At 51.2% G+C, this 57,671-nt stretch carries 49 protein-coding genes (2 of these 49 running past the window's edge); 6 read left to right on the forward strand and 43 right to left on the reverse strand.

The window, feature by feature from the left end; translation table 11 throughout:
- Positions 1-1,245, forward strand: the end of a protein-coding gene (locus AC50Y3_RS20450; RefSeq protein ID WP_494820570.1) for a family 78 glycoside hydrolase catalytic domain. Its footprint begins 1,632 nt before the window's first position; only the last 1,245 of its 2,877 coding nucleotides appear in the window; its start codon lies beyond the left edge, outside the window; it ends in the stop codon at positions 1,243-1,245.
- Positions 1,246-1,318: 73 nt separating this feature from the next.
- On the opposite strand, the gene AC50Y3_RS20455 is transcribed toward AC50Y3_RS20450, so the two are convergent.
- The 8 genes from AC50Y3_RS20455 to AC50Y3_RS20490 all read right to left on the reverse strand — a co-directional run bounded on the left by AC50Y3_RS20455 (position 1,319) and on the right by AC50Y3_RS20490 (position 9,207).
- On the reverse strand, positions 1,319-2,374 hold the full coding sequence (locus AC50Y3_RS20455) for a DUF4037 domain-containing protein (RefSeq protein ID WP_494820571.1): 1,056 nt from the start codon (positions 2,372-2,374) through the stop codon (positions 1,319-1,321).
- A gap of 18 nt (positions 2,375-2,392) precedes the next feature.
- A complete protein-coding gene (locus AC50Y3_RS20460) occupies positions 2,393-2,743 on the reverse strand; it encodes a VOC family protein (protein WP_494820572.1) in 351 nt (116 codons plus the stop codon).
- Positions 2,744-2,898: 155 nt separating this feature from the next.
- On the reverse strand, positions 2,899-4,833 hold the full coding sequence (locus AC50Y3_RS20465; protein ID WP_494820573.1) for a glycoside hydrolase 5 family protein: 1,935 nt from the start codon (positions 4,831-4,833) through the stop codon (positions 2,899-2,901).
- Between the two features lie 208 nt (positions 4,834-5,041).
- Positions 5,042-5,449: a hypothetical protein gene (locus AC50Y3_RS20470; RefSeq protein ID WP_494820574.1), complete on the reverse strand. Its 408-nt coding sequence runs from the start codon at positions 5,447-5,449 to the stop codon at positions 5,042-5,044.
- A 771-nt stretch (positions 5,450-6,220) separates the two neighbouring features.
- Positions 6,221-6,733, reverse strand: coding sequence for a GNAT family N-acetyltransferase (locus tag AC50Y3_RS20475; protein WP_494820575.1), 513 nt, complete (start codon positions 6,731-6,733; stop codon positions 6,221-6,223).
- A gap of 34 nt (positions 6,734-6,767) precedes the next feature.
- Entirely contained in the window at positions 6,768-7,295 is a 528-nt protein-coding gene (locus tag AC50Y3_RS20480; protein WP_494820576.1) for a hypothetical protein, read from the reverse strand.
- Positions 7,292-8,680, reverse strand: a complete 1,389-nt coding sequence (locus tag AC50Y3_RS20485; protein WP_494820577.1) for a DUF4832 domain-containing protein — start codon at positions 8,678-8,680, stop codon at positions 7,292-7,294. Before AC50Y3_RS20485 ends, AC50Y3_RS20480 begins: the two co-directional genes overlap by 4 nt.
- A 395-nt stretch (positions 8,681-9,075) precedes the next feature.
- Positions 9,076-9,207 (reverse strand): hypothetical protein, encoded by a 132-nt coding sequence (locus tag AC50Y3_RS20490; RefSeq protein ID WP_494820578.1) that lies wholly within the window; start codon positions 9,205-9,207, stop codon positions 9,076-9,078.
- Here AC50Y3_RS20490 and AC50Y3_RS20495 point away from each other — a divergent pair.
- Both AC50Y3_RS20495 and AC50Y3_RS20500 read left to right on the forward strand, forming a co-directional pair.
- Positions 9,170-10,921, forward strand: a complete 1,752-nt coding sequence (locus tag AC50Y3_RS20495) for an ABC transporter ATP-binding protein (RefSeq protein ID WP_494820579.1) — start codon at positions 9,170-9,172, stop codon at positions 10,919-10,921. The genes AC50Y3_RS20490 and AC50Y3_RS20495 overlap by 38 nt on opposite strands.
- A 59-nt stretch (positions 10,922-10,980) precedes the next feature.
- Complete coding sequence (locus AC50Y3_RS20500) at positions 10,981-13,008, forward strand: ABC transporter ATP-binding protein (RefSeq protein WP_494820580.1); 2,028 nt, start codon at positions 10,981-10,983, stop codon at positions 13,006-13,008.
- A gap of 75 nt (positions 13,009-13,083) precedes the next feature.
- Here the strand turns inward: AC50Y3_RS20500 and AC50Y3_RS20505 are convergent, their stop codons facing one another.
- The 24 genes from AC50Y3_RS20505 to AC50Y3_RS20620 all read right to left on the reverse strand — a co-directional run bounded on the left by AC50Y3_RS20505 (position 13,084) and on the right by AC50Y3_RS20620 (position 39,270).
- Positions 13,084-13,971, reverse strand: a complete 888-nt coding sequence (locus tag AC50Y3_RS20505; protein ID WP_494820581.1) for a metallophosphoesterase family protein — start codon at positions 13,969-13,971, stop codon at positions 13,084-13,086.
- Positions 13,972-13,999: 28 nt separating this feature from the next.
- Positions 14,000-15,463 carry a leucyl aminopeptidase family protein gene (locus tag AC50Y3_RS20510; RefSeq protein WP_494820582.1) on the reverse strand — a complete coding sequence of 488 codons (1,464 nt, stop codon included), beginning with the start codon at positions 15,461-15,463 and terminating at the stop codon, positions 14,000-14,002.
- Positions 15,464-15,495: 32 nt separating this feature from the next.
- The gene (locus AC50Y3_RS20515) at positions 15,496-16,449 is read right to left on the reverse strand and encodes a carbohydrate kinase family protein (protein WP_494820583.1); all 954 of its coding nucleotides are present in this window, start codon (positions 16,447-16,449) and stop codon (positions 15,496-15,498) included.
- Between the two features lie 46 nt (positions 16,450-16,495).
- The gene (locus tag AC50Y3_RS20520; protein WP_494820584.1) at positions 16,496-17,506 is read right to left on the reverse strand and encodes a LacI family DNA-binding transcriptional regulator; all 1,011 of its coding nucleotides are present in this window, start codon (positions 17,504-17,506) and stop codon (positions 16,496-16,498) included.
- Positions 17,507-17,585: 79 nt separating this feature from the next.
- Positions 17,586-18,479 (reverse strand): CehA/McbA family metallohydrolase, encoded by an 894-nt coding sequence (locus tag AC50Y3_RS20525; protein ID WP_494820585.1) that lies wholly within the window; start codon positions 18,477-18,479, stop codon positions 17,586-17,588.
- 23 nt (positions 18,480-18,502) lie between these two features.
- Positions 18,503-19,411 (reverse strand): carbohydrate ABC transporter permease, encoded by a 909-nt coding sequence (locus AC50Y3_RS20530; protein WP_494820586.1) that lies wholly within the window; start codon positions 19,409-19,411, stop codon positions 18,503-18,505.
- Positions 19,412-19,532: 121 nt separating this feature from the next.
- The gene (locus tag AC50Y3_RS20535; RefSeq protein WP_494820587.1) at positions 19,533-21,281 is read right to left on the reverse strand and encodes an extracellular solute-binding protein; all 1,749 of its coding nucleotides are present in this window, start codon (positions 21,279-21,281) and stop codon (positions 19,533-19,535) included.
- Positions 21,282-21,368: 87 nt separating this feature from the next.
- Positions 21,369-22,322 carry an ABC transporter permease gene (locus AC50Y3_RS20540; RefSeq protein WP_494820588.1) on the reverse strand — a complete coding sequence of 318 codons (954 nt, stop codon included), beginning with the start codon at positions 22,320-22,322 and terminating at the stop codon, positions 21,369-21,371.
- A gap of 177 nt (positions 22,323-22,499) precedes the next feature.
- Entirely contained in the window at positions 22,500-23,210 is a 711-nt protein-coding gene (locus AC50Y3_RS20545; RefSeq protein WP_494820589.1) for a glycerophosphodiester phosphodiesterase, read from the reverse strand.
- A gap of 42 nt (positions 23,211-23,252) precedes the next feature.
- On the reverse strand, positions 23,253-24,035 hold the full coding sequence (locus tag AC50Y3_RS20550; protein ID WP_494820590.1) for a sugar phosphate isomerase/epimerase family protein: 783 nt from the start codon (positions 24,033-24,035) through the stop codon (positions 23,253-23,255).
- Complete coding sequence (locus tag AC50Y3_RS20555) at positions 24,032-24,961, reverse strand: aldo/keto reductase (protein WP_494820591.1); 930 nt, start codon at positions 24,959-24,961, stop codon at positions 24,032-24,034. Before AC50Y3_RS20555 ends, AC50Y3_RS20550 begins: the two co-directional genes overlap by 4 nt.
- Before the next feature lie 131 nt (positions 24,962-25,092).
- Positions 25,093-26,109, reverse strand: coding sequence for a LacI family DNA-binding transcriptional regulator (locus AC50Y3_RS20560; protein ID WP_494820592.1), 1,017 nt, complete (start codon positions 26,107-26,109; stop codon positions 25,093-25,095).
- A 40-nt stretch (positions 26,110-26,149) separates the two neighbouring features.
- Positions 26,150-26,965, reverse strand: coding sequence for a 5-deoxy-glucuronate isomerase (gene iolB / locus AC50Y3_RS20565; protein ID WP_494820593.1), 816 nt, complete (start codon positions 26,963-26,965; stop codon positions 26,150-26,152).
- A gap of 18 nt (positions 26,966-26,983) precedes the next feature.
- The gene (iolG, locus tag AC50Y3_RS20570; protein ID WP_494820594.1) at positions 26,984-28,033 is read right to left on the reverse strand and encodes an inositol 2-dehydrogenase; all 1,050 of its coding nucleotides are present in this window, start codon (positions 28,031-28,033) and stop codon (positions 26,984-26,986) included.
- Positions 28,034-28,049: 16 nt separating this feature from the next.
- A complete protein-coding gene (locus AC50Y3_RS20575; protein ID WP_494820595.1) occupies positions 28,050-29,495 on the reverse strand; it encodes a CoA-acylating methylmalonate-semialdehyde dehydrogenase in 1,446 nt (481 codons plus the stop codon).
- Positions 29,496-29,537: 42 nt separating this feature from the next.
- Complete coding sequence (gene iolC, locus AC50Y3_RS20580) at positions 29,538-30,548, reverse strand: 5-dehydro-2-deoxygluconokinase (RefSeq protein WP_494820596.1); 1,011 nt, start codon at positions 30,546-30,548, stop codon at positions 29,538-29,540.
- An 8-nt stretch (positions 30,549-30,556) separates the two neighbouring features.
- Positions 30,557-31,465 (reverse strand): myo-inosose-2 dehydratase, encoded by a 909-nt coding sequence (gene iolE, locus AC50Y3_RS20585; protein ID WP_494820597.1) that lies wholly within the window; start codon positions 31,463-31,465, stop codon positions 30,557-30,559.
- An 18-nt stretch (positions 31,466-31,483) separates the two neighbouring features.
- A complete protein-coding gene (iolD, locus tag AC50Y3_RS20590) occupies positions 31,484-33,349 on the reverse strand; it encodes a 3D-(3,5/4)-trihydroxycyclohexane-1,2-dione acylhydrolase (decyclizing) (protein ID WP_494820598.1) in 1,866 nt (621 codons plus the stop codon).
- A gap of 167 nt (positions 33,350-33,516) precedes the next feature.
- On the reverse strand, positions 33,517-35,088 hold the full coding sequence (locus AC50Y3_RS20595) for a hypothetical protein (protein WP_494820599.1): 1,572 nt from the start codon (positions 35,086-35,088) through the stop codon (positions 33,517-33,519).
- 222 nt (positions 35,089-35,310) lie between these two features.
- Complete coding sequence (locus AC50Y3_RS20600; RefSeq protein WP_494820600.1) at positions 35,311-35,691, reverse strand: hypothetical protein; 381 nt, start codon at positions 35,689-35,691, stop codon at positions 35,311-35,313.
- Positions 35,688-36,086 (reverse strand): hypothetical protein, encoded by a 399-nt coding sequence (locus AC50Y3_RS20605; protein ID WP_494820601.1) that lies wholly within the window; start codon positions 36,084-36,086, stop codon positions 35,688-35,690. Before AC50Y3_RS20605 ends, AC50Y3_RS20600 begins: the two co-directional genes overlap by 4 nt.
- 49 nt (positions 36,087-36,135) lie before the next feature.
- Positions 36,136-36,915, reverse strand: coding sequence for a phosphotransferase (locus AC50Y3_RS20610; RefSeq protein WP_494820602.1), 780 nt, complete (start codon positions 36,913-36,915; stop codon positions 36,136-36,138).
- Positions 36,916-37,059: 144 nt separating this feature from the next.
- Entirely contained in the window at positions 37,060-37,605 is a 546-nt protein-coding gene (locus tag AC50Y3_RS20615) for a histidine phosphatase family protein (RefSeq protein ID WP_494820603.1), read from the reverse strand.
- Positions 37,606-37,650: 45 nt separating this feature from the next.
- Positions 37,651-39,270 (reverse strand): stalk domain-containing protein, encoded by a 1,620-nt coding sequence (locus AC50Y3_RS20620; protein WP_494820604.1) that lies wholly within the window; start codon positions 39,268-39,270, stop codon positions 37,651-37,653.
- A gap of 203 nt (positions 39,271-39,473) precedes the next feature.
- Between AC50Y3_RS20620 and AC50Y3_RS20625 the strand changes: the two genes are divergently transcribed.
- The 3 genes from AC50Y3_RS20625 to AC50Y3_RS20635 all read left to right on the forward strand — a co-directional run bounded on the left by AC50Y3_RS20625 (position 39,474) and on the right by AC50Y3_RS20635 (position 42,239).
- On the forward strand, positions 39,474-40,478 hold the full coding sequence (locus AC50Y3_RS20625; protein WP_494820605.1) for an ABC transporter substrate-binding protein: 1,005 nt from the start codon (positions 39,474-39,476) through the stop codon (positions 40,476-40,478).
- An 82-nt stretch (positions 40,479-40,560) separates the two neighbouring features.
- Complete coding sequence (locus AC50Y3_RS20630) at positions 40,561-41,337, forward strand: ABC transporter ATP-binding protein (RefSeq protein ID WP_494820606.1); 777 nt, start codon at positions 40,561-40,563, stop codon at positions 41,335-41,337.
- Entirely contained in the window at positions 41,334-42,239 is a 906-nt protein-coding gene (locus tag AC50Y3_RS20635) for an ABC transporter permease (RefSeq protein WP_494820607.1), read from the forward strand. Before AC50Y3_RS20630 ends, AC50Y3_RS20635 begins: the two co-directional genes overlap by 4 nt.
- A gap of 24 nt (positions 42,240-42,263) precedes the next feature.
- Here AC50Y3_RS20635 and AC50Y3_RS20640 read toward each other — a convergent pair whose 3' ends face one another.
- From AC50Y3_RS20640 to AC50Y3_RS20690, 11 genes are all read right to left on the reverse strand, one after another.
- The gene (locus AC50Y3_RS20640; protein ID WP_494820608.1) at positions 42,264-43,232 is read right to left on the reverse strand and encodes an RNA polymerase sigma-70 factor; all 969 of its coding nucleotides are present in this window, start codon (positions 43,230-43,232) and stop codon (positions 42,264-42,266) included.
- Positions 43,233-43,250: 18 nt separating this feature from the next.
- Positions 43,251-44,540, reverse strand: a complete 1,290-nt coding sequence (locus AC50Y3_RS20645) for a phytoene desaturase family protein (RefSeq protein WP_494820609.1) — start codon at positions 44,538-44,540, stop codon at positions 43,251-43,253.
- 1,311 nt (positions 44,541-45,851) lie between these two features.
- Positions 45,852-47,465 (reverse strand): glycoside hydrolase family 3 protein, encoded by a 1,614-nt coding sequence (locus AC50Y3_RS20650; RefSeq protein ID WP_494820610.1) that lies wholly within the window; start codon positions 47,463-47,465, stop codon positions 45,852-45,854.
- 21 nt (positions 47,466-47,486) lie between these two features.
- Complete coding sequence (locus AC50Y3_RS20655) at positions 47,487-49,157, reverse strand: response regulator transcription factor (RefSeq protein ID WP_494820611.1); 1,671 nt, start codon at positions 49,155-49,157, stop codon at positions 47,487-47,489.
- Entirely contained in the window at positions 49,154-50,968 is a 1,815-nt protein-coding gene (locus AC50Y3_RS20660; protein WP_494820612.1) for a sensor histidine kinase, read from the reverse strand. The genes AC50Y3_RS20655 and AC50Y3_RS20660 overlap by 4 nt, the downstream gene beginning before the upstream one ends.
- A 70-nt stretch (positions 50,969-51,038) precedes the next feature.
- Positions 51,039-51,935 (reverse strand): carbohydrate ABC transporter permease, encoded by an 897-nt coding sequence (locus tag AC50Y3_RS20665; RefSeq protein WP_494820613.1) that lies wholly within the window; start codon positions 51,933-51,935, stop codon positions 51,039-51,041.
- Positions 51,935-52,816 (reverse strand): carbohydrate ABC transporter permease, encoded by an 882-nt coding sequence (locus AC50Y3_RS20670; RefSeq protein ID WP_494820614.1) that lies wholly within the window; start codon positions 52,814-52,816, stop codon positions 51,935-51,937. The genes AC50Y3_RS20665 and AC50Y3_RS20670 overlap by 1 nt, the downstream gene beginning before the upstream one ends.
- Positions 52,817-52,930: 114 nt before the next feature.
- Positions 52,931-54,301 (reverse strand): ABC transporter substrate-binding protein, encoded by a 1,371-nt coding sequence (locus tag AC50Y3_RS20675; RefSeq protein ID WP_494820615.1) that lies wholly within the window; start codon positions 54,299-54,301, stop codon positions 52,931-52,933.
- A 292-nt stretch (positions 54,302-54,593) separates the two neighbouring features.
- Positions 54,594-55,571 carry an aldo/keto reductase gene (locus tag AC50Y3_RS20680; protein ID WP_210655688.1) on the reverse strand — a complete coding sequence of 326 codons (978 nt, stop codon included), beginning with the start codon at positions 55,569-55,571 and terminating at the stop codon, positions 54,594-54,596.
- A gap of 1,029 nt (positions 55,572-56,600) precedes the next feature.
- Positions 56,601-56,990, reverse strand: a complete 390-nt coding sequence (locus AC50Y3_RS20685) for a hypothetical protein (protein ID WP_494820616.1) — start codon at positions 56,988-56,990, stop codon at positions 56,601-56,603.
- A 72-nt stretch (positions 56,991-57,062) separates the two neighbouring features.
- Positions 57,063-57,671, reverse strand: partial view of a DEAD/DEAH box helicase gene (locus tag AC50Y3_RS20690; protein ID WP_494820617.1) — the 3' portion only. Its footprint extends 2,322 nt past the window's final position; 609 of the gene's 2,931 nt are visible here — the last part of the coding sequence; the start codon falls outside the window, past its right edge; its stop codon occupies positions 57,063-57,065.

Consider the following 57,671-nt stretch of genomic DNA (forward strand, 5'->3'; position numbering starts at 1 on the left):
AGCAATGCGAAGCTGAACGAAATTTGGCGGATTAGCCGTGATACAACGCGGCTATGCATGGAGGATACGTTCGTGGATTGCCCGGCTTTCGAGCAAACCTATTGGGTTGGCGATGCTCGCAATGCCTCACTGATTAACTATTATGCATTCGGTTCTGCTGAAATCGTGGAGCGTTGTTTACGTCTTGTGCCAGGCTCAGCCTTCCAATCGCCGCTCTATGGCGATCAGGTGCCAAGCGGCTGGAGCAGTGTCATTCCGAACTGGACGCTATTCTGGGTTTCGGCTTGCCTGGAGCATTACCAGTACACGGGCAACGAAACCTTCGCGCGTGAAATGTGGCCTCATGTTCGCTTTACGCTGCAGCATTACTTACAGAAGATCGACGATCGCGGTCTGCTGAACATTAGCGGCTGGAATCTGCTCGATTGGGCAGCCTTTGAACAGCCGGGCGAAGGCATCGTAGCACCGCAAAACATGTTTCTCGTCAAAGCGCTCCGCGATGCTGCTCAGCTGGCTGATACCGCCGGTGACGAGTTTATAGGAGCAGGATTCCGTGAACGTGCCGTGCAAATCCGCGATGCCATCAATGATGTCCTGTGGGATGAAGGCCGCCAAGCTTATCTGGATTGCATTCATGCAGACGGTTCGCCGTCGTCTACAACCAGTATGCAAACGCAGGTAGTCGCTTGCTTGTGCGACATTACTACTGAGGAACGCTTGCAAGTGTTGAAGCGTTACATCGTAGAGCCGCCGGCAGCATTCGTCCAAATTGGCAGCCCGTTCATGTCCTTCTTCTACCATGAAGCGCTGGCCAAGCTCGGACTGCAAGATACGATGGCAGCCGATATCCTGGAGCAATATGGAGTCATGGTAGACCAAGGCGCCACTTCCGTATGGGAAGTGTATCCGACCGGCAATATTACGATAAACTCCAAAATGCTCACGCGCAGCCATTGTCATGCTTGGTCCGCGGGTCCGGTCTATTTCCTCGGTGCCGAGGTGCTTGGCGTTCGCGGGCTGACGCCGGGTTGGACGAAGGTTGAGGTTGCACCGAAGCCGGTTGGTCTTACTTGGGCACGCGGCTCAGTCCCGGTTCCGGGCAGCGGCAGCATCAGCGTATCCTGGAAAGTCGATGAGCAGACGAAAGTGATGCAGCTTCGTGTGGTTGCACCTTCCCATATCGAGCTTCAGCTAGTAAAGCCTGAAGGATATGAGCTTGAAGTGGAACAAGTCCTACTTGGGTAGAACAGAAAGAGCCTGGTGAGTATTCGCCAGGCTCTTCTTGCTCTCCGAGCCTTGAATATCCGCGGCTGCCACTCTATCTTTCGTCCCTGAACCTATAAAGCTGTTTCAGAATCGACCTCGCGCTATTTCCCGCTCCGTCCTTCCACGTGTTCAGCATCCGAAAATCCGTATTGTCCGTAATTTCATCCAAGCTGCCGATTAATCGGTTACGAACCAACCATTGCAGATTCTCGTCTTGAATGCGGTTCGCTAAATGTACTCCAATTTCGCTGCCGTTCATCACTAGGAATGGACGCGTAAAGAAGCTTGTCACCTCATCCGACACCGGTTCAGTTATGCCAAGTTCGTTATGCATATGGGCCAGATGTTTATAAATGCTGTTCAGCCCTTGCTCCCGCTCTTTCCACACTGTCGCCGTTTGAACCTTCCATAGAAGCGGCGTCAGCGTTTCCGCGCAGCGCAGCTTTCCAAAAGCTGTACCGAACCATTTGGGGTACGGTGCATACTGACGCTCCATGAGGAAACACAAGTTCATAACATCGCGAATTAGCCGGGTTGCAATAACGGCCGAACCGAGCTCATCTCCGGCATAGCCGGCTCGAAGCATCAAATGCTCCTCTTGACCGATACGCTGCCACACGGAAGCCAGCAGATAGTACCACACCTCGTCAGGGTAGAACTGCAATTGCCCGCGCAGCTCAGCCAACCGTCCATGATCATCATGGAACACGTCGCCCTTCGTCAACTCAAGCAGCGTTTGCGAAGAGAACGTCAGCCAATCAATCGAGTCCATCGGTTTGCTAAAGTCGTAAGCAAGACAATGCCACGTGTACTGCTGCAATGTCGTAATTACAGTCTTGTCCGCTTCAACCGGGAAACCATAGAACGTTTCCGGCAATTTATCGCTCATGTAGGCACGGAGACGATCCGCTAATTCCTCATCTGAATTGTGAAGAAAAATGAGCGTTCGCGGACCCCAATCATGGTCCTGCGACATTTCCGTATCGAAACCTAGCACTTCGCTGCCTGGCCCGATGAGGGCTGCCGAGTAGGCAATCGATGGGAATGCAGCTAGCTGCGGTTGGACGATTTCCTCATAGAAACGTCGACATAATTCAATTCCTTGCATCCGTAAACCACCATTTCATTACTTTTTCTGAATAAGCCCGATTCCCAGACCGACAGGGTCAACCAAATAGGCAAGATAGAAATCGTCGAATTCCATTTTATCACGAACAATGACCGCTCCGTTGTCTCTAGCATTCGTAATGGCCTCGTCAATTGCAGCTACTTCAATTTGAATCCGTGTCCCGTGCGGATGATCCGCCGGACCTCTGCCAATACCGCCGTCAATTCCCGGCTTCTCGGAACCGCCGGTTGTCACGTTCCAATAATCCCATTGCGGTTCCGCAATCTGCCATCCAAACACCTTCTCATAAAATGCTGCTGCTTTCTCCGGCTCTTGGCTGCTTAGCTCGAATCCAATTACTCTACCCATCAAAGATCCCTCGCTTCTATTGGGAATTAGTTCCACCTATCTATAATAGCAAACACATGTTCGCTTGTGAAGAGTGGAAATCGAATAAAAAAAGACCCTCTTCATTTAAGGGCCTAATCTTCAATCATGAACCTTATTCAGCATGTCTGATAGGATTAGCGAGGTCTCAGCAGAATGATCGCTCCATCATTGGCAGCAAGCTTTACGATCATATGATCTCCAGCATCCTCTGAATCGCCGCGCCAGCATTCTTCGAGCTGCCACCCTTCCGCAAGTTGTACGCAAATTGACTTTACCTCAGGTGTGTGGTTAATGAGGACCGCGATGCGCTTGCCATCCGTAACGGGATGCTCCGTTAATCCGACTAGCGGGTCTTCCTTGCATAGAGCCCGGCCCTCCACTGCTTCCCGGGATATCGTACGGTAAACTATCCAATAGGGATTCTCGTCCGGCTTGCCGCATGTTGCTTTCCCTTGCGTCATGGCCAGCTCAATAGGAAGAGACATAAAGTAAACCGTTCCTTTGCCATATGCAGCTCGCGTCAGTACCGGATTGCCGTCCTCTTCCGTCGCCAAAACTTCCGCCCGAACGCTGCTGAATGTCCAACGAAACGAGGAAGGAACCGAGATCCGATCATCATTCGAACCCAGGATCACTTGTGCCACCTCCGCACGCCGCTGCCGGTTCACTACAGAAAGTCCGGTCAACTCCGAAAACTGAAGCATGTAGCCGTCATCGACTGACACATACAGGCTCGCCCCCTCCTGAACGCGCTGCAGCAGCTGCTCCCATCTGCGCTTTGGCATTCCCCGAACGCCTGTTACGGAAGGAAGCAAATATAGCTCTGCGTCAGGCAAAGGCTGATCCTCGAACCGGAAGGTCAAATCAAACCCGGCTTGCTTTGACAGCATGAAGCTTCCACAAGCTACCGCCCAATGGTCTTGATCCGAATTCAAGATACATACCGCTTCGATTCGCCTTGGAGGCAGCTCTTTCATCGGATAGGCCGCGATTTCCTGCTTTAACTTCGCCATTTCCGTCAGGACTGGTTTTACTCGGCCATCCTCAGTCAACAGACCGAGTTCGCCCTCGCAGGCTACTTCATCGTAAGGTGCATGCTTCAACTTCGTCTGGTCATTAGCGCACCACCATTGCAAGCCATGCAAACCGTGAGCCCATTGGGCTAACATGCTCGTACGGGCGAACGCGACTGCAACTTCATCCGAGCAAACCATTGGCCCCATCGTGCCCATCTCTTCAGCAAAACAAGGCTTACCCCCAATTCCCTCATAAAATAAGCTTTCAGCCGTGGCATGCAGAGTCGCTCGCATCGTATCCATCGGTTCATAATCCATATAAGGCGTCCAGTAAGGATACGGGTGAGTTGTCAAAATATCGGTCAGCTCCCCTTGATCCTGCATCGTCCAGTTCCCATTTGGAAATAGACAATGCATGCCGGAGATTAGCGGACGGCTGGTATCCGAGCGTTTAATCGCACCTGACAATGAAGCTGTCCACACATAAGCCTGCTCCCGGCTTTCGACTTTTCCCATACTATTGCACTCATTGCCAAGGTCCCAAGCAATAATGGCATCATCCGACTTCATTCGCGAGACAAAATAGGATACGAATTTGACCTGCCAACGAATGGAATCCGCATCGGTTATAATCGACTTGCCCAGAAGCGCGGGCGGAACGAATAGCCTCCCGCTCATCCATCCCGTAATTAATCCAACGATCAGCTTGATGCCGTATTTACCCGAGAGCGCTGTGAATGCCTCAAAACGCTGCATCATCACTTCGGATACGCCGGCTTGGCCTGCATCTGTATCGGGGAAATGTTCTTCGCCGAAACGGTAAGACGAATGATTGCCAAACTCACGATACGTGCGCTCAATAGGTTGAAAGTCGGGCCAAAGCGGAAATACGCGCAGCACTTCTATGCCTTCGCTTGCAAGCTTCTTCAAATCCGCTTCGACGACATCCGGTCTCCAGTCCGACCACATGGCAGTTCCCGCATGTGAAGCCCAATAATTGCATCCAATAAAGAAAGGACTTTCTAATTGATTCAATAGGCGATTCGCGCTCATTATGTAGCTCCATTTCGGGTTTTCTACTACCATAACGCTTTCAAAGGCTTAATTTAATGGACGAAACAACGATAAATGGACCATTCGTGCCCACACAAACAAAAACCACTTCGATGAGAAGTGGTTTTTGGAGAACGATCTGACAAACTGCCTTTCTCCGCTCGTTGTGAGCGCTTACAGTGAAATCAATGATAATGAGCATCAACCTCTACGAACTAGGGAAGAAGGTAACATGACTGATATCTTTGTTATCCGGGGAGATTAATTCACCGCATCCACAAGCCCAGTACAGATAGCCGCCATTGCCTGCTTTAACGAAGACGTATCCTTTAAAGGAGCCTGTCCATTTGCGACTATTGAAATCCACTGTAATGCCATTGCTTGTGCCGGAAGATTCAAATTTGATAGCACCGGCGTTCGAAATCGGCAAATCTTTGTCGTTGCCTGAGAAATAACAAAGTTGCGATTTGGTGCAGTTCTGCACACTACTGCTGTTTTGCGCGATCAATCCTGGTAAACCCGAGTTTGCTTGTCCCTTTGGTGCCGCAGCTGCTGTCCCACCGTATGCTGCAAGACTCAACACGGTAAGAAGAATCAAGTAGATGCTCTTTTTCATGTTTTGTACCCTCCTCGAGTTGTTTACGATACAGATCGTATCATCGTTTAAGAGAGTTGTAAAGTCCATTCTATTAAAATCAAACTTGACTCTCACATCAAAAACAACCTGTTCCTTTAACAGCAACACAAACATACGCTCAACTGTGAAACGAGCAAATAAAAAAAGAGCCCTCCCTTACAGAAAGGCTCTTCTACATCGTGGCAACCGCTGGCAACCCGGCGCTCCTCATCCTTGCTCGCGAGCAAGGCATCTGCCTGACGATTCGACGAAGATATGCGATTCACTTCGAGCTTAGTCGTCGCCATTAACGATCGAATCAATATCGCATCGTGCTTGCTGCTCGCTACTTGTATCGTTTGCACGAATTGCAAATATCGCTCTTTCATCTCACAAATCGATCATCCATCTGCTTCATATCCTTGAGCATGGTAGCCAATCGTGGGAGCTCTTCCCGGTGCGATTGCGCGTAGGATTCTCTCTAACGAACCGTAGGGGCCTTATTTCAGCAAAATGAACGGATTTAAAATTCTAACGAACCCTACAGTCGCTATTCCATGTAAAGCAGCCTCTTGTCGCCCCATTTCCACGCAATAACGCCCTCACGATTCGTTAGATCCAATTTGCCGTTGGTTTCGCGTAAATAAAGCCTACACGGTTCGTTAGAACATATTAGCTGCTACTACGTTATCCTACCTCGGCGATCCCCTTTGAATGATAATGTTGTTTACGCAGATCTATTCCGTTTGTTCCAAACAAAGCCTCCTGTCTTTATTGGATATTTAAAGACTTCATGAGCTTATAGTAAATAAGCCGATCCCGCATTTCCTCTTCTCTCACAAACTGCAAGGCCTCCAGCAGCTTTTGGCATCTTACATTCGCCTCTTCAACAGTGGCCTCAATGTAAGCAAGCTTCATCACATCGAATCCCAATTGGAGCATCGGTCGGAGCACTTCCTTCATGTACCCTTGCCCCCAGTAAGCTCGAGCTAAATCAAAACCAATCTCCGCTCGGGATCCATCTCCTTCATCGTTCGCCCAGCAATGGTATCCACAGGTGCCGATCATCGATCCGGTCTCTTTGCTAAACAATCCGTATCTACAACCGCTGTCCTCGATATGGAACCGGATAATCTCCTCAGCTTCCCGGATAGACTGACACGGATCGATATCCATAAAAGCAGTTACTTCAGGGTCTGAGAAATGCTTGAACACTTCTGCGGCATCATCCAGTGTCAACTCTCTCAGAACCAATCTATCTGTCGCAATCGGTGAAAAATCCATCCATATATACACCTCGATCACTCTCGTTTGCCTATCATTTGTATCTCTGAATGACATGCTCATCCCAGATTTGAACTTCAATATATCGTTCAGGTCCATGTGTACCATCTGCATTCCACTGCTGCGGGAATCCATATTGGTCAATGATAGTCGCTATATCATGCATCGTATAGACTTGCCTTCTATACGTCTTGTCATCGTTATACCTCATAGTCGGAAACAAGTCCCCATATGTGAAGCTGATGGAATCCGCCTGAAACTCATCTAAGGGGATCTCCAGCGAACAGCCTTCTTCAAACCAATCCTTTATCCAGCTGCATGCTCCGAGTGTCATATAGTGCGGGTAAGGCTGCTGGGGCTTACCGCCTTTGGAGATGAACATCGCCCTAGCCGCGCTTTCCAGCTCTCTGCGAATGGCCAAGTAATCCGCTGAACGCCGGCTTGCAAAACCTCTGCCTTCACGTACAAGCTGCCCCTGTACCTCTTCCGCTTGTTCGATCGGCAGACTGGATAAGTTGCGAAAAGGCCCCAAGCTCTTATCGTAATAATGAAATAAACTCATTGCCACGGTGACACCACAATCTCGCCAAGCGGCGAAGACGGCGGATCGAGCTCGGTCTGAACGTGGACGGTTCCCGCCGCGTACCAGCCGTCCGGCTGTCTTCCTTCAGATGCAAGGCGGATTGCCGGTTCACCGGTAAGTCTGTCGACAAGTGCAACTTCCAGTCGATAATGACCGAGGGGCATATCCGGCGGAATGTCGAGCGACCGCTCATAGGTGATGTCACCCGGAAGCCATGCCCGAATATCGGCGTCTGTCAGATACACCTTGCAGCAACGTTCGTTTACCAGTCGCACCGCCAAAGGAAACCTGCGATAAATCGGCGCAACGCCAAGATTTTCCCACCAGGAGGTAAAATCCAGCTTGCCGCCGGGCTTCACGACATCCGGATAAGTCCACTTACGCAGCGCGAAGCGGTAACCCATTGATCGCAGCCAGCGATTCACTGGACTCTCCCATTCTCGTGGGACCGGCGATGATTTGGGATTAAAGGAGGACATATGCCATTTCAGCGATTGATCAATCACGTAGTCGATATCTACTCCGCGGTGGAACCAAGAATACATCACCCCGCACGATTCAAAGGAGACATGGCCTTTCGTCCAAGCATTCTGCATGCCGCATTGGATGATCTGCTGCGGGTAACAGTCCAGCATATGAGCCGCGCCTTCAGTCATATCGCCAAGACAATCCATCCGATAGCCCACATTCGCCTTCGTCAGACCATATGCATTGGTAAAGGGATCTGTTAGCAGCATGACTAAAGGCGTATCTATGAACGTATCGGTATAGGAGTCTACTAGAGCCGCTCTCGTATGTGCGGACAACAGGTGAGAGGATTCGCCTTCCCCCCACGCACTGAGGATAGACATATCCACCGTCTCCAAATCCGGATGTCCGTTATACCGCTCCCCCATAAGCCGAATAAAGCCGCCAAAATGCTTCACGTACAGCGGATTCTCCGGGTCCACCTGCCATTTGGCATCCGGCAGCGGCCTGTTGCTGTTGCCTACTAGGGCACGAAACCAAGCCGGTACATCCTCCGCTTCTCCTACTCCATATGGCGCAATGCGCAGCTGTAGGGTTTGTTTGCGCTCGCGTGCTACAGTCAGCGCAGTGTCGATCAGATCCCAGCGATATTCACCCTCTTCGGGCTCAAGATACTTCCAGTACACGCGATAATAGGCGAGCGATGTCCTGGGATACTCGCTATTGTCCAAGCTTCCGCTATTGTTCTGATATTCGATCGGATGTCCTTCTGTCCAATGCCTTGTTCCCGGATTCAGCTGATCCCCGTTAAACCGTTGAAACGTCGAAAATCCGATGCCCGGATTGACGAGCACGTCACGAATCACCTTCGGATACAATGCGATCCGACTTCCCATGGCCATGCGAACACCTACCTTTAACTTTAATAGACGCATTGCTACTAGAATAACATAATATGTAAATTCCGTGTGTTACTGGTTCTTCACAAGAAAATAATAAGCGTATGCGATTCAAAATACCCCGTTGACAGTTCAGAGGGGGCGATGATAAAGTACACACATATACTTTGAAGAACGGAAAGGAGGGTTACGAATATGTTGAACCGACATATGGCTGCATCATTTCTGCCTGCAGGCGGAACATACAATCGAATTGGACGTAACCCTCGCGCAAACCGACGTTAAGAAGCGGAGAATGGCAGATTCTCGCTGAATGACGTTAGAAGGTGCATGGTTACGGTGACGTAATCGTGCGCCTTTTTATTTGCACTCGGGTCAGGCGGCGGCAGTTCTCAAACTGTCTCTGCACAAACGGGTTCAGGCGTATCGCTTACGGCGGTATGCCTTTTTTTGTTCCTCAGAAGTTTAGAAAGGTTGTTGATCGACGTGTTTTCTGTACTTAAGAAGCTAAGCTGGTTTTTCAAAATGCATTGGAAACGCTACACGGTTGCCGGCGTTCTGCTGACAATCGTTGGCATTATGGAGGTTACGCCTCCGAAGTTAATTGGTTATGCCGTCGACAGCATCGGGCAAGGCACGATGACGACAGGCAAATTAACCGAACTGCTGCTGTTCTGGGCCGGCCTTACGGTCGCCATCTATCTCATTACTTGTGTCTGGTGGTCCCTGCTGTTCGGGTCTTCCTTCATGCTTGAACGCACGCTCCGTTCCAAGCTGATGGGGCATCTCCTGAAGATGACGCCTACATTCTACGAGCGCAACCGTACCGGGGACTTGATGGCCCGGGCTACGAACGATCTCGGCGCCGTATCGACTACGGCAGGTTTTGGTATTCTGACGCTGATCGATTCCACCGTATTCATGACGACGATTCTCTTCGTTATGGCCGTGATGATTAGCTGGAAGCTGACGCTTGCGGCGATGCTGCCGCTGCCGCTTCTGGCACTGGTGATGCAGCATTTCGGCAAAAAAATCCATGAGCGTTTCACGGTGCAGCAAGATGCCTTCGGTAACTTGAATGATCAGGTGCTTGAATCCGTTTCAGGCGTTAGGGTCATTCGCGCTTTCGTCCAAGAAGAAGCAGACCGGAAACGGTTTAGCGACATGACGGATGAAGTATTCAGCAAGAACATTGCGGTTGCGCGAATCGATGCTTTGTTCGAGCCGGCACTCAAAATTCTAGTCGGAATCAGTTACTTAATCGGTCTTTGCTATGGCGGCGTGCTCGTCTTCCGCGGCGAAATTTCGCTCGGGGAAATGGTATCGTTCAACATGTTCCTCGGTATGCTCATCTGGCCGATGTTTGCCATTGGGGAACTGATTAATATTATGCAGCGCGGTAATGCCTCGCTTGACCGTATCAATGAGACACTTGGCATGAAACCAAATGTGAAGGATGCGCAGTCGCCGGTAGCCATGGCGGTTCCGGAATCCATCGAATACGAGCAATTGACCTTCCGTTATCCTTCCTCGACGATCGACAATCTGGTCGATATCTCGTTTAAGCTGCGCAGAGGCGAGACGCTCGGAATCGTAGGGAGAACGGGAAGCGGCAAGACGACGCTGCTCAAGCAATTGCTTCGCGAATATCCGATGGGCCAAGGCAGCTTGAAGGCCGGCGATGTCTCCATTACGGAAATTGAGCTCGATCAAATCCGCAGCTGGATCGGTTATGTGCCGCAGCAACCGATTCTGTTCAGTAAGACGATTCGCGAGAACATCGCTTATGGCACCTCGGGCGTCACCATGGACGACGAGCTGCTTGGCAAAGCGCTGGAGTTAGCTGCATTCCGCAAAGACGTCACGTTCCTGCCGGATGGCCTCGAAACATTGGTCGGCGAGAAAGGCGTAGCGCTCTCGGGCGGACAGAAGCAGCGCGTCAGCATTGCCAGAGCCGTCATTGCCAATCCCGAGATTCTAATGCTGGACGATGCTCTATCGGCTGTCGATGCCAAGACAGAGACGGAAATCCTAGAGGGCATTCGAAGAGAACGAGCAGGCAAAACGACGCTAATAACGACGCACCGCCTGTCGGCCGTGCAGCACGCGGATTGGATTCTTGTGCTGGATGAGGGCCGCATTACGGAAGAAGGCACGCATGATCAGCTGATTCAGAACAATGGCTGGTATAAAGAACAGTATGATCGGCAGCAGCTCGCTTCCCTGGTGGAAGAATAAACAATTGCCGGCTCCATTGCACGCATACGAGGATAAATGAAATGAAGGTGACAACTAAAATGGGTAACAACGGAAAACGATTATTTCAATATGCTTGGCATTATAAAAGGCCCATCCTGCTAGCGCTTCTGTTGCTGGCTTTGGCCATCTCCGTCGAGCTTATAGGACCGTTTCTGGCCAAACGAATGATCGATACGAACATTATGGGGATCGAGAAGCCGTGGTATGAAAGCAAGCAAGACGGGCGTTACGCCGTCCCTTATAAGGACAGCTGGTACAAACGAGCTGACCACTGGGCGGAAGGCGAAGTGAAAGGCCGCGAGGTGCATGTGCTGCAAACCGGGCTTACATATTATTTTGTGGATGCACCGGGTGTTCCGAGCACCGGAACGCACGCGTTTAAGGACGGTCAGCTGACCGTCACGGCGAAGGACGGCAGCACGCAGCAATACCCTTCTGTGCAGATGAGCAGAAGTGAAACCTATGCCTTCTACAAACCGGAAATCAAGAGTATGATTACGCTCGCTTCCGGTTATGTCGGCCTGTTACTTGTCGGAGCACTGCTGGCATACGGGCAGAAATATCTGCTCCAAGTATCCGCCAACCGGATTGTGCGCAAGATGCGCAACGACGTGTTCCGGCATATCCAGGAGCTGCCGGTTCAGTATTTTGACAATCTTCCGGCTGGGAAGGTCGTCGCCCGGGTAACGAATGACACGGAAGCGATTCGTGAGCTATACGTATCGGTACTGGCGAACTTCTTCTCCGGCATTATCTATATGACCGCGATCATAGGCGCGTTGTTCGTGCTCGATGCGAAGCTTGCCTTAATTGCACTGCCTCTTCTGCCGATCCTCTATGTGTGGATTGTCATTTACCGCAAATTCGCATCCAGCTACAATCATGTCATTCGCTCGCGTCTGAGCGATATTAACGGCATGATCAATGAGTCCATTCAAGGCATGCCGATTATTCAAGTGTTCCGCCGGGAGAAACAAACGATGGCGGAGTTCCATGAAATGAACGACGAATATTTCAAATACCAGAACAAGCTGCTCTATCTAAACTCGTTTACGAGCCATAACCTGCTTACGATCTTCCGTAATATCATTTTCATCTCCGTGGTGTGGATGTTTGCAGGCGGCTGGTTCGGTGCGGCCGTATCGGTCGGCGTCCTCTACGCGTTCATCGATTATATGAACCGGATGATGTCCCCGATTGTAGGTATGGTCAATCAGCTATCCAACCTGGAGGTTGCGCGTGTATCGGCCGAGCGAGTATTCGCACTCCTTGATGAGCCCGGCATTCCCGTATCGGAGCAGCGTTTGGACCGCTATAAAGGTCATGTCGCCTTCAATAACGTTTCGTTCGGATACAAAGAAGGCGAAGACGTGCTGAAGAACATCAACTTCACCGCCAAGCAAGGTGAAACGGTCGCGCTTGTCGGCCATACGGGTTCGGGCAAGAGTTCGATTCTGAATCTGCTCTTCCGCTTCTACGATATCGACCGCGGCACCATCACGGTGGACGGGTCCGATGTGCGCGAAATGGCGAAGCAGCAGCTTCGTCAGCATATGGGCATCGTATTGCAGGAGCCCTTCCTCTTCACGGGTACAATCGCTTCGAACGTCAGTCTGGACGATCCGACGATTACGCGTGAGCGAGTGGAACAATCGCTTCGCGATGTTGGCGCGTATGACATGTTCATGCAGCTGCCGGGCGGTCTCGATGAGCCTGTGATCGAGAAAGGCAGCACGCTCTCAGCAGGTCAGCGCCAGCTCATCTCCTTCGCGCGAGCGCTGGCCTTCGATCCGGCGATCCTTATTCTCGATGAAGCGACGGCGAGCATCGACACGGAGACAGAAGCGATCATTCAACAAGCGCTCGACGTGCTCAAGCGGGGACGTACAACCTTCGTCATCGCTCACCGTCTGTCGACGATCCGCGCAGCAGATCAGATCCTCGTGCTGGATCGCGGACGCATCGTGGAACGCGGCAATCACGACGAGCTTATGGAGCATGGCGGCAAATATTACGCCATGTACCAGCTGCAGCAAGGCGCAGCCGTCAGCGAGATCGTTGCCTAACAAGGTGAAAGATAAGAAAGGGAGAATCCGAGGAGGCAATTGCCTCCTCGGATTCTCCCTTTTCATATCGTACAGCTATTGTTTGTTCAGTCGTATGGAAGTTTCAAACTCGTGCGAACCTTCTATTAATGTAATCACGCGCGCGCCTCGCTCAAGCTTGCCGTAGGTGTTGTATCCCGTGACGCGTCCGTAACATAATTGGATGCCGAATAATTGACCGACATAATCGTTATCATGATCATGTCCGGCGAAGGTCCCCATCACATCGCCCATCTCAAGCATAGCCGTGAATAAACCGCTATTCAATTTCGGACAGCAGACCGCCTCGCCTTTGATCCCTTCTATTGTGCCAAGCTGACAAACTTGCTCGTATTCCGGGATCGGAATATGGAAGAATGCGAGTGCAGGCAGTATTTGATTGTCATTCTTCTCTCTCAGCGCCATCGATTCATTGCGGTACCACTCCACTTGATCCGGCTGAATCCATGCGTACCCGCCAATGGTTTCCGGTGCGTAGTCTCCAGAGTCAAAGAAATACAAAGCAGCCGCATCCCCATCGCTGGCAGAACCCCCGACGGTAAGCACGTAATTGCCAATACCGTGAATGTCCTCTGGTCCATCGATGGACAGGTTATGTTCGTACTCCTGCAGAATCTGGTTCAACCGCTGACGCGTAATGCCTTTCTCCGAATCATGATTGCCGTAAATGACGGCAAACGGAATGCCGGACTTCACAATTCCGGCAATAGCGCGTTGGAACGCTCCCTCTTGATCTTCAATATCGTAGCTCGCGATGACATCGCCGGTAATGACGATTAAATCCGGCTGCTCATCCGCGATCATTTGATCGACAAGCGCGAGCGTTCGTGCGTCCTTCTCGCCCCCATCTTGGATGTGCATATCGGTAAATTGCAGAATGGAAAAGCTGCCGTTCGATCGGAAGCGAAGTCGATTTTGTTCCATGGGAGATCTCCTCTCTGGGCTATAAAAGCTATAAACTCATTACGTAAGCTGCTAATAGACGAGCTCCCCAGCCTGTCGCGCCAACGGCGAGCTGGCCTTTAGCTGAAGCGCAGTCCTTCGGTCCGTTCATATCGATATGGGCCCAAGTAATCGTGGGATGCACAAACTTCCGCAAGAATAACGCCGCCATTATAGCCCCTCCGCCATTCCCGCTGCTAATATTAGACGTATCCGCATAGTCGCTGGACAAATAACCTTCATATTCGTCGATCAGCGGCAGCTGCCAGATCTTCTCGTCATAAGGCTCGCCTGCAGCCTTCAACGCTTGCACAAGCTCATTCTCTCCAAAAGCGCCTGCGACCGCAGTACCCAGCGCGCCAACGACCGAATACGTCAACGTCGCCATATCGATGACCTGCTCAGCGCCAAGCTGATGGGCATAAACCAAGGCATCCGCCAAAATCAGCCTGCCTTCTGAATCGGTATTTCCAACCTGAACGGTGAGTCCATTCGCATATCGGATGACTTCCCCGGGCAGCATCGAACGATCGGAAGGACTATTCTCCGCCGATGGAACAAGCACAACCAGATTCGCCGGGTGCTCGGCACGCACGATCATATCGAGGGCACCCAGCACGCCTGCAGCCCCTGCCATGTCCATGCGCATGTCGCTAATGTCATTATCTCGTTTGAGGCTGATACCGCCGGTATCAAACGTGATGCCTTTACCGATTAATGCGACAAGGGGCTTCGTCTCGTCCGTGCAATAACGAAGCTCCAGAAAAACGGGTGGATGGATGCTTCCTTTCCCCACTGCTGCTAATCCGGCAAACCCGCGCCGCATGAGCTCCTCGCCTTCATATACCGAAACCGTTGCCTTGGTGCCGGCAAACCGCTCTACCGTTCGATCCGCCAGATTGCGGGGACGAAGGTAGTTGGGAGGCTCGTTCGTCAAGTCTCGCGCCCACATCGTACTCTCCGCTCTTAGCTGGCCCAGACGAATCGCTTCGGTCCTTTCCTCCGATCTATCGCCTAACAGATGGATCTTCATATCGGCATGCTGCTCAGCTCGCGTCGATTTGTACTTATCGAATACATAAGTGCCTAGCAGGGAGCCTTCAACCCATGCCTCCATATAAGCTGACAGACTGCCCGCGTTGGAGGTATCGGCATTGGCACCATCAAGCGCTTCAAAGGAAACTGCTGCACATGTCCGCTTCTCCTTATACAACGCACGTCCCGCATTCCCTGCCGCCTCACGTAGAACAGACATCTTAAACTGGTCCGCTTCACCTAGACCAACTAACATGAGATCAGCCTGTCCGCTGTTAGCGCCGTAAAACCATGTTATCGCATGTCTGCCGCCCATATACGGCAATAGGGAAGCCGCTCGCAGCGCTTCCCAGCTAGTAGGCAAATCCGCCAAACTATTCGTAAAAACAGGTACAATCATCGTCTGAATCCCGGTTTCGCGGCTAATTTCGAAATTCATTGCTGTTCATGACCTCCGTTCGCTTGGTCGAATTATGCGCTCTCCCAGATGTCCGTTGTACAGTTAGCCTTTTCGAACAGAAAGCGTTCCATGGCCATTTGATCCGGTGTCCCCGTATTACCGCCGGATTGCGTCACCGATAAGGCTCCACAAGCGTTGCCGTACAATAAACACTGTTCCGGCTGCTGGCCGCTAAGAAAACCGTAGATGTAGCCGGCGTTAAAGGAATCACCGGCGCCTGTCGTATCCACAACAGGGACTTTGAAACCCGAACGGAACTGAGCCTGCCCGTTTACGGTGGCAACCGCGCCGGCAGAACCAAGCTTAACTACGAAGTGGTTGCTGTAAGCGGACAACTTGGCAATGATGTCCTTAATGCTCGAACAGCCCGTATAATGCTCAGCCTCAACCTCGTTCATGAAGAATACATTCACTTCACGCATCAGCTCATAAATACCCGTGAACCATTCGCCGGTATCGTCCCAGCCTACATCGATTGAGGTCGTCACCCCTTGCGCCTTAATGTTTCGAACCACTTTCATATATTCCGCATGATTCTCTCTTCCTCGATAACCGGTCAAATGCACATGTCTTGCCAGGGCTACGCTTTCAATATCAAGCAGCTCCATACTCAGCTCCGCGTTTGATCCCATGTAAGTAATGAAGGAACGATCTTTCTCCGGATTGATGGCAATGGAAATGCCGGTATTGCTGCTGCTTCTGCGGATATAGCTGGTATCGATTCCATAGTCAGAAAAATGATCTCGTACATATTGTCCGAAACCATCCTCACCGAGTATGCCGTTAAAGGCAATCTTTAAGCCCAGCTTCGCCAAGGCCATGCTGAACAACGCAGCACCGCCGCCTACATGAATCGACATATTCTGGACAAGCACCTCTTGTCCGGGCTTAGGCAGCTCGTTGCAGCCGGCAACGACCAAATCGATGTTCGCGTCCCCAATTACAATGGCGTCGTATTTTTTCAAGGTTGCTTCATCTCCGTCTAGTCCTGATATGCTTGCCTCTGCTCCACTATTTCTTCCGTGCTATACAGCTCTCGCGCGCCACCAATCGATGCTCCAGTACGAGATCACCTCTTGGTACCTCACCGGTTTCCACTTGATTAAGCAGAATACGCATCGTTTCTTTGCCCATTTCATGAATCGGCTGTTCCATCGATGTTAATGTGGGTCTCGTAAGCTCGGTTAGCTGGCTGCCATCAAAGCCGATGACCGAAATATCCTCGGGTACCCGTAGATTATGATCACGGATACAGTTCATCGCTCCGACGGCCATATCATCACTAACCGCAAACACCGCCGTAGGCCGCTGACTCACTCGCAGCAGCTCTTTCATTTGCGCGTAACCGCTTTTTACCTTGTAATCTCCGAAACGGATATGCTCGTGAATGATACGGATCCCTTTACTCGTCAGTGCATTCCGATAACCGCTGTACCGATTTTGCCCCGATGTAATATCTCGCATATCGCCGCCGATAAATCCGATTTCTTCATGCCCAAGCTCGATTAGGTAGTTCGTCGCATCGAAGGCAGCCTTGTAATCATCGACGATGACGGACACGAATTGCTGATCCATCGGTTTCACGCTGGAGAAAATAACCGGAATCTTCATCTTATGAATGAGATTGCGAATCTCCTCATTGATCTTCTCATGCATAATAATGATGCCTTCAACACGCATCTCTTGAAAGACGTTTAGGTATTTATATTCCTTATCAATATCCTCGCTGATATTGCACACCAGCAAATTGTAGTCATTTGCGCTTGCGGCTTCTTCGATGCTGCTGAGAATCGTCGCATAGAAGCTGGAGGTAATATCAGGTACGATTACACCGATCAGGTTCGTTTTGTTACGCACCAAACTACGGGCGATATGGCTAGGAGCATATCCCAATTCTTCGATTGCTTGATTCACTTTGTGCTTGAGATCGTCTTTGACATACTTCTCGCCATTCAACACACGGGAAACGGTCGTTACCGAAACGCCCGCGAGGCGCGCCACGTCTTTTATTTTTGGCTGCACATTACTCACCCTCTTTAAAATAGATTCAATTTGAAAACAGTTCGCCGCTCGCGAACAAACTCCTTTTCACTTCTGAGCATTATTTACTAGTTTCGACAAATAAAGGCTGGGAGAATGCTGCATAACCGCCTTCCAAGTAGGCCGCAACACGTACATACCCTTCATCGCCTTTACATTCGTACTTAGCCTGTTTGATTCTGCCTGTCGTTTCCTGCAGCACACGGCCGTCTTTACCGAAAAACGTTACATACTTATACATTTTATCCAGCAGCTCGTTCGAACGGAGATCGATCTCAATTGTATGGCCTTCCGTGCGAATAGCATCGAATCCATAGCCCGTAGATACGTAGAAATTGCCGTCCTTGATCGCTTGCGTAATCGCTTCATTCGTATTTTCTTCCGCCTGAACCATATTCCAGGCTCGCTTCTCTTGCCCGTATACATGCGAATCATCGTTACCGAAGCCCCATACCTTACGTCCGCTGGACAATAAGGCATCCCATTTATCAAAGGCGATATCGTACTCCGGATTGCCGTCACCGTTATACACTTCGATGCCAATATAACGTTCAAGCCTCATCATATCTTCCAGCGTCCAGTAATTGGAGAAAAAGCGGTTCGGATGGACAAGAACGGCAAACCCGCCGTTATCGACCGCCATATCGGACAACCGCTGATAATTCTCGATCGTAAATTCGTTGCTGTATTGATCAAGCATCTTAAGCGGGGGATTAACGAGCAGCATATGCGTCTGCCTGCTGCTCACTTCGATGGCATCAAACACAGTGGGAATGCCGCGTTCACCTTCGTGTTTCGTGATTTTATCATGATCGGAAATACCCAGAAAATCATAGCCGCCATACATCTTATAGACCGTTTCCAGCGGGAACCAGCCATCGCTGTTCGTCGTATGGTTGTGAAAGCTGCCTCTCCACCACTTGCCCGTTTGCGTGTAGCTATTCAAGATCTTCATCTGCGATTTCTCCCTCTTTCCCGCTATTCTTTCATCGAACCGATCATAATGCCTTTTGCAAAATAACGCTGTACGAAAGGATAAATGATAATGATCGGAGCCACCACTACAATAATGGTCGCCATCTTCAGCGAATTACCGGTAATTTGGATTTTGTCGAGCAGCTCGTATTTGGTCGTTCCAGCAGCCTGATTCAGCGTGTCGCGCATCGCCTCGGCGCTGGTCAGCATTTCCTGAAGCAGCGTCGATAACGGACGCAGGCTGGCTTTGCGAACGAAGAATGCACCGGTAAACCAATCATTCCAATGTCCTACGGCGTTGAACAAACCAATAACGGCAATAACGGGCCGGCTGAGCGGCATAATGATGCGCAGAAAGATGGCAAAGTCATTGTAGCCGTCAATTCGCGCCGACTCTTCTAAACTCGGGTGAATTTGCTGGAAGAAGGTTCGAATGATGATCAAGTTCCATGCGCTGTATAAGCTTGGAATAACATACACCCAAATGTTGTTCGTTAAATGAATCGATTTGAGCAGCATGTAGTATGGGATGATGCCTCCGCCAAACAGCATCGTAAAGAAAATGAGCATCATGAAGAACTTCCCGCCCGGCAGTGTTTTGCTCTTTAGGGCATAAGCGGCCATAGCCGTCATAAATACGCTGGAGACAGTACCGACCACGGTGCGGAAGATGGATATCCCGAAGGCGGATGCGATATTAGAAGCTTCAAATACCTTCATGAAGTTCTCGAACGACCAGATGCGAGGCCAGAAGAATATGCCGCCACGTTCCGCGTCTTTGCCCGGGTTAAATGCTAGTGCAAATATGTTCAGGAATGGAAGAATGATAGACAAGCACAAGAGGACAATCAGGATATAATTAATGATTCGGAACACTCTTTCACCTAGGCTGATCTTATAAAATTCGTTCACGATCTTCCCTCCTCTACACCTCGAAGAAACCGCACTCCGAAACTATAATAGAAAGGCGGCTTTATCCGGGCTGCGGATAAAACCGCCTAACCATCTGGTAATCATTTGCTGCTGGCAGATGCTATAGCTTTACCTTCGTTTTTGGATCTGCATTCTTCTCAGCAAGAAGCTTCAAGTAATCGTCCAAGCCGGAAGCTTCCATTTGCTTCAGGGCATTGTCCAGGATCTTCTTCGCTTCATCATGGCTTTTGCTGTAATAGGCTTGAATCAAGCTGTCGTTGTAATTATCAAGTGCGGTTTTCAATTCTCCGCCGTTGCTAAACTCGCCAATGAACGAATTCGGCTGGTAAGCATCGGATACAACGCCGTTCTTAACCTTCTCATCGAAATTCCAGTACGTTGCGATTTGCTCTACAGCCGGGAACAGACCTGAATTTGCGTTATCGCCATAGTTATCTTCGCCGAAATCCGCTTTATTATCGTTGTCTGTGCTGCCGAGGATATCTCCCCAGTTGTTGCCTACGCCGCCAAAGCCAAGTTTTTTCGCTTCGTTAGGATCCTTCGCTTTCAAATCTATGACTTCTTGTTTCACGAGCGGGTTGCCTTTGTCGTCGAGTGTGTAGTCACGGCCTTCAATCCCGTATTTCCAAAGCAGCTTGCCCTCGCGGCTTGCAAGGAAATCGGCGAACTTAACAACCTCTTCCGGTTTCTCGGTTGTAGTTGGAATTGCCCATGCGGAGTAGCCGGATTTATAGGAAATTTGCATTTGATAAGGACCATCTACTTGGTTAATTGGACCAAGCGGAACATAATGCATGTCTTGGTTGTATTCTTGGTAGCTGTGCGTATCGGCGATAATCGCCCATGAGCCGTTTAATGCGCCTTCCGTTGCGCGGCTTTCGTCGATCGTGAAGAATTCCGGATGAATTAATTTTTCTTTGATTAGCTTCTGTACGTAATCTACTTTCTTCATAGCAAATTCAGTTTGGGCTTCGTGCAGAATTTTGCCGTCTTTCGTTTGCTTAATGCGTTGGTCGTCTGCGCCCCACTCCAGATCATTGAACAAGGCTCCGACTTCTTTACCGCCCCAGTAAGATGGACCGATTGGCGTAACCGGACCGCCATTCTTGTCTTTAAAATTGCCGTCTTTAATTTTCTTCGCCAAATCATAGAGCTGATCTGTCGATGTAATGGTGCGCGGATCAATACCAAGAGCGTCTACGATGTCCTTACGGATGTAAGGTCCTCCAACGCCTTTCCAAGTCACTTGACCGCCTTCACGCTGAATGTTCATATGAGCGAAGTATGCCGAGCCGTTGAACTCCGGACGGAACATAACGCCGAACTTAGTATCCATTGGCAGATAATCATCCTGCAGGTACTTGCTGTACACCTTCGAGTCCTTGAAGAAAGGAGTCAAATCAGTGAACATGCCTTCGCGAGCCGCTTTCAGAACGACCGGCATTTCCGGGCGTCCGCTGTTATTGAGATAGAAAGCAACGAAATCCGGCAGATCGTTCGCCGCAAGTCCTGCAATCAGACCATCAATGGAGTGCTCCGCTTTCATAATTTCGATTTCGAAATCAATGCCGGTTTTCTCTTTAATTTGGGCTTTGATTTCAGGGTTCATATCTTCGGTGTAATCGTCGGTTCCCATGAACACGAGGCCTTTAATCTTACGGTCTGCAATCCATGTTGCCGGCTTTCCTTCAGGTGCATTTGTAGCAGTGGCATTGCTGTCTGAAGCGGTATTGCTGTTTGCAGCAGGTTCATTGCTCGTGTTGTTGCCGCCGTTATTGTTGGAACAACCTGCGAGTAGCATGGAAACCATAACAGGAATCGCTAAAAACTTCGTCCATTTTCTGCTCATGCGTTTTTCCCCTTTAGTTCGATTTTTTTATGAATACGTCAATTGACGTTTCCACCATCATCAGAGCGTTTCTAAAACATGGTAGCGCTACCATAGTGAGGTGTCTGATACTTTACGAGATAGCCGATTAGCCAGTACGACTAAGATTAGTCCGATAAGCCCTTGCAGTAAACCAACAGCGGTTGCATAGCCATATTGACCGCCTTGTAAGCCGACGCGAATGATATAAGTATCTAAGATATCGGAAAGCTGCATATTTCCCGGCGTTCGCAGCAAGTATAGCTGATCGAAACCGGCGGATAAAATGTTTCCAAGCGATAAGATGAACAAAATAACGACAGTCGGCATGATGGATGGGAGTGTGATATTCCAGATCTCCCGAAGCTTGCCGGCACCATCGATCTTAGCCGCTTCGTACATATCAGGGTTAACACCTGAAATCGCTGCCATATAAATGATCGAGTCCCAGCCAATCGATTTCCACAGGTGACTGCCGAACATGATTTGATAGAAGTACTTGGGGTCCATCATATAGAAGATACTACCGTCGCCGCCCATATTGGCAATGAATTGATTGAGCAAGCCGGTGTCCGGCGCGAGAATTCGCTGAATCAAACCGACAACAACGACCCAGGACAGGAAATGCGGCAGGTAAAGCACGCTCTGCGACACGTTCTTGAACCATTTGTTGCGAACTTCATTAAACATAAGGGCAAGCACGATGGGGAAAGGCAAGTACAGAAACAGCTTCATACTGCTGATAATAAGCGTGTTTTCGATAAGACTCTTGCTTTGGTAGGAGTTGAAGAAGGTTACGAAATAGTCAAAACCGATCCAAGGGCTGCCGAGTATGCCTTTGTTGAACTTATATTCCTTAAAGGCCAACAACAAGCCGCCCATCGGAATATACGAGAAGACGATGAAGAACACGAGACAAGGCAGTAGCATGAAATACAAGTACCGATGCAGCATAATGTTTTTCCACAAAGTAGCTCTGGGTTTTCTCAGCTTCACTTGCGAAGTCGTCGAGACATTGGCCATGAGTCGGGAATCACCTTCTTTTCGGAGAAATGGCTAATTCATGATGTGCTTGTTGATTCTATTTTCTGGTATCGATACCAGAAACGGCTAAAAAATTTACTTTCCAATAAAACGGAAAGTAAGCGTTGCCATTGGTTTTATTATAGCAACTAATTTCAAATATGGCTACACGTTTTTCTACTCTTCATTAATACTTAACAGTTGCCTTGGAACCCGCGTGGTGATGGCATCTACGCCTAATGCGATCAGTCGTTTCATCTCTTGCGGATCGTTAACGGTGTACACCCAAACCAGCAGTCCCGCGGCATGGGCGCGATCAACCACTTCTTGGCGGCATGTCGAGCTCTCCATGTTCAACCCTGCATAACCGCCTATTTGCGCTTTCCGGCATACGGAATCCGCGAACTCGACATAGTGCTCGCCGTTCCCTTCCGTCCAAACGTCAGGTGTGTTGTACATGACTCTTATATCCGGGTACTTCGCAGCCATCGAATCTGATGCTCCCGTTATAAAGACGCGTTTCTGCGCAGCAAACTGGTAGATCAGCTTAGCTGTCGAGTCGATCGCGTCGCTTGCTTTCAAATCCAAATTGAGCAGCATCTCGCGCGAATCCGATAGGCGTAGGATCTGTTCCAGAGTCGCAATTTCATGCTCGATATAAACAGGCGAAAGTGATTTTCTCACTTCAGGAGCATTCAATTCCTCATAGGTATGGGTCAGCAGAGCCGGCGAATGATCATGCAGGAGTACCGCTGTGCCTCCAAGTGTCACAAGTACGTCCACTTCTGCAATATGGGCACCGCTCTCCATCGCCTCGAAGAATGAAGCTAACGTGTTATCCGGGTAAATGCCGCAGCCCGTGTGGGCTGCGGTTAATGGTTTGCGCATCTTGAATCTGCTCCTTTTCATGATTGGACTCTCTTCATCCCGCTATGCGTGTTTGTTTACGGCACGTTTGATTGCCGGCTCCATGCGAAGCAAATTCTCGAGACTTAAAGCCAGACTGTCTAGCGGGCTGCCCGGACAGTAATCCTGCTCAACGGCATACCATTCTACGCCGCTCGCTTCTCCCCACTGGATGATCGGTACAAAGTCTATAATTCCGCTGCCAACCTCAGCAAAATAACATCTTTCGTCAGCAGTCATGTCCTTCAAGTGGAGAATAGGCATACGACCGGCGTATGGTTGAATGTACGTGAGAGGATCCACATTTGCTTTCTTCACCCAATACGTATCGATTTCCGCGTAGACCGGACTCTCCGGATCCAACTCCAGCACATAGTCCAGCGCGTATTGGCCATTCATGGAGGTATGGAATTCAAAATCATGATTATGATAGCCGGCCCTGAAGCCCATCGCACTTACTTGACCTGCAACTTGGCGCAGCGCTTCCCGTACACTTCGATAACCGTCCGGGTTCATGAGTTCATCGGGCAGCGAGTGGCAGATGAAGTCTCTTGTCTTGAATAATCTCGCTTCTTCCAATACGGCCGGCAAATCATGTTTCATTCGCTCCAAGCCGACATGCATCCCGGCGGTTTGCAGGCCAAGCTCATCCATCACTGCTGCGATTTCGCGCGGATCATTCCCATGTAAGCCATCGATTTGCACCGCTTGCCAGCCCATCTTCTTCAGCTCGCGAAGCGTACCGGGAAAGTCCTTCTTCAATTCATTTCTTACCGTATATAGCTGGGCTGCCAGCTTCTCTCTCATACCGTGAGCTCCTCTCGTTTCAGATCCAGCCATTCCTGCTCTGCTTCTGTGAGTTCAATCTCCATCGCTTTCACGGAATCCATCAGCTCCGCATCACTGCGCGGACCGATGATGGCACCCGTTGGGAACGGACGATTCAGTACAAAGGAAAGGGCAATATGCAGCGCCGTAACGCCTTTGCTTGCCGCGAGCTTCTTCGCTCTCTCATAACGCTTCCAATTGTCCTCGTTATAATAGACGCGAACCATTTCCGCATTCGACCGATCTTCGGGAGAGAATAGCCCTGTAAAGAAGCCACCTGCTTGCGCAGACCAAGCAAGCAGAGGCAATTGATGACGTTCATGCCACTGGCTGGCCTGCTCATCCGCCGACACGCAGCCTTCCCATCTTGGCTCATTCGCTACCGCCAGAGCCAGATTCGTGCTGCTGAACATGAATCCGGATAAACCATGCGCCTGCGCATAGTCATTAGCTTCCTGTATGCGCTGATGCGTCCAATTAGACGCGCCGATCGCCCGTACTCGGCCTTCGCTCAGATGCAGGTTCAGCTCCTCCATAATCGGTCCGACCGGCGTTCCCGGTTCATCCCGATGCAGAGCATACAAATCGATATAATGGGTTTCTAATCGATCAAGGCTTTCGAACAAATCCTTGCGGATCGCTTCCGCATTGACACGAGGCCCCGGGCTGCCGTCATTGTGGTGAGCACCTTTGCTCATAATGACCATTTGGCTGCGGTTTCCCTTCTCCGTCATCCATTGCCCGATAATGGTCTCGGCGCGTCTATATTGATGAGCGGTGTCAATTGTCGTTCCACCTGCGGCAACGTAGGTGTCCAACATGTCCGTTCCATTCAGCTTGCTTAAGTCGCCGGTTCCCATAATGAGCCGGGACAGACGAACGCCATTGATTTCCATGAACTTCATTGATCATGTCCTCCTTATGCAAATGCACAATTATATCTGGTAGCGATACCAGAAAGCAGAGTCACTGGCCCCTTGAATGGGGCTATGACTGAATATTTAGCACTAAGCATCTGACCGGACGATCTAATCGCTTAGAGGGAGATTGGCCTCCCGGTCGATTGCCGAATAACAAGCTCCGGCTTCAGCATGATTCGCTTCGATTCTCCCGGCATGCCTGCTTTGTTCTTATTCAGAACCAGGTCTACCGCAAGCTGCCCCATCTGCTCGGTCGGCTGCGAAACCGTCGTCAGAGATGGATCCGTAACGGAAGCCAATATCGTATTGTCGAAGCCGACAATCGACAGCTCCTCCGGAACGCGAACGCCTATCTCCTTCGCTGCCTGCAGCGCGCCAATCGCAAGCAGATCGTTGCAGCAGAACACGGCCGTCGGACGATCCGCATAGCGAAGCAGCTCTGAAGCGCTGCGCCTGCCGTCGCTAACTAAGTCGCGACCGCTCATTTTCACCATGTACTCCGGCAGCTGCATGCCTGCTTCGACGACTTCATCTTGGAAACCGCGAATCCGCTCCCGCGAGCTGATTACTTTCGGGTGCTCGGCAAGAACGGCCATCCGGGTATGCCCTAATCCGAGCAAATGGCGAGCCGCCATTCGGCCGCCTTCATAATCGTCAACGACGACGGCTGCGAGATCATGACCAGGCAACTCCCTCGCAATCAGCGCGAACGGTATGGATTTCTTGAGCAGCTTATCCAGGAGCTCCCCGCTATCCATCCCCGTGCCGATGATAATACCGTCGACACTCTTCTGTTGAAGCAAATCCAAATACCGTTCGACCCGCTCGTCTTTGTTATCCGTGCTGCAGATGACCAGGCTATAACCGTGCACATCTCCCTGGTCTTCCACGGCCCGGGCGATTTCGGCGAAGAAGGGGTTGGAGATATCCGGAATGAGCAGCCCAAGCGTATACGTTTTCTTGCCGGTCAATGCGGAGGCGATGAGGCTTGGCTTATAATTCAGCCGTTCCATGACGCTGATAATCGAAGCGCGGCGCTCTTCGCTGATTTTCCCTTTCCCGTTAATGACTTGGGAGACGGCCGCTATGGAAACCCCGGCTTCTCGTGCTACGTCGTAAATCGTTGCTTTCACTCTTGTAACTCCTCCTGCTTCTATGCCGAATGCCATTCTGTTAGCGATTCGGGTTGACCATAATCCATTCATGATCCGGATCGTTGTGGAACTTCCATGTGCGAACCGGACCGGCCATTACATTCAAATAATAACAATCATAGCCAGGAGGCGCGGAAACCGGATGATAACCTTTCGGTACAAGCACCGCTTGCCCGTCTTTGACGACCAAGGTCTCATCCAAGGAACGATCGTCCGTGTAAACGCGCTGGATCGCAAATCCTCTCTCCTGCTGAATCCGGAAATAATAGGTTTCCTCCAGCAGCGACTCCGCCGGCAGCGCATCTTGATCATGCTTATGCGGCGGATAGCTGGACCAATGTCCGTTAGGCGTGAACACCTCAACAACCAGAAGGCTGTCAGCAGACTGCTGCTCCGGCAAAATGTTGTGAATTTGCCGTTCCAAGCTGCCATAACCGCGTGTTTCCACGCCGACTTGCGCAGGCTCAATCAGCCGTGCTTCATGATTGCCATGACCGGGAGCGGAACAAATGGCGATTTCCACATCCGTTACTGCGCGAATCTCGTATTTATCATCATTCGGTACATAGACCGAATAGGGCGGCGTTCGTTCGAATATATCCATTCTGCTGCCAATCGCGAGCCACTCGTGCGACCGCGTTGTCACATCTGCTTTCCCGCTGAGCAGGACAAGGCATACTTCTCGATCACCGGTATCACGCCGATAGGCTTGACCCGCTTCCAGCCGGATGACTTGAAAACCGACATAACGCCAGCCTGCCGACTCCGGTGTAATGCTCATTATACTACCTTCGTGATCCGGTTGATCAGCCGGCGCAATAATTAAATTCGACATCGTCGCCTATCTCCCCTCCTAGATAAAGATCGAATGCTGCTCCGCAAGCTGCGTGGCTTCCGCGACTTTAACGGGCCGCTTCAGCAGCAGCGATAACTTGGCGGCAAGTGCTGCCAGCTCAGCCTGCAGTCCATCGGAACCGCTGACAGGAACAGGCTGATCCTCCCGGATACAATCGATAAAGATCCGAGTCTCGGCTCGATAAGCCTCTTGATACCGCTCCAGGAAGAAGTGCAGCGGTTTATCGCGGAACACGCCTTCTGCCGTACTGATCTCCGCTGAATTCGGATAATCATTCGTCACGGCTACCGCGCCTTTGGAGCCAAATACCTCGACCCGCTGATCGTATCCGTATACTGCTTGACGGCTGTTATCAATGACGCCCATCGCCCCGCACGCGAACTTCAGCGTTACAATCGCCGTATCAACATCTCCGTATTCATCGAATACGGGGTCGATCAACACGCCCCCATGTGCGGACACCTCTTCGATTTCACTACGGCTCACGAAACGGGCCATATCGAAATCATGGATCATCATATCCATGAAAATGCCGCCAGATACGCGAATGTAGTCTTTATGCGGCGGATTCGGGTCTCGCGAGGTGATTTTGACGATATGAGGAGTTCCTATCGTGCCACTCTGCACATGCTCGCTGATCCGTTGAAAGTTATGATCGAAACGCCGGTTAAACCCGATTTGCAGCTTAACGCCTGCCTGTTTCGCTGTCTGGACGGCTTCCTGCGTCTGTCTGATGTCCATGCTGACGGGCTTTTCGCAGAAGATATGCTTGCCTGCCAGTGCCGCTTGCTTAATGAGAGGCACATGCGTGTCCGTCGAAGAGCAGATAAACACGGCATCGATATCCGGATGGGCAATGATCGCCCCGCTGTCCTTCGTCACGAGTGGAATGTCTCGGAGTGCCGCCCATTCCTCAAGCTCGGGACCGGCGAATAAATCACTCACTGCGATGACTTCCACTTGAGGCATCCGCAGCAGATTGTCGGCATGTATTTTGCCGATTCGCCCTGCTCCGATAATGCCGATCTTGATTTTCCCCTTCTCCATATCGATAGGCCTCCTCTTACCAGCGGGTAGTGATCATTTTCTTGCGCGTGTAGAACTCTACGCCGTCGCTGCCGTTCGCGTGCAAGTCGCCGTAAAACGACTTCTTCCAGCCGGAGAACGGGAAGAACGCCATCGGCGCAGGTACGCCCAGATTCACGCCCAGCATGCCGGCATCGATCGTTTCGCGGAACTGGCGAACATTAGCGCCGCTCTTCGTAAACAAACATGCGCCATTGGCGAAATCCGACCGATTGGCCACCTCAATCGCTTCCTCCAACGTTTGCACGCGTACGATGGACAGAACCGGCGCGAATATCTCATCTTCCCAAATTTTCATGCCGCACTGCACTTCATCGAACAGCGTCGGTCCGACGAAATAACCTTCACCTGACGATGCTGCATCCTTGCGTCCGTCCCGTACTAAGAGTGCGCCCTCCGACTCGCCCAGCTCGATGTACTTCAATGTGCGTTCTTTGTGCGGTCCGCGAATAACGGGGCCGAGGAAGATCCCCTCTTCCATGCCATTTCCGATCGTAATGCGATCCGCTGCTTCTACCAGCTTGTTTACGAGCGTATCCGCAACTTCGCCAACGGCTACTACGACGGAGCAAGCCATGCAGCGCTCGCCGGCGGAGCCGAATGCCGCATTGACGATCTCTTTTACGGTCAAATCCAGATCAGCGTCCGGCATCACGATCGAATGATTCTTCGCTCCGGCAAGCGCTTGAACCCGCTTCCCGTTCGCGGATGCGGTTTTGTAGACATATTCGGCTACCGGCTGGGAGCCGACGAATGACACAGCAGTTACATCCGGATGCTCCAGGATTCCATTCACGACTTCATGCGCGCCATGAACAATATTGAGGACGCCATCCGGCAATCCCGCTTCCTGGAACAGCTCCGCGAGACGGTTCGCCAGAAGAGGCGTACGCTCCGATGGCTTCATGACAAATGTATTTCCGCAGGCAATGGCAAGCGGGAACATCCAACAAGGCACCATCATCGGAAAGTTAAAAGGCGTAATGCCCGCAACCACTCCGACCGGATAACGGTACATGCCGGATTCAAGGTTGGAGGCAATATCAGGCAGCTGTTTGCCCATCATCAGCGTCGGTGCTCCTGCGGCGAACTCAACGCATTCGATGCCGCGCTGCACTTCTCCGTAAGCTTCACTGTAGCTTTTGCCGTTCTCGAGCGTGACTAGGCGGGCGAGCGCTTCCCAATTGTCGACCAAGAGCTGCTGATATTTGAATAAAATACGAGCCCGGCGCGGTACCGGCGTGCGGCTCCAAGCAGAGAAAGCTTCTTTAGCCGTTCGAACGGCAAGATCTACGTCTTCTTTGGTCGAGAGCGGAACTAGCGCCAGCACTTCCTCCGTTGCCGGATTATATACATTCTCGTGTGCGGCAGTGGCAGATGGTACCCAGTTGCCTCCGATCCAGTTGTTCAACACTTGAGTCATATTCGAATTCCCCTTTCGTAATCAACAGTCTGTCAGCGGCGACTATGAGGCCGTTATTTTACCGTTATTGCAGTCTTCTATATAGTGGAGCACTTGGCTTTCGGTTGGCATGGCATCGGAGCAGCTGTGACTCGAAATGACGATGCAGGCAGCCGCGCTGCCGAATTCCATGCACTGCTCGAGCGTCCAGCCCTCCATGATGCCATGGAGGAATCCGGCGGCATAGGAGTCGCCCGCACCGAAGGTTTTGATTACCTTTGCCGGAAAGCTCTTCGCTCTATGACTCTTGTCGTCTGCTGTATAGGCGATGGAGCCCTCTTTGCCATGCTTGATAATGACGATCTTCGCGTTATAGTCGAACCACTTGGAGGCCGTTACGCTGTCGCTGTGCTCCGGATTTTGCTCGAACACCTCCATCATGTCGAACTCCTCGCGCGTGCCCAGAATGATGTCGCAATACTCAGCGGCCAGATTATAATAGACAGCCGTTTCCTGCTTGGACGTCCACGTATAAGGGCGGTAATCCAGATCGAAGGCGATAACGGTTCCATGTTTCTTCGCATAATGCAGCGCTTGGAACACCGCTTCCCGCGAAGGACTCTGCGCAAGCGCAGTGCCTGAGATTAAGAGCATCTTCGACTCCGCGATTACAGCCTCACTGACTTCCCCTGCCTCAAGCAGCAGATCGGCCACGTTGTCGCGATACATCAGAATGCTGCAATCGGTAGGGCTCTTGATCTCTGTAAAAGCAAGCCCCGTAACCGCGCCGGTATGGTCGGTCACAACATGCTCCGTTTCAATGCCGGTGCGCTGCAAATAATAGAGGATGAAGCGGCCCATCTGATCATTCGCGATTTTACCGATAAACGCCGTTTGGCGTCCGAGTCTTGCCATGCCGATTGCAATGTTCGCAGGAGAACCGCCGACGTATTTGGTAAACGTCATCGTCTCTTCCATCGGACGATTAATCTCATTCGCATTCAAATCGATGCAGAGACGTCCAATTGCCGTGAAGTCATAGGTTCTGTCTGCCTTGAAGGACACATAGGTCATGACGTAGATTACCTTCTTTCTTCCGAAATCAGAGAATCGATGTATTGAAGCGCATTCCTCGCATATTCATAGGCCGGATGCAGCGCGGGATCTTGTTCCCCTTCCAGCAAAGCCCATCCCTTATAATTACGTTTTACTAGTTCGGATAGAATCGGTCCAAAATCGATGCAGCCATCGCCCGGTACGGTGAACACGCCTTTGCGAATGCACGTGATGAAGTCCGCCTGCTCGGCTCTTGCTACCTCCAATATCTGAGGCCGGATATCCTTCAGGTGAACATAAGCGATCCGGTCGTAATGCTTCTGCAGCACAGTCAGCGGATCTGCTCCCCCGTAGTAGGCATGGCCGGTGTCAAAGAGCAGGTAGACAAACTCCGGATCAGTCAGTTCCATGAGGCGATCGATCTCTTCCGGTCGCTCCACAACCGTTCCTCCGTGATGGTGGTAGGTCAATTTCAACCCATATTCCTTGGCAATCGCGCCTGCAGCATTCAGACCTTCGGCCAGCGACCTCCACTGTTCGTCGCTTAAACGCTGCACCTCTTTCTCACTTGGAGAACGCCGCGGATCAAAGTGCAATGAACCTCCCGCCTCGCAGGTGCTAATAACGGTGCTTCCCATTTCCTTCAGAAACTCCGCATGCGAGCGATAGGCGTCCAGTTCTGCTTCGCGGTATGCCGGATCAGAGAAGAGCACCGATTTCCACTGCGACGTCAAACTAATTCCCCTGCGAGACAGCTCATCCTTCAACACCTGTGGATCGCTCGGAAATTTCCGTCCCATCTCCGTCCCTGTCAAACCAAGCGCAACGATGTCATCCACGATCCGCTCGAACGACGTATCGTCACCGTGCTCCTTTACATCCTCTCCAACCCAATTAATCGGATGAATCCCTAATCGGAATGGCAACTGTTTCATAGGCTGATCGCCCCTCTCTTATAGGAGTTGGATGGACTTTATTTTGGCATTCATCTCTTTGCCTGCTTTAATGACGTTATCGCTCTCAGAAACTTCGGGAACAGCGACGTTCCACCAGGACTCGTAGCCACCTGTGTTCGTGCCCGGCACAACGGGAATCTCGATGAGTGTAGTCACCGTTTCTTGCTTCGCGAGCTGCAGCGCTTCCTTCAATTCTTGCTCGTTGCTCGCCTTGTAGGCTTTCGCGCCGAGACTGCGCGCATGTGCCGCGAAATCGATAGGCATAAACGCGCCGGTCAGCTTACCTGTCTCGGAAGAACGGAAGCGGAATTCATTTCCGAAGCCGTCGCTGCCCTGACTTCTCTGCAAATTGTGGATACACTGGAACCCGTGGTTATCGAACAGCAGCACTGTGATTTTGCGGCCTTCCTGCAGGCTGGTCACCAGCTCGGAGTGAAGCATTAAGTAGCCGCCGTCTCCAACAATCGCATACACCTCGCGGTGCGGCTCAGCCAAAGCGACGCCAAATGCGCCGGCGATCTCATACCCCATGCAGGAGAACCCGTATTCCATATGATAGGTTTTGGGTTCGGTCGGACGCCAAAGCCGGTGAAGATCACCGGGCAGACTTCCCGCCGCGCATACGATAACCGAGCTCGATGCAATCGTCTCTTGGATGATGCCCAGTGCCCGAGTCTGCGCCATACCAAGCTCATGCTCCATAGCAAACAGCCGATCGACTTCGTCATCCCACACCTGCTTGATCGCCCTGATCTCCTTCAGATCATGTTCACTCTGATAATGAGCATCCTCGAGTGCAGCTTGCAGCGCGAGTAGACCTTCTTTGGCATCCGCCGTAATCGCCACCCCGTTCAGCTTCGAGGAATCGAATCCGCTCACGTTCACATTAATGAATTGCACCTCCGGATGACCGAAAGCTGATTTGGACGCCGTCGTGAAATCGGAATAGCGCGTACCTACGCCGATAATGAGATCGGCTTCCTGCGCAATTTGGTTTGCGGCAAGCGCACCGGTTACCCCAATCGCGCCTACGTTCAGAGGATGGTTCCAAGCGATGGCGCTTTTGCCTGCTTGCGTTTCGGCAACGGGGATATGGAATGCTTCAGCGAATGCAGCAAGCTCGCTCGAAGCGGAGGAATACAATACCCCGCCGCCGGCGATAAGCAGCGGCTTCTTCTTCCCTGCCATGAGCTTCACCGCGCGTTTGATCGCATCCGGCACAGGCGGGCGACGATCCAAATAATGCACTTTACGGTCAAAGAAATGGATCGGATAATCGTACGCTTCCGCCTGCACATCCTGCGGCAATGCCAGCGTCACTGCACCGGTCTCTGCCGGATCCGTCAATACGCGCATCGCCTGCACGGCAGCCGTCATCAATTGCTCCGGTCTTACGATTCGGTCCCAGTACTTACTGACCGATTTGAACGGTTCATTGGCGGAGATGGTGTAATCGCTTACAACTTCAAGCTGCTGCAGCACGGGATCCGGCTGTCTGCTGGCGAAGTTGTCGCCCGGAAGCAGCAGCACCGGTATGCGGTTTACAGTTGCGGTTGCAGCGGCCGTAATCATATTCAAAGCGCCCGGTCCGATCGAGGACGTACAGGCATAAATCTGTTTGCGATTGCTTTGCTTCGCGAATGCGGATGCGGCATGAACCATCCCCTGCTCGTTCTTTCCTTGTATGTAAACCAGCTCACCTGCGCTATGCTCCAAAGCTTCCCCGATGCCGGTTACATTACCATGACCGAAGATGCCCATAACGCCCTTAACGAACTTGATCTCCTCGCCGTCCACCGAGATGTATTGCTGATCCAGAAATCGCAGAAGCGCCTGCGCCATCGTAAGCCGAACCGTGTTCATTATGCTTTACTCCTCCTTAGTTAAATAAGGTTAAGCGCTATACCTTATGGTATAAAAATAACGCTCTTCTTACTATTCCACAGTAGATTAAGCGCTTAACTTATTTTACGAAAAATGATTGCAAATCTCAATAGCTATTTTTGGCGAATCCTCCCAGTAGGATCGCTTTACATTCCTTCGATCACTTGAACCGTGAGACTCCGCTTCATGAAATCAAAGACAAATTCAATAACCGTGTTATCTCGTTCAATGTCCATCGTCGCTTTCGTCGAAGACCCGCTCCGCGGATATTCGTCAATCGAATAGGTTTGAGACAACGTACCGTATGGTGCCACCGCATAGGTGTAGGAACCTTTGAACGGCATGACAAAGGCGCGCCGATAGATGCCATTGCCGATGTAGTACATCCGCGTCGTTTCGCTATTGGAATCATGATTGAACGCACCAACATGATGCTGGAAGCTTCCGTATAGGATGACGCGAGCCGGAAGTTTGATTCCTGTCTCGGGATCATAGCTGTCATCTGCCCCATAGGAGGTGTTCGGCAGCGGATTGCCCGCTCGTTGCCTCAGATCTTGTTCCGATTGCCAGAGCGTTCGGATCTTCTCTTCCTGTCCGAAACCAAGCGGGCAGCCTTGGCCTGCTCGATTCGCCTGATAGCAGTTTGAAAGCTCTAATCCAGACGCGTGGCCAGTCGGCATTGGAGCATGATAACTGCCCAACGTTCTTCGAATCGGCATCTGCATATAAGCGTTAGTATTGTTTACAGCCGTCCATTTGAAGGCGTATTCAAGAAACCGGTTGCGGCTCTCTTCATCCTGCGATGCGAACCAGGCTATCTGATCGTAGCCCCACCATTCCTGCCATGCTCTGCGTTCGTTTGGGATCTTGTCCTGCTCATCGAAGAATTTGCCGCCCCAATTGTCGAGCTCCATCAGCATCGGTAAAGATTCGCAGCTCCATCCGCTGGGCGTCACGCCGCCTTCGCTGAATCCTTCTTGCACCAGTGCCAACTTATCACCTGGTACATCTAGAATCGGCATCCGGGAGTAGGGCATGGAATGAAGATCAAATAGCAAACGGCCGTCTATATTCACGCCGTGCGTATGGGCATCCAGCAGCACAATCCCACGCCGCGCATGGTTTCTCGCATAATCCCTTATCATTTGGAATAATGAGACCGTCTTCTTGAGCCCGATGTCTTCAGCAGTATAGAGGTGAATCTGCCCCATATGAATCGCTTCATATCCGGCATCGATATAGTTTACCGCCCGGTAATAGAACCAGAACTGTGTCTCAAGCTTATTCATATTCGGAATACCGCCGCCGTCATCCCAGACGAACCCTTGCGGTTTCCCGTCAAACAGCATATCCGTAATGCGGAAAGTGCGATCCTCGGCCGGCAAATGGAAAGCCTTGAACACCCAATCCGGGATCTTGATCTTCTCTACATCTTGGAAAACAGCTTCGAAAATGCAAGTTTGCAGCATAATGTCCGGATCGACTTCATGTACACGTTCAGCAAGCGTCCTGGACTTCCGGAAATGCTCCGCATCATCAGCTTCCAGCAGCCATACGCCCGAAGCCCGTCCCAGAAACTTAGCCCCGATATTCTTGATCATCCTCAAGTCATCGTCCAATGTAGTGCTGTTGACCAAATCTGCGGCCGTAACCGCCCTGGACAGATAGCCTTCCAGAGCCTCCCGGCTGATACTTCCGTTAAACATCGAATGGTTCATGTCTACCTCCGTGATCATCGTTAGTCATCATGTAACATTGTCTGTCTCATTTCTGGTATCGTTACCAGAAATGTATATTCCTAATTTACCATCATTTCTGAATAATGGAATCCCTATTTTGAACATTTACACTTTTTTATTGTTTGGGCACAAGAAAAGAGTGATACCGGCTGCCTTACTTAACCAGCATCACTCTTGTTCGATTGGATCCGATATCGCAGCTTATTTAACTGCAGTTAGATCAAACATCGCCTTGCTCTCTTCCGGCACTTGAATGATATCCTGTACCTTGTACATGTCTGAGTCAGGGTCTTTCACAATATCCAGCAGTAGAATCTCATCGTCCATCCTCAAATAGCTATAGGTTCGCAGTTCGGCTCCGGTCGCGGAGATTTCCTTCAATTGACCTAAATCGTCCATCGAAAGGGTGCCCTTCAGCGCATCCGTGAAGTACAAATTCAATTGCTGCAAATTCTGATGATCGATTGCCTGTTTCACGAGCATAGCCACATTTTCCGGAGAGTCGGGCTGAACAAGCTTGGGCGATGAACATCCCATTATGAACATCAATCCTACTAGTACAATAAGCTTCTTGGCCGTCATGCTGCTTCTCCTAACCATTCATATAAGCGATCATAGAGGGTTGAATTAACCTGATATTTCTTATTATCTCGAACGACATAGCCATGTTCATTGATATCGATTTGGAAATTACGCTTATCCTTCGTAACGACAGTGATCAGCAGCGTCTTCCCATCATTTCGAATATTGGTTGAGCCTAATCTGCGATAATAAGAAACACTTGTAAGAATCGACATCAGCTCATGCTGATCTTCGTTATTCATCTGAATCGAGCTGTGCTTCACAACGCCATCGTTCAAATCGTCATAATAGATGGTTTGGATATCGCTCGACAGCTTGATGATCGAATCCTCCGCGGATTTGGGCGAGTTGAAATACCAGCACAGTCCTCCAATGAGAATAAGGATGGGAAACACGAGATAACGCGGCCGCAGTATGATATTCAGCCCCTCTTCATAGTCGAATTTATTCCTTCAATAATTCTTGCAGCAATCCAATGATTTCTTCTTGTTCCTTGCCAACCAATTCATGGATACGAACGGCCAAAGTAGGAAGCCTCCACGTCTCCAGCTCATCTGCCTTTACTCCACTTAAAGCTATGTAGGCTTCCTTATAAACCTCATGAAAAAGCTTCCGCCCCTCTTGCAGCCAGCTTGGCGCTTCCGGTGGTAAAGAATTTGATGCTAGCATCATTGAGGTACGGCTCACATCCGCGATCTTATCGCCGATTAACACGTTCATCCAATCGATAATAACAGGTCCATCCTCCGCCATGAGAATGTTGCCCGGGTGAAAATCATAGTGGCATAACGCCTGACCTTCGGGCAATTGCCGAAGCACTGCCATAATTCGATCCTTCTGGCGATCCGTAATTTCGGTGCCTGCCATCGTATGTTTCAGCATCTCTTGCTTCAGATTCGGGGTAAAATCAACCTTCAGATCATGAAGCTGAAATTGAAGCTCCGCCATCAATTTCGCATAGTGGATAATGCTCTCGCGATTGGGCTCAATTCTGCTTAGCATGGAAGGTGCGTTAATTCGCTCATAGACGATACCGGAACGGCCTTCATACTCGATAAGTCCGCCGAACCGCGGTGTCCGTATAGCCAGCTCCGAAATAATAGCAGCATTCTTCGCTTCATTGGGTGCTTCATGGGCATGATGAAAAAGTTTAATAACCTCATGCTTGCCCCACTCATAGACATCCGCTGTATTGCCTCTGCCAACCAATTCGCCAGCTTTCATTTTGCGGCACCTCACTAAGGCATTGTAATTGGTATTGTATCCCATATCATGGGGTAGTGGCGTTAAAATTCTCCCAAAGAAAAAGCCGCATCGGCATAAGAGCGTCTCTCTTTGCGTAATGCGGCACATTCTCTTGGTATTCGGTTAAATTTCGCCTACTTTCACTTCGTATGATCTAAGCTCACAATTTCCGGTATGAAAGCTAGAGTACGCCTCATTCGATTGTTCATTGAAATAAGCATGGATCATTCTGCAGATCCCGCCATGAGTGACTAGCAATACACGCCGGCCTTTGTTCTTCGCTACGATTTCATCGAGTAGATTATAGACGCGCTGCGCTACCTGCAATAGGGATTCTCCGCCCGAAAGCTTGCTCGGAAAATGTTTCTTCGCCTCAAGAAAATCGGCATCGTCACGCAGAACACCTTCGTATTTGCCATAGTTCTGCTCCGTGAGTCTATCATCCACGACATAGGTTTTGCCTATCGCATCGGAGAGAATCTCAGCGGTTCGTCTTGCTCTGATGAGCGGAGATGAAATAACTATATCGATCTTCGCTTCGGATAGGCTCGTTACCAGCGCGCTCGCTTGTTCAATGCCTCTCATCGTCAAAGGAATGTCCGTGATTCCGCAGATGCGCCGCTCCACATTCCATTCGGTTTGACCGTGCCTCACGGCGAATATTCTCATAAGGCCTCCCAATTTCGCTACTTTCCCTTCGTAGAAAGGTTTCGCTTAGTTCTGCGGATACACGTACTTGCTCGCCGACACGGTTAAATTAGCCGTGATGGAACCCTCTGCGGGAACGGTCAACATTCCTTTAGCCGCATACGTTTCACCGGTATAGTCGAAGTATTGGCCGAAGCTGTACGTTCCCGGCGGCAGGAAGAGCTCGAATTTCCCATTGTTCAGAACGACGTCGCAAATGTAACTGTTATGGTCATTATAGAGGTTCACCTGGCCGGACCGATTAACGGATGCGTTCTCGAATACAGCCGTTCCGGTCACATTCGGTTTCTGCAGCTGCAGCGTCGCGTTCTCAAACTGTCCGTTCTGCACACGAATCTGCTTGTTCAGTACACTGGTCGTGCGGTAACTCCTGACACTTACAATGGTATAGAGTCCGTCAGGCAAGTCCGCATATGCGGTGAGTCCTTCCCAGTTCACCCAGCGGTCGCGGTCGAATTTGCCTTCAGCGGACTGCACATAAAGTGTACCGCTCTCAACCGGAGTTCCCTGAGCATCGACGATGCGCAGCTCTGGAATGATCGGCTGTTTCTCTTGAATCGTTAACCATTTGGTCGTGCCGAGAGAAGCAGCCATACGATAGGGCGTATCGTGATTCAGATTTTCCTTGTAGGGATCGGCGCCGGCCTTGAGAAGCAGCTGAACAATGGGATAGCTCGACCACTGAATCGCTGCATACAGGGAGTTATCGAGGCCTGGATCAGCACCATGTGCGAGCAGAGTTTGCACGATCTCGACTTTCGGATATTGGTTCACATATAGGCTTTCATTGCTGGACCGACCAATGACACCGGATGCGGAATCCAAATAGGTATAACCATCGCGGTTCGTTTTATTTACGGTATATCCTTGTGTTAATAGGAGGTCTAACAGTTCTGCATTCTGATTCAATATCGCCTCCGACACCAAATCCCTCGACGAAAGCTTGACATCCGCACCGTGCTCCAGCAGCACTCGCGTCCCTTCCGTACTGTTCCTCAACACCGTATATTCAATCGGAACATTATTTCCGAACATACTGACCAGCTTGAGATTCGGGTCGACGCCGCGATCCAGCATCCGCTCAATCGTCGCAGCGTCTCCGCTCATTGCAGCTTCAAACAGCGTGCGCTGATAGATTTTCAAATCGGCTTCGCTATACCCGATGATGACCTTCTGCTGCTTCGAATCGTAGCTCACGTTCTTCCCGCTCACGATCGAAACCAGCCTTGCCGAGACGTACAAACGTCCGTTCAATATAACCGGAGCCTGACTCAGCCGAATATTCTGCTTAGCGGTTTGAAGCATCGTGTCGTTCACATGTGCGCTCCATTTGGTCGATCCGCGCGTCAAATCGATTCTGCCCAGCTTGATCGCCGTTTGGACACCCAGCGCATCCATAATCGATTTCATTGGCAGCATGAGACTGCCTTTGTACATAAGCGGGGCTGCTGTCGATAATTGGAGCGGCTTGCCATCGATGACTACCACAATTGCTGTTGCAATCTTCTGCGATACCGGGGCTGCCGCTGCACTGACCGGCATTTGTATTACGGCTGCTAGAAGGAACATCGTTGCCCATGCCATTGCGAGCACCGATAACCTTCCGGCTTGATTCTGCCTTCTCATTTTCCATTCATCCCTTCAAAAATGTTTGTCGCCTTATATCCCATAATTCGACAGTAACCGTCCAATCCCTTCCATAAATAATCCAATCAATCCCATTTATACGCACCGTTTCTGGGCATCCGCATAGCATGAGAACATACTTATTTTTTCTGCACGGCAAGCTGCCCCCGGCGTGTTTGCAGAAAGTCTATGGAGGGGTTTACATGAGAAAAAGTATGATGAGGCTTTCGGTCATCGCCATCAGCTTAGCGCTTCTGCTGGCAGGCTGCGGCGGGAAAAAGTCGGAACCGACCAAGGTTCGAATCGGTGAAGTGACACGTTCTATTTTCTATGCACCGCAGTACGTCGCTATTACGAATGGCTTTTTCAAAGATGAAGGGCTGGACGTAGAGTTGACCACAACGCCGGGCGGAGATAAAACGATGACGGCACTGCTCAGCAACAACATTGATGTGGCATTGGTAGGCTCAGAAACATCCATCTATGTATCGCTTCAAGGCTCGGAAGATCCGGTCATTAATTTCGCTCAATTAACGCAAACCGACGGCACCTTCCTCATCTCCCGCAGCAAGGTCGACAATTTCGATTGGAACATGCTGAAGGGGTCCAAATTCCTCGGCCAACGCAAAGGCGGCATGCCGCAAATGGCCGGTGAATTCACCCTCAAGAAACACGGCATCGATCCGCAGAAAGACCTCGAGCTTATTCAAAATGTAGAGTTTGCCAACATCGTTCCGGCCTTCACATCGGGTACTGGCGATTACGTTCAGCTCTTCGAGCCTTCAGCTACCATGATCGAGCAGCAAGGCAAAGGATATGTCGTTGCGTCATTCGGTACGGAGAGCGGCCATCTGCCTTATACCGTGTTCATGACCAAACAAAGCTACATCGATGACAATCCGGATACGGTCCAGAAGTTTACGAATGCGGTTCACAAAGGGCAAAAATGGGTGCAAGAGCATAGTGTAAATGAAATCGCCGATGCCGTCGCGCCATTCTTCCCGGACACGGACATTGAGCTGATCCGCGGCGTTGTGAAGCGGTATAAAGATCAAGGCTCTTATGCAACTGACCCTATCATCGATGAAACCGAATGGGCCAATCTGCAGGATGTGATGAAATCGGCCGGCGAGCTGGATGCTCCGGCAGATTACGGCAAGCTGGTTAACAATACGTTTGCGGAACAAGCGATTAAGAATGTGAAGTAACGAGGATTTGAAAGACTTGAAGGACTTGAAAGATAGGCCGCCTGCGTGCGGCCTCTTCAAGCGTAGGGAAGGAGTGACCGTCGTGATTCCTGTCGTGGAAGTAAAGGATGTTACGCATGTGTACGTCAATGAGAAAGGAGCAACGCTAGCTCTGGATCGGATTGCATTGTCGATCAGGAGCGGCGAATTTGTGTCCCTCGTCGGTCCAAGCGGCTGCGGCAAAACAACGCTGCTATCCATCATCGCCGGCCTCATTCCTCCAACCGAAGGAGAGGTTTCGATCCTCGGGCAGCCCGTCACCGGTCCGACGTCGAAAATCGGCTATATGCTGCAGCAGGACTTTCTGTTTCCGTGGCGGACGATTCGCGAGAATGTGACGATTGGTCTGGAAATCATGGGCAAGCTCACTCGCGAGAAGAAAGAGTTCGCCCTTCATCTGTTGGAAGAGCTCGGACTTGGCCAGTCTGCCGGCAAATATCCCGCTGAACTGTCAGGCGGCATGCGGCAGCGCGCGGCGCTTGCTCGAACGTTGGCCACAGAACCGGATATTTTGTTTCTGGATGAACCGTTCTCGTCGCTTGATTTTCAAACGAAGCTGCAGCTCGAGAACCTGATCTCCCAAACGCTTAAATCCCGCCGCAAAACCTCGCTGCTCGTCACCCACGATATCGCCGAGGCAATCGCCATGAGCGACAGAGTCATTGTGCTTGCGCCTAATCCGGGAAGGATCAAGAGCGAGATAGCCATCCCTGCTTATTTGGCGGAAATGACACCTACTGCCGCGCGTGAGCAAGACGGGTTTCAGGAGTGGTTTCGGATTGTGCGGAAGGAGTTCGAAGCGTTGGAGAGAAGGAGATGAATACACCGATGGGGAACGACAAATCGGGGAATGAACCATTTGGATCAGAACAGTCTGGATCGAAGCAATCTGGAATCGAACAAAACAAAGAACCGCGGAGCAATGTCGATCCGCAGCTCATCTATAAGGCATTCAAACGAGCAAGAAATAAAGAGAAGCTCATCGTCCACATCACTCAGGTATTGCTGCTTGCCCTCTTCCTAGGCTCCTGGGAGTATGCGGGGAGAGCTCGGCTGATCGATGTCTTCCTATTCAGTTACCCTAGCAAAATCATTAAGCTATTGTACACGAAAGCAATGGATGGATCGCTGCTGCCTCATATTGGTGTTACGGTGGCGGAAACAGCGGCCGGTTTTGCACTTGGAACGTTATGCGGCCTGCTGATTGCAACGATCATCTGGTGGAGTCCTTTTCTGGCTCGCGTTCTCGATCCGTATCTTGTTGTGCTGAATTCCCTGCCTAAGGTAGCGCTCGGTCCTCTGTTCATCGTGGCACTCGGCTCCGGCATACTCTCCATCATCGCAACCATTCTTTCGATAACCGTCATCATTACGACTCTGGTCATCTATAACGCCTTTCATGAGGTTGACGCCAACTATGTGAAGGTAGTAAAGGTATTCGGCGCCACAAAAACACAATCGTACAGCAAAGTCATTCTGCCCGCTTCCTTCCCCGCTATCGTGTCGACGCTTAAAGTAAATGTCGGTCTGGCTTGGGTCGGGGTTATTGTAGGCGAATTTCTGGTAGCCAAGGAAGGGCTGGGTTACTTAATTATTTATGGCTTCCAGGTGTTTAACTTTACCCTCGTTCTTGCGAGCTTATTTATCATTGCTGCTTTTGCAACCATCATGTACCAAATCGTAGCAGCCATCGAATCCAGAGTTAACAATAGAAGACGATAATGGGTTTGGGCTGCACCGGTAGGACTACCGGTCTGCAGCAGGCGCTATATGGGTAAGTTTATCGGGATTGACGACAACATAGATCGATGAGATTTGGCCATTTGTAATCGCAAAAGAATGCACGTTATTCGGCTGTCCATCACTATCGTATCCGACAATGCCGGTTTCTCCGTTTACCTCGGACAAGGTATAGGTATAATCTTGCGGCAGCTTAGCTAGCAGGCCGAAGAAGAATGCCGCAATGCGCTCGGAGCCCACAATCGGACGAATCGCTGCTTTCACCTTACCGCCGCCATCTGAGTAAAGTACCGCATCCGCATGGACAACGCTGAGCAATTGCCCCATATTCCCGGTCATCAGGGCTTGCACGAACTGCTCTACGATTGTTGATGTTTTCTCGGTGACCGGCGGCTGTGATAGCTGCTGTTGTGCGATTGGGGTCGTTTGCAGCGATGATTTCAACTCATCATCTTGCTCTGGAATTCGACTGATGGCAACCTTGGCTCTGCGGAAAATTTGCCGGCAATTCGTGCTGCTCTTGCCTACAATCTCTGCAATCTCGTCATACTCGTACTGCAGCACTTCGCGCAGCAGAAATACAGCTCGTTCCACCCAAGAAAGCTGCTGAAGTAAGAGCAAGTATGCCGTTGATATCGATTCCTTCTGAAGATAGCGGTCATCCGGCTCTTCGGAAGATAGCGAAGAATCTCGGACAAGCGGCTCCGGCAGCCACGGGCCAACGTAGACTTCCCGCTTCTTGCGAGATGAACGCAGCAGATCGATGCAGCGGTTCGTGACGATTTTGCATAAATAAGCCTTCATGCTCGTTACATGCTCCGGCTTCTTCATGCTCATGTACAAAAAAGCCTCCTGCACCACATCCTCCGCATCCATTACGCTGCCGAGCATCCGGTAAGCTAATGAAAACAAGAGCGGCCGGTAGGTCGTATAATCTTCCGCTGTCGATGCTCCATCGCTAGATTCTGTGTTCATGTTCGCACCTCCCAGTTGTTACCTCGCAGCAGCCAAACTTCGTGAATGCGCGATGGCTTCCGCTGCTCTAACGGCGCTTGCGGCCGAAGCATCAGCAAGCAATTCGCCATGGCCGGCCCAGTCTCCTGCGACATATAAGCCTTGAATTTCGGGAACAGCCGGACCGATGTTCTTGGACTTCTGACCGATGCGCGGATAACCGTGCGTGACCGTAATATTAGGCAGAAATTGCTTCGCGAGAACTTCGTTCTCCCAGCCCGGCTGCAGCCAGTTCATCGTTTGCAGCAGCTGCTGCTCATCCGCTTTTGGATCGCTTTCGCCGGGACCGTTATATTTGATCAAATGGACCACAACCGCACCGGTATCGCTCATTGTGGCATGGGCCGAATGATTGGAGAAGAAGATCGGCTGATCGAGGCCGAGCGCAAATTCATGCTCTTTGACCGGCAGCTTCGACAGTCCGATGTCCAGGCAGGCTGCCATGGAAGCGACGGCTTCTGTTTTCCATTGTTCTAATACCGTCGCATCGGCTCCGGACACAAGCTTATGCGTTTCGGAAGGGGAGGCTGTGCAGATCACGTTCGTTACGGAAATCGCTGTGCCGTCTCCAAGTTCGAGCCCTGTAACCTTGCCTTCCTTATGAGTGATTTCCTTCACCGACTTGCTCGCTTCGATATGCACACCTATCTGCTGCGCTTTGTTACGCAGTTGATCCACGATCGTCTGCCAGCCTTTATGCAGATAGACTACTCCTTTGAGCGAGCGCTGAATTTGTCCCAATGCCGGCCCGGCAAGCTGATGATCCGGATCAAAAGCATACGTCGCTGTCCTGCACAGCGCGTAGAATACATGCCTCACCATCGGATCCTGCACTTCGCGCTCCGCCCATTCCCGAATGCTCGATGCGGGGATGTTCGTTGCGTTTAAACGAGTCAATTTGACCATCAGACGCATAAGCTGCATTTTACTGGACCAAGTGAGCAGCTTCGTCTTCAGCATGCCAATCGGGTCTGCCCCCATCGGAACGAGCTGATTGTTCCAGATGGCGTTCATTTTTGTAGATGGCTTTCCGCCTTCCACCCGTATTCCCAGCTCTTGCAGAACACGATTTGCGCGGCCCGCTTTATATAGCGCATGCCCACCTAAATTGAGATAAACACCGTTATTGTGGTTCGTCATCGCCCGGCCCCCGAAGCGGCTCGACTTCTCCAGCAGGACAACAGAGCGGCCGCTCTGTGCCACTTTTATCGCTGCGATGAATCCGGCCAATCCGCCGCCGATCACGGCTGTGTCATAGGTTTTATTCATTATTGTCACCCTCCCTGATTGCTTTCATCAGTTAAGGCGGGGGAGATGGGGGTTTTGTGACAGGGTTGGAGAAAAAAAATGACCGGTCGATTTCATGTAGATCTCTGGGAGAGCTTCTTATGTGGTTTCTGCCGGAATTTCATCTCGCGTGCGGTAACTGGTACCGCTCTTTCTCTCATTTCGCTGATATTCTGCAGATGTGCGGTACCTAGTATCTCTCTTTGTCTCGTTTCGCCGCATATCTGCTCATGTGAGGTACCTGGTACCTCTCTTTTCTCTCATTTGGTTACTTTTAAGATAATGTGTTGCTCGTGGAGCTACTCTTTCTCTCATTCTTCCACTTTTCCGAAGATGTGTTGCTCTTAGTGCTACTCTTTCTCTCGTTTGGTTACTTTTAAGATAATGTGTTGCTCATGGAGCCACTCTTTCTCTCATTTGGTTACTTTTAAGATAATGTGTTGCTCATGGAGCTACTCTTTCTCTCATTGGTTACTTTTCCATTGATGTGTTGCTCTGCTACTCTTACTCTCATTCCAGCACTTTTCCGACAACGTGTTGCTCCTGGTGCTACTCTTTCTCTCATTCAACCACTTTTCCGACGATGTGTTGCTCAATGCTCCATACTAGCGCTTTAAGCGTTATATCTGCCTATTTTGCATTGACCTATTTCGCTTCAGAGCTGAGAGTTTGATTTTCGAACTCTCAGCTACTTCTTGGGGCAGTTTCGTAGCTGAGAGTCGCGTTTTGAGACTCTCACCTTCGGCGGAGGTGGGGTTGGGTTAGTTTCGGGAGCTGAGAGTCCGATTTTCGAACTCTCAGCTCCTTTTTGAGGTGGTTTCGTAGCTGAGAGTCACGTTTTGAGACTCTCAGACTCCAGCGGGGCGGGATTCGATTAGTTCGGGAGCTGAGAGTCCGATTTTCAAACTCTTCGCTCCTTTTAGGCGCGATTTCGCCGCTGAGAGTCGTGCTTTGCGACTCTCAGCCTCCAGTGAAGGCGGAATTCGGTTAGTTCGGGGGCTGAGAGTTGGATTTTCCTACTCTCAGCTCTTTTCTCGCGCGGTTACGTCGCTGAGAGTCGTGTTTTGCGACTCTCAGCCTCCGGCGGAGGTGGAATTCGGTTAGTTCGGGGGCTGTGAGTTGGATTTCCCTACTCTCAGCTTTTTTCTCGCGCGATTTCGCCGCTGAGAGTCGCGTTTTGCGACTCTCAGCCTCCGGCGAGAGGCGGGGTTTGTGTTGCTTCTCCAGCAACACAAATAAAAAAAAGCCACATCGGCCCAAGGCCGGTGCAGCTCTCTCTCAACGATCAAAATCCTATTCGCCCCAGCGCCAGCCGAACGGGTACTGCGCTGACAGAGTCAGCGGCAGTCGGCCTGTCGGCGTGAACTCGCCGAGCAGTGCACCCGCGGCGGATTCCAGCGCGAGTGGACGGCATTCGTATACGGCGAGGAACGCCGATACGTCCGGGTACACGAGCAGATCGAGCGGGTTGCGGACAGATACCGCAACCGTGCGATCTCCCGCTTCCGCGAGCAGCCGCGCAGCGAGCTCGCGCTCGTCCTCGTGCTTCGCCGCGTCATAGCTCACGAACACGATTTGCTCGAACGCCGCAAGATCATGCAGCGCGTCGGCATCGCTTACGCGCCGCTCCGTTACATGCGGCATGCGCGCCGCGAGTCGGCCCCCGAGTGTACCGTCGTCGGTCAGCAGCTCGTCTGCTTCCGACACGGTCACGATCTCGGGCCAGAGCACGAGCGTCTTCGCTTCGCGCCGCAGCGGCAGCAAGCCGCGATCGTTCTTCACAAGCGTCGCGGAAGCCGCGCTCCAGTGACGCGCGGCGGCTTGTTGGTCCGGCGTATCCAGCGTCGGCTCAACCTCCGCCCATGGCGCAAGCGCCTCGCCTACCGCGCGCTGCTCCTTCAAGCGCATGATGCGCGCCAACGAAGCATCGATGCGCGCCTCGGTCAGCTCGCCGCTTTCAACTGCGGCAATAACCGCTTCAATGGCCGCACGCTGCTTCTCGGCCGTGTGGCAAATCAGCACCATATCCGCGCCTGCCTGCAGCGCCATAACAGCGCCGCGCTCCGGACCATAGAACTTGTCGATGGCATTCATCTCCAAGCAGTCCGTCACGATGACGCCTTCATACCCCAGCTCCTCGCGCAGCAAACCTGTCAATACAGGCTGCGATAACGTCGAAGGTACGCCTGACGGGTCAAGCGCAGGCAAACAAACATGTGCCGTCATGATCATATCCGTCTCGCCGGCTGCCATCTTGAACGGCACCAGCTCAATCGCATCCAGCCGCTCCCGGTCATGCGTCAGTACAGGCAAATCCCGGTGCGAATCGACGCTTGTATCGCCATGTCCCGGAAAATGCTTCACAGTCGCCGAAACCCGCGACCGCTGGTAACCACGAACAGCCGCCAAACCAAGCTCACCGACAACCTCCGGTCGGTCGCTATACGAGCGAACGTTAATAACCGGATTGTCCGGGTTATTGTTCACGTCGATGCATGGCGCATAGTTCAAATTAATGCCGAGTGCGCGAAGCTGCTCGCCGCACATCGCCGCCGATTCGAATACGCCTCCGGCAGAGCCCGCTGCGCCTAATGCCATATTGCCCGGCATCAGCGTAACGCCTTTCACAAGACGCGACACCATGCCGCCTTCTTGATCCACCGCAATAAACATCGGCGATCTGCCCGAACGCTCAGCCGAAGCCATCAAACCGGAAGACAGCGCATGCACCTGCTTCGCATCCACGATATTGCGCGTGAAATAGATAATGCCGCCAACGCCGTAGTCCCCAATTAGCGCTTCAATCTCTGCAGAAGGCTCATGGCCGTGGAATCCGAACACAAACAGCTGTCCGATTTTCTCCCGCAAACTAAATTGTCCCCAATCAACCCGCACTTGCTCTCCCATGATTCGATCGCACCTCTCCCGTTAATGCTCATCCTCAGCTTCCTCGGAGACCGCTAACAGCGCTCCGCCCCCCTGAACTGCCATTCGGTAGTCCGTCGGTTTCTGCCCCGCATACTTCATAAACACTTTTGTAAAATACCGCCGCTCCGCATATCCGACTTCCTTGGCAATTTGCGCGACGCTCTTCGGCGTTTCAAGCAGCAGCGACTTGGCTGTCTCCATCCGCTGACGCGTAATATATTCGATAAAGGTTTCGCCATACGTTTGCTTAAACAATAAACTGAAATGCGAGGTCGACAAGCCGACATATGTAGCTGCCTCTTCCACGCTGAGATCGCGGAACAGATGACGGTCCATGAACTGCTTCGCATCGGTCATCTGCCGCTCGGAATGCTTGCGTTTGTCCGTCGAACGAGCGACGCCTTCGCTGGAAGCCTGCCGAATCGCCGCAAACAAATCCTTCACGCCAAAATGCAAATCCATCTTGCGCCACATCGCTTCTTCCTGCTCACGCGGCAGCAAATCCGCTTCCTTCAGCTCCCGCATCAGATGCAGCGCCAGAAAATGCAGCATCGGCTTCAGCCGGCCTTCCGCGCTGCCGCCCGCTTTATGCAGCTGCTCTGCCAGCCGCTTCTGCTCTTCATCCACGCCGGCCGCATCGCCGCGCTTCATTGCACCGATCAATCGCTCCGCTATATCCCATAGCGTACGCCCGGGATCAAAACCGCCTGTAAGCTCGCTGCTGTATACAGCGATCGGCACCGATTCAGTAGACAGCTGCATACCTCGCTGCACCGTTTTATAAGCAGAGGAGAGCTCATTCATCGCCGCCACTTTATCATAAATGCCTGCATGCAGCTGGAGCTTGGCATTACTACGAACAGAAGCAAGCAGCATGTCAGCCCACTGCTTCACCTGCAGCTCACGAGCCTCAGAAGAACCGTCTCCGTTATTTACAGCCTTCTCGCCATGGATCAAGACGCACCATTCGCCATCACGCATTTGGATGACGGCTTGCTGAAGACCTGCCAGCTGGAGCGTCTCACGAAGCACGTTACAGACGGCGAAATTCCAGATCTTGCGCTCTTTGTCCGGCCATTCACGCCAGTCCCGCGCATCTGCTGAACCGGCATCGATATCAAGCACGAGCAGCGTATATTGGGGCTCCCCGAGCAGCTGCTCCTGTCCGGCCATCAGCCAATTGTCCGGGGTAATATCCGTATAATCCATCAGCACATCGTACAAAATCTTTTCGTTCGCCAAATCAATCATCCGATCCAGCTTGCGCTGCTCTTCCTTGACTTGCTGCCGCTTATTGCGCTGCTCCGACATGACACGGGCGATAACCCCAGTCAATTCATCATAAGGAATCGGTTTGAGGATATAATCCTTCACTCCATACTGAATCGCAGACCTCGTATACGAGAAGTCCTGATAACCCGAGAGCATAATAATATCGCAAGCCATTCTCCGCTCCCGAATCTGCCTGACGAGCTCAAGTCCATCCATGACCGGCATCCGGATGTCACAAAGTATTAAATCCGCAGGCTCCTTCTGCAGCAGCTCCAATGCCTCTACACCGTTCTTTGCCGTACCTATGATTTCAAGCCCAAGCATACTCCACGGGATAACCTTCTCTAGGTTGCGAGTAATATGTTGTTCGTCATCGACAAGCAGCACTTTTCCGTTCATATCCGTTCACCTCTGTTCCGTGGGATCTTTATTCGGATAATGGTGCCGTACCCCTCCTGGCTGCACAGGAGCAAACCGTATGGCGATCCATAATGAATGCGCAGCCGATCTGCGACGCTGCGAAGGCCTAGCCCTCGTCTCTCGCCTTGCTCAGCAACGTTCAGATCCAGATCCCGCTCTTCTTCGCGGCTCAGTCCGTTAATCCGTTTCAACGCCGCCTCATTCATGCCGATTCCGTTATCGGAAACGGTGAAGATGACCAACCCTTCTTCCAGATGAACCGAGATCGAAATTTTGCCAAAATGCTCAAGCCCTTCGAATCCGTGCTGGATGCTGTTCTCGACAAGCGGCTGAAGGGACAGCTTCAAAATGGTAAAATCGAGCGCCTCATCCGGGATTTCCAGGTCATAGCTGAATACATCCTCGAACCGGTATTTCTGAATCTCCAGATAGCTGCGTACATGTTCAATCTCTTGGCGCACCGTAATAATCTCCGAATGATGCATGCTCGTTCGCAGGAGAATGCTCAATCTGCGTACCATCTGCATGATTTTGCCGCCTTCGTTCTGGGCTGCCAGCGCATTGATCGACTCCAGCGTATTAAACAGAAAATGCGGCTTGATCTGCGCTTGCATCAGCATCATTTCGGCACGCTGTTTCCGTTCCTGCTCTGTACGGATCTCGCTCAGCAGACGGCCGATCGTCTCCACCATGCTGTTAAAACTGCGGGCCAGGAGTACGGTTTCGTCCTTGCCTTTTGCCGGAACGCGGGTGTCCATCATGCCCTGTTCCACGAGGCGCATTTTGCGAACCACCCGAATAATCGATTTGGCTACCCGACTAACGAAGAAGATATTAAATAGAATCGCAAAAATCAAACATAACAGCGTAATCCCGCCAATCCACTGCACGAAACGCACACTCTCGCTCGTTAGCGACTCCCACGATTTGACGGAAATAAGGATCCACCCGCTGCGGTCGAGGTTATACGCCGATACGAGAGAATCCTCATGATTGAACATGGTGCGAGAGCTTACATAGCGCTGCGTGTGCTGCAATTGAAGCTGCGTTTGATTTTGAGCGTATCTTCCCTCTAATTCGTGCTTGCTATCCAGCATGACCAGACCGCCGTTGTTGATAATCAAATAACGAGTCTGCGTCTCTTGTTCGCCTGTTAGCGTAAAATCCTGCAGCATCTTGTCGACCTCATCGGTCTTGACCTGGGTCACCATAATACCGGATTCGTTGAACGTATCCATGTCCCGTACGATGCGCAGCTGCGTAAATAAAGCCGCACCGGTGCCTGTTAAACCCGGCTGCTCGTAAGGACCGATCCACATGGGCCGGCCGTTATACCGCTTTATTTCCGGAAAGATGGCGTGGTTCTTCAACATATCGTAAGTGATGTTCTTGAACGTAGTCGGATCATTACGATAAGAACGGAACATCGTCCCGTCCGCGCCGTAAAGCATCACCATACTGAGCGCCGGATTTTGCCAAAGCAGCTTCCCGAGCGACTTCTCATATTGGCTGATTGCGATTAGCCTGCTTGCATCGTTAACCGAGTTGCGGGAGCTGCGCAGCGCATCTTGAACGGTTGCGTTCGTAACGCTGATATCACTGAGCTGATCGAGCTCGCGGAAGAAATAACGGATATTGCCGCCCACCGCTTTGAGCGTAATCTCCGTTTGCTCACTGTACTTCTTCTCCAGCAGCTGCTCCGAATTAAGAAAGGATACGATGCCTAGAAAAATAAGCGGTGCAACAATCAAACCTATAAAAGCGAGCAGCAGTTTCGGACGCAGATTCATGGGACGGCTCCTTTATCATTTCAGCTATAGCCTCAAACGAGCGAGTCCGCACCCAGTCTATGTGCGAAGCCTAGCCCTTCACGCTGCCCGCTGTCATCCCGTCAATAATTTGACGCTGCAGGAACATGTACACGAGCAGCACCGGAATGATGCTGATAATGACTGCCGCGGAGAGCGATGCAAAATTCGTCCGATAGCCGTCATTGAAGGTAGCCATGCCGGTTGGCAGCGTGCGCAGCGATTCTGTCGTGACGAGCAGCTGGGAGAGTATATATTCGTTCCAGTTGCCGATGAACGCAAGGATGAAGACGGTAACGAGCGCCGGCATCGACACCGGTATAATCACTCTGGCGAATAATCCCGCAGCACTTAGCCCGTCCATAATGCCGGCTTCTTCAAGCTCGGATGGTACGGATTGCATGAATGCATGCAGAATGAAGATTGTAATTGGCAATGCATATGTGCAGTATACCAAAATGAGCGCCTGATGCGTATCGTAGAGATTCAGATCGTTCACCAAACGGTACAGTGGAATGAACAGCGCGCCAGGAGGCACGAGCAAGCCCATTAGAATAAAGCCGTAAACGCGCTTGCTCAGCACTTTATATTTCATCCGGGACAAAGCAAAAGCTGTTGCGGATGAAAGCAGAATCGTGAGCAAACACGCTGCAACCGTTACATAGAGACTGTTAAGAGCATACACGCCGATATGCGCGCTTTCCCATGCGGCCTTATAATTATCGAAGTTAAACTGGGATGGCAATGCCCATGTATTAACCGTAATCTCCCGATTCGTCTTGAATGAAGACAGGAGCAGCCACAGCAGCGGGAAAAGGATGACAATGACGTACACCCAAAGCGATACATGCAGGGGCCACTGGCTATTGCGTAGTTTGTTCGAACGATGCAGTTTATGGGCCGCCTCATTCGATGGTGTGATTTTGCCGTTTGTTAGGACGCGATCCATTAGTACTGCACCTCCTCGGATTTCGATACGCGCTGCAAGATAGCCGTCATCGCTAGGATTAGAATAAACATCGCTACGCCAATTGAACTGCCATAGCCAAGCTCCAAAGAGCGGAAGCCTATTTTGAGCGCATAAGTAGACATAACCTCAGTAGACTGGAATGGTCCGCCATTGGTCATAATTTGCACAATATCAAGCACTTTTAATGTACCGGACACCGTTAGCAGCAGCATAACGAATAGAATCGGACGTACGAGCGGCAAGGTGATTTTCCAGGTTTCGCTCCAAGCGTTGACACCGTCGATCTTTGCAGCCTCGCCGATTTCCTTCGGGATATTCAGAATGGCAGCAAGACAAAGCACAATGAAGAAACCAATGTTCTGCCAAGCGTTCGCGATCAGAATCGAGATCATCGCCAGGTGGGGGTCGGAGAGCCATTCTCTTGCCCAGCTTTCGCCGCCAATCGAACGCAATACTTGGTTGATCATGCCGGATTCATAGTTGTACAATACCCCGAACAGAATAGCGACTGTTGCCGTGGAGATCACAACGGGTACGAAAACAGCTGATTTATAGAAGCCGCGCATGCGTCTTGCTTTACTTACCATAATGGCGATAAGAAACACGAGCGGGATATTGACGATAAGGGAAAAAGCCATGAAATAGAAGTTGTTGCCGAGCGATTTCAAGAATACTTCGTCGTGAATCAATCTTGTAAAGTTGTCGATACCGATAAATACTTTCTCGGAAATGCCATCCCATTGATAAAAGCCATAAATGAAAGATACAATGACCGGATAGATGAAGAACAGACCGTAGAGCATTAATGTTGGGACGATAAAAGCCAAATATGTCCATGGGTTTCTCAGCGCTTGATTCATCGGGATCCTCCTAGCAGGTTAGGCGTATAAAAAGAGGGTGCCTGTTACGGCAGGACACCCTCCATCCATCATACAAGTTGTGATTGCTTAGCTGCGTTTCCGCTGCTTCAGCGCTTATTTTTGTGCGTTTGCTTTGTCTTGGGACTCTTGGATTTTCGCTGCTACTTCTTCCGGCTTTTTCACTTTGCCGATCAGCTCCTGCAGACCTACGCCTACATCTGCGCCAACGCTTGGTTGTACGATAGCGTCGAACGCTTTCCAAGAAGTCGATGCGCCGCCCATTACGTTCAGAACATCAGAGATCAGCGGATCTACGCCGGACAGGTCGGACAGCTTCATGGAAGGAAGTACTTTGTCTTCAAGAAGCGTACGTTTTTGGATTTCTTCGTTGAAGAAGTTCGCGATGAATTTCTTCACTGCCTCTTTTTGATCGTCGTTCAGGTTCGACGAGAAGCCGAAACCGTTGGAGTAGGACGCATTGATGGAAGATTGGTCGCCTTTACCGCCGTCGATGGACGGGAAGGAGAAGTAACCGATGTTGCCTTTCAGGTCGCCTGCTTCGTCGCCTGTGAAGCGGTTGGCATCCCAGCTTCCTGTGAAGACCATAGCTGCGTCGCCCTTCAGGAATTGCGCGCCTTGCTCTGCGTATGGCAAGCCAAGTGCACCTTTCGTGAAGTAATCGTTGTTAACCAATGTTGCGTAGTCCGCGAAACCTGCTACGAAATCAGGATCTGTCCATTTTGCTTCGCCAGTCACCAATTTGCTGAATGCATCGATGCCAACGTGACGCTCCATCACCGTGTTCCACAACATACCGTTAACCCAGCCGTCTTTTGCCGCAAGCGCGAATGGCGTTTTGCCTTTTGCTTTTACAGCGTCGGATACTTTGATCAGATCCGCGAATGTTTTAGGAACTTCGAGGCCATACTCTGCGAACATCTTCTTGTTGTAGAAAACGCCTTCGCTGTAACCGCCGAATGGCAGTCCGTACACTTTACCGTCTACTGTGAACTCATCCAAGCTTGCGAACTTGTCCTTGATACCAAGCTCATCGATGATTGGCGTCAGATCGAGCATGCGGCCCGCTTTTACATACAGGTTCAAGTCCGCGCCGCCGAATACTTCAAAGATATCGGGTGGGTTGCCTGCTGCCATTTCTGCTTTCAGCTTCTGATCGCGGTTAACCACTTCGTCGATGCCTTCGAGTTCGAATTTCAGACCAGCGTTTTCTTGTTCTGTTTTGGCTACAACGTCTTGCAAAATTTTCAGACGCACTTTGCTTGTTTCTTTTATTTGGGTATGACGCAGGGAAAGCGTAACGTCTTTCGCTGCCGGCGTTTCGTTTGTTGAACCATTATTCGTCGTATTTGTAGACCCAGCGTTAGTCGCTGTATTGTTTGTGTTGTCGTCTTTAGAACCGCATGCGGAAAGTACAAGAGATGCCGACATGAGTGTTACGGCCGCGACTGTAAATCCTTTTTTCATTTAAAGACCTCCCAATGTGTAATCGTATATTTGTTAGCGCTCTTCCTTACACTTTGAATTATAGATGGAGCAGAAAGAACGCAAGAGGTCGAAATTACAACGAGCTTGGGATACTTTTGGGCGGGCGTGTGAGGAAGGGATAATAATAAACGACCCACAGGAGGTAAAAATCCTGTGGGCAGCGTTTTCAATCAGAGAATTGTATCCTTGATGTAAGCATACATGACATTACAAAGTGATAAAGTGAGGATTAGAGATGGGTTTCTGACAACCAATTAGAGTCAGTTACAGACTACCAAGCGTACGCGCGTGGCGCTTCTCCGCCTGGTCCTGGGAAAATCTCATCGATCCGTTTCAATGTCGACTCGTCCAGCTCGAGCTCAACTGCGCGCAGGGAGCTTTCGAACTGCTCGGCCGTACGCACGCCGATGATTGGTGCTGTTACGGCTGGGTTCGAAAGCAGCCATGCCAGCGAAACGACATCCTCGCGTTCGCCAAGCTCATCGCAAAGCGCGCCGTAAGCTTCAAGCTGAGCGGCATGCTGCTCGATGCGCTTAAGGTCTCCGCTGCGTTTGCCAGCGCCGCCGCGGCGGACGTTACCAGCCAGCAGGCCGCCATCAAGCGGGCTCCATGGGATGACGCCGATGCCTAGGCCTTGTGCAGCTGGCAATACTTCCAGCTCCGGCAAGCGGCAAAGAAGGTTATATTTATGTTGCTCCGACACAAGTCCGAGTATACCCCGAGCTTTTGCTTCGCCTTGCGCAACGGCAAGATCCCAGCCGGCAAAGTTACTCGCGCCAACATAGCCGATTTGACCTTGTGTTTGAGCGGCTTGGAATGCAGGCCATAGCTCGTCCCAGCTGACATTGCGATCAACGTGATGCATTTGATACAGCTCAATATGATCTGTTTGCAGACGTTGAAGCGAAGCTTCCAAGTGACGGCGAAGCTTATAAGCAGACAATCCGCCATCGCGGTTTGGTCCATCATTCTTGTTACTCATATCGCCGTAGAATTTCGTAGCCAGCACGGTGCGCTCGCGGCGCCCGCCGCCTTGTGCGAACCAGCGGCCGATGATTTCCTCCGTACGGCCGGCATTCTCGCCCCAACCGTAAATATTCGCCGTGTCAAAGAAGTTGATGCCCGCATCGAGCGCCGCATCCATAATCCGAAACGCTTCCTGCTCGTCCGTATCGACTCCGAAATTCATCGTTCCCAAGCACAAGCGGCTAACCTTCAAACCAGAACGTCCCAAATAGGTGTACTTCATCTTGATTTCACAGCTCCTCTTCCATGTATGAATGAGATAAGGAAATAAGTCCCTTTCCTATTATAAAGAAATTACCGAGGAAAGAAAAATGAAGTTGCTGTTTAGTTTGGAGGTCTGGCGCTGGGGAGGGCGCCGCTGCATCGGCGATTGCTGCGTATGTGTGGCTCCCAGAGCTACACATCTGCTCGAATTCGGTGATTGCCGCGCATGTGTGGCTCCCAAAGCTACACATCTGCGCGAATCTGGTGATTGCCGCCCATGTGTGGCTCCCAGAGCTACACATCTGCCCAAATCCGGCGATTCCCGCGCATGTGTGGCTCCTAAAGCTACACATCTGCCCAAATCCGGCGATCCCCGCGCATGTGTGGCTCCTAGAGCTACACATCTGCGCGAATCTGGTGATTGCCGCGCATGTGTGGCTCCCGAAGCTACACATCTGCGCGAATCCGGCGATTCCCGCGCATGTGTGGCTCCCAGAGCTACACATCTGCGCGAATCCGGTGATTGCGGTGCATGTGTGGCTCCTAAAGCTACACATCTGCTCGTATCCGGCGATTGCTGCACATGTGTGGCTCCCAAAGCTACACATCTGTCCAAATTCGGGCGATTCCCGCGCATGTGTGGCTCCTGAAGCTACACATCTGCTCGTATCCGGCGATTGCTACACATGTGTGGCTCGTAGGGCTACACATCTGCTCGAAACCGGCGATTCCCGAGCATGTGTGGCTCCTAAAGCTACATAGATGAGCTTCTTTCGCCCATTCCCTCACATTCACACCAATGTAGATCCCTAAACGAGCTTCTTTCGCCATCCCCCACATTCTCGGCATTGAAGAGAGATACCTGCTACCTCTCTTGGAGCAAAACACACCTAAACAGGCTCAAGAGCGGTAGCTGGTACCTCTCTTTCCCCATTTAGGCGGGGATATGCAAATGTACGGTAACCATTACCATTCATTTATCGGGGTACAAAAAAAGACGGCGATAACCATCATCGCCGTCTTCTATAACCTATAGCCAGTGGTGAGACTACTCACCACCACGCATCCCCTGAACTGCGGTGCGAATCGCACCGTAAAAGTCGCGCCAGTGCGGCGCGGCCTCGGCTGGCCCGATCACGCTTTCCGGCGTGCCTTGGCCCGCCGCCCGCGAAGCTTCCGTCAGCTTGCCGCTTAGATGAAGGCGGCTCGTTCGCTGCGATACATCAACTGCAGGCGAAGTAGCCTTTATTGCCGCGCCAGCGCCAGCACCACTCGCGCGCACCGCATCTTCAGCTTCCTTCCCACGTCCCTCAGCATCTGCGGTCACTGCCTCGGAGGAGGCATCGCTCGCCGCCGTTGCATCTACCTCATCCGCCAACGCTACCTCACTAACCTCTACTTCACCATCATGAACCTGATTACCCGTCCATTCTTCCATCGGTTGCCTTGCACCTCACTTACTATCGCTTAGCTTCCATCGGTTGCCGTACACTCTTCATTTCATTATCACTTAGCCCTTGAGCCGATGCTTACGTAGCGAGAACAGCTCGCGCAGCTCATCAGTCGACATCTCGGTAATCCAATTCTCCGATTGGCTTACGACTTGATCATTGAGCATCTGCTTCCGCGTAATCATGTCGTCGATTCGCTCTTCCAGTGTGCCCAGCGTCACGTATTTGTGCACCTGCACATTGCGTTTCTGGCCAATCCGGAATGCGCGGTCTGTCGCTTGATTCTCGACTGCGGGGTTCCACCATCTGTCGAAATGGATTACATGATTCGCTGCCGTCAAGTTAAGTCCGGTGCCGCCGGCTTTCAGCGAGAGGACGAACGCGCAGCCCGGCTCCGCTTCATTTTGGAATCGCTCGATCATCTGGTCGCGTTCCGCCTTCGGCACTGCTCCGTACAGATACGGCGTCGGAATGCCCAGCCGTTCTTCAATGAGCCGTTTGAGCGTAGAGCCCATCTCCACATACTGCGTGAAAATCAAACAGCGCTCGCCTTCCGCCGCAATCTCCTCTACCATCTCAAGCACGCGAAGCACTTTGTTGGAGCGCTCGACATCCCATGCCGAAGGGAATAGCGTGCGATCTTCCTTCAATAATAAGCTCGGATGATC

It is taken from the genome of Paenibacillus sp. J22R98, from assembly GCF_059383835.1.

Bases quoted from the DNA above. Each gene is read 5' to 3' on its own strand.
- AC50Y3_RS20455 (WP_494820571.1), bottom strand. From the start codon at position 2,374: ATGCAAGGAATTGAATTATGTCGACGTTTCTATGAGGAAATCGTCCAA.
- AC50Y3_RS20460 (WP_494820572.1), bottom strand. From the start codon at position 2,743: ATGGGTAGAGTAATTGGATTCGAGCTAAGCAGCCAAGAGCCGGAGAAA.
- AC50Y3_RS20465 (WP_494820573.1), bottom strand. From the start codon at position 4,833: ATGAGCGCGAATCGCCTATTGAATCAATTAGAAAGTCCTTTCTTTATT.
- AC50Y3_RS20470 (WP_494820574.1), bottom strand. From the start codon at position 5,449: ATGAAAAAGAGCATCTACTTGATTCTTCTTACCGTGTTGAGTCTTGCA.
- AC50Y3_RS20475 (WP_494820575.1), bottom strand. From the start codon at position 6,733: ATGGATTTTTCACCGATTGCGACAGATAGATTGGTTCTGAGAGAGTTG.
- AC50Y3_RS20480 (WP_494820576.1), bottom strand. From the start codon at position 7,295: ATGAGTTTATTTCATTATTACGATAAGAGCTTGGGGCCTTTTCGCAAC.
- AC50Y3_RS20485 (WP_494820577.1), bottom strand. From the start codon at position 8,680: ATGGGAAGTCGGATCGCATTGTATCCGAAGGTGATTCGTGACGTGCTC.
- AC50Y3_RS20500 (WP_494820580.1), top strand. From the start codon at position 10,981: ATGGGTAACAACGGAAAACGATTATTTCAATATGCTTGGCATTATAAA.
- AC50Y3_RS20505 (WP_494820581.1), bottom strand. From the start codon at position 13,971: ATGGAACAAAATCGACTTCGCTTCCGATCGAACGGCAGCTTTTCCATT.
- AC50Y3_RS20510 (WP_494820582.1), bottom strand. From the start codon at position 15,463: ATGAATTTCGAAATTAGCCGCGAAACCGGGATTCAGACGATGATTGTA.
- AC50Y3_RS20525 (WP_494820585.1), bottom strand. From the start codon at position 18,479: ATGAAGATCTTGAATAGCTACACGCAAACGGGCAAGTGGTGGAGAGGC.
- AC50Y3_RS20535 (WP_494820587.1), bottom strand. From the start codon at position 21,281: ATGAGCAGAAAATGGACGAAGTTTTTAGCGATTCCTGTTATGGTTTCC.
- AC50Y3_RS20540 (WP_494820588.1), bottom strand. From the start codon at position 22,322: ATGGCCAATGTCTCGACGACTTCGCAAGTGAAGCTGAGAAAACCCAGA.
- AC50Y3_RS20545 (WP_494820589.1), bottom strand. From the start codon at position 23,210: ATGCGCAAACCATTAACCGCAGCCCACACGGGCTGCGGCATTTACCCG.
- AC50Y3_RS20550 (WP_494820590.1), bottom strand. From the start codon at position 24,035: ATGAGAGAGAAGCTGGCAGCCCAGCTATATACGGTAAGAAATGAATTG.
- AC50Y3_RS20555 (WP_494820591.1), bottom strand. From the start codon at position 24,961: ATGAAGTTCATGGAAATCAATGGCGTTCGTCTGTCCCGGCTCATTATG.
- iolB (WP_494820593.1), bottom strand. From the start codon at position 26,965: ATGTCGAATTTAATTATTGCGCCGGCTGATCAACCGGATCACGAAGGT.
- iolG (WP_494820594.1), bottom strand. From the start codon at position 28,033: ATGGAGAAGGGGAAAATCAAGATCGGCATTATCGGAGCAGGGCGAATC.
- AC50Y3_RS20575 (WP_494820595.1), bottom strand. From the start codon at position 29,495: ATGACTCAAGTGTTGAACAACTGGATCGGAGGCAACTGGGTACCATCT.
- iolC (WP_494820596.1), bottom strand. From the start codon at position 30,548: ATGACCTATGTGTCCTTCAAGGCAGACAGAACCTATGACTTCACGGCA.
- iolE (WP_494820597.1), bottom strand. From the start codon at position 31,465: ATGAAACAGTTGCCATTCCGATTAGGGATTCATCCGATTAATTGGGTT.
- iolD (WP_494820598.1), bottom strand. From the start codon at position 33,349: ATGAACACGGTTCGGCTTACGATGGCGCAGGCGCTTCTGCGATTTCTG.
- AC50Y3_RS20595 (WP_494820599.1), bottom strand. From the start codon at position 35,088: ATGAACCATTCGATGTTTAACGGAAGTATCAGCCGGGAGGCTCTGGAA.
- AC50Y3_RS20600 (WP_494820600.1), bottom strand. From the start codon at position 35,691: ATGACGGCCAAGAAGCTTATTGTACTAGTAGGATTGATGTTCATAATG.
- AC50Y3_RS20610 (WP_494820602.1), bottom strand. From the start codon at position 36,915: ATGAAAGCTGGCGAATTGGTTGGCAGAGGCAATACAGCGGATGTCTAT.
- AC50Y3_RS20615 (WP_494820603.1), bottom strand. From the start codon at position 37,605: ATGAGAATATTCGCCGTGAGGCACGGTCAAACCGAATGGAATGTGGAG.
- AC50Y3_RS20620 (WP_494820604.1), bottom strand. From the start codon at position 39,270: ATGAGAAGGCAGAATCAAGCCGGAAGGTTATCGGTGCTCGCAATGGCA.
- AC50Y3_RS20625 (WP_494820605.1), top strand. From the start codon at position 39,474: ATGAGAAAAAGTATGATGAGGCTTTCGGTCATCGCCATCAGCTTAGCG.
- AC50Y3_RS20635 (WP_494820607.1), top strand. From the start codon at position 41,334: ATGAATACACCGATGGGGAACGACAAATCGGGGAATGAACCATTTGGA.
- AC50Y3_RS20640 (WP_494820608.1), bottom strand. From the start codon at position 43,232: ATGAACACAGAATCTAGCGATGGAGCATCGACAGCGGAAGATTATACG.
- AC50Y3_RS20645 (WP_494820609.1), bottom strand. From the start codon at position 44,540: ATGAATAAAACCTATGACACAGCCGTGATCGGCGGCGGATTGGCCGGA.
- AC50Y3_RS20650 (WP_494820610.1), bottom strand. From the start codon at position 47,465: ATGGGAGAGCAAGTGCGGGTTGATTGGGGACAATTTAGTTTGCGGGAG.
- AC50Y3_RS20655 (WP_494820611.1), bottom strand. From the start codon at position 49,157: ATGAACGGAAAAGTGCTGCTTGTCGATGACGAACAACATATTACTCGC.
- AC50Y3_RS20660 (WP_494820612.1), bottom strand. From the start codon at position 50,968: ATGAATCTGCGTCCGAAACTGCTGCTCGCTTTTATAGGTTTGATTGTT.
- AC50Y3_RS20665 (WP_494820613.1), bottom strand. From the start codon at position 51,935: ATGGATCGCGTCCTAACAAACGGCAAAATCACACCATCGAATGAGGCG.
- AC50Y3_RS20670 (WP_494820614.1), bottom strand. From the start codon at position 52,816: ATGAATCAAGCGCTGAGAAACCCATGGACATATTTGGCTTTTATCGTC.
- AC50Y3_RS20675 (WP_494820615.1), bottom strand. From the start codon at position 54,301: ATGAAAAAAGGATTTACAGTCGCGGCCGTAACACTCATGTCGGCATCT.
- AC50Y3_RS20680 (WP_210655688.1), bottom strand. From the start codon at position 55,571: ATGAAGTACACCTATTTGGGACGTTCTGGTTTGAAGGTTAGCCGCTTG.
- AC50Y3_RS20685 (WP_494820616.1), bottom strand. From the start codon at position 56,990: ATGGAAGAATGGACGGGTAATCAGGTTCATGATGGTGAAGTAGAGGTT.